The organism is Solibacillus sp. FSL K6-4121 (genome assembly GCF_038002585.1).
Taxonomy (GTDB): domain Bacteria; phylum Bacillota; class Bacilli; order Bacillales_A; family Planococcaceae; genus Solibacillus; species Solibacillus faecavium.
Map to the genome: position 1 here is coordinate 57,672 of NZ_JBBOCS010000002.1, position 57,481 is coordinate 115,152.

Consider the following 57,481-nt stretch of genomic DNA (forward strand, 5'->3'; position numbering starts at 1 on the left):
TACTTTTAAATTTTAGGAGTTGGAATAATGATTACAGTAACAAACCGCATCAAAGTAAAAAAAGGCTTTGCCGAAATGATGGCGCCAAAATTTGTGCAACCGGGTCCATTACAACAGTTTGAAGGATTCCAAAAGGTTGAAGTATTAGTTTCGACTCAATTTGAAGAGTATGATGAAATGAGTGTTGTAATGTACTGGGATTCAAAAGAAAGCTTCTCAGTATGGCGTGAAAGTGATGCATTTAAAGAATCACATAAACGTCCATCTGAAGGACAAGGTCATGGTGAGCAAGGCGACTCTCCAATGCTAGGTTCAGAAATTATTATTGCTGAAGTAGCAGGCACTATTTCAAAATAAGTTTAAAAAAAGCGTCCTAATGATGATTAGGGCGCTTCTTTTTCATACGATGATTCATCAAGATTAGGAAGGTGCTTTTCGTGTTATTAATGGAAAAATATTTTTATGACGGGCAATTTTTAAAATGCTATGAAGAGGCTAAACGTCAGTTACAGGACGGCAATGACGCATTAGCTACACAATTTTTAAATTTATTTAAAAAATACGAGTATGAAAACTTCCCTAAGCCGACTGGGCAACATACGCAAAGTATTGAACGTGCCAATGAAAGCTATGAAGAAAATGATGAACTAGAACAATTGCGAAGCATTAAAGACGAACAGGAATTTGCAGCTAAAGTGAAGCAGCTTGAGCACGATGCACGAACAGCTGATGATAAACGAAAAGCACAGTCGTTTTATGTACAGGGGCATTTGTTTTTAATGGCACATCAATATGATGAAAGTGTCCACTGTTTTATCGAGGCAGTAAAGCATAATCCGAATAAAGCACTTTATTACGGAATAGCAGGTCAGACGATGAACCGCTTTAATTGGTCTCCTTTTGAGGTAATGGTTTACATAGAACGGGCCATTGACTTGGATCCGGAAAACGCCCGGTGGCACTGGAATAAGGCACTTGTATTAACAAGACTTTATAAAGACTTAAATGCCGAGCCATTTTTAGAGCAAGCACTCGTTACTATTGAAAAGGCGATCGAGACTTGCCGCGAAGATCAAGCATCTCTTCGCAATGGTATCGATTCAACGTTGGAAAATTTAAAGGAATATCTTTTCAACTAGGTAGGTAATAAAATCGCGCTCACGAACGGTTTCAATAAGCAGGTTCGTGAGTTATTCTTGTTGAAAAAGTTCTAATATCGGTCCGTGACTTTCTAATAAACTTAAAAAAGTTCTAATATCGTTTTGATCTTCTAATATATCTCTAAGATTTTCAAATAAAGGTATCTGATGTTCAAATAGCTTCCGCCGAAGTTCTAAAATCCCCGCCGAATGTTCTAATAAACTGTGAAAACTTCTAATATCGTGAAACGAGAAAAAAAGCTATCTGAAAAGGACTTAAAAATCCCTTCCAGACAGCCTTTTCCACTATCAGCTATTTCTTCTTTTTGTCCTTCACAAACGCAAATACTATCAATCCAACTTGTATCACGACGATTGCAATAAAAAAGTAAAAATTCTTCGGTGAATTGGCTAAATTAAGTTCATCTGCCAAAATGCCTTCAATCGACTGCAATTGTGCACTTAGTAAAATAATTAACGCACCAATAAATAACATAACTTTAGGATTCATTGCAAAGCGCAGCAACACAATAATGAACAATGCTGAAAAAATCAGCAATAGTGTGAAGGGGGGATCTAATAATGTAAGGGTCCCATCCTGTGCAAATTTTTCATATGTGAATGTCACCGTATAACCTCCTTACTTAACTAAGCCGTTTTGAAATGCATAAACGACTGCTTGTGTACGATCCTGTACTTCGAGCTTGCTTAAAATATTGCTTACATGTGTTTTTACCGTTTTTAATGCAATAAATAGTTCTTCGGCAATTTCCTGATTAGCAAGACCCCTAGCCATACACAGTAATACTTCCATTTCCCGGTCTGTTAAATGATCGTGCAAAGCAGGTGCAGTACCGCGCATACGGGCCATTACTTTTGTTGTAGCTTCAGGCTCAAGTACTGTTTCACCAGCCATCGTTTTACGGATTGCTTCAGCAATTTGTTTTGCGTTACTCGTTTTCAGTATATAGCTGACCGCACCTGCTTCAAGTGCCGGATATAATTTGTCGTCATCAATAAAGCTTGTGACAATCATTACTTTCGCTTGCGGCCACTGCGCTAAAATCTCGGCTGTCGCTTCCGCCCCTGTTTTTATCGGCATAACGTTATCCATCAAGACAATATCAGGTTTTAGTGATAGCACCTTTTCAACCGCTTCTTCGCCGTTCGTTGCTTCTCCGATGACTTCGATATCAGGCTGAGCCGACAAATAGGCAGCGACACCGATACGTACCATTTCGTGATCATCTACAATGACAACTTTAATCATTCAATTGTTCCTCCTTTTTAATCGGAACTTTTACTTCTACTATGGTCCCTTCATTTGGAACGGAGACGATTTTATACGTACACCCAATTTCTACAGCTCGCTCGGCAATATTTCTTAATCCGTACGAAGACGTTTTATCGCCATCATTACTAAAACCAAGGCCATTATCCTGAATGCGTAAAATGGCTAACTGATCACGTGCAATTAAAAGCAGTTCAACCTCTGTCGCTTTAGCATGCCTTAAAGTATTGGATAATGCCTCTTGTGCAATACGGAATAAATGGTCTTCCTCCGCTTTAGATAAATTGATTTCTTCTATTTGATAATCAATATTAAAGTAGACTTTTTCCTGTAATTCAACAATTAAATCTTCCAATCCTTCTGCCAGGCTCTTATTGTGTAAAGCAATGGGGCGTAGATGCAGGAGTAATGCCCGCATTTCAAGCTGGGCTTGCTGGACGACTTTTTCAACTTGTGCCAACTGTTTTTGGGCGTGTTCGTCTTGCTGCTGTTCTGTCAGGGCAGATAATAGCATGGAAGCTGCAAAAAGCTGTTGCGATACAGAATCATGGAGTTCACGGGCTAGACGTTGACGTTCTGCAAGAAGGCGCTCCTGAACAATTGCATCATTCGTTTCGACCTTCTCATGGGAAAGTCGTTGTAGAGATGCACGCTGGGTATCGATTAATTCGTTGGCATCGCGCAATGCTTTATTTAAAGAACCGTTAGTTTTCTTTAATTTCTGGGCAAAATCAGGTTCTGCAATTTTTTTGACGATCCTTGTTGTCTGATTTTCTTTCATTTTCACGGCGACAGCCATCCATAATGCAATGAAGAAGCTAATACCGGTAGCGCTAATGGCGATAATCCCAAGCAATGGAATGTCATAATCACCATTTTCCCATAAAAAGCGCCACGTTTCTTCTTCTGGCTGTCCAAGTACAAAAATTAATATATTCATTGTAAAAGAGGCAAAAATTAAAATGAGTACAAAAAATCGAGCTATAAATGCAATCATCCGCGTTGCACCTCCACATCGCCTATCCAGGTAGTAACGTACAGTACGAGTACACGTTTTGCATCTGGATCGCCATCTTCAAAGTAGAGCTGCTCATTTATACATTGCTTAGGCGAGAAGTGTAAGCAATTGGCCTCACCATATATCGTAGAATAGTGGAGTTGAAGCGATATTTCATACGGGACAGTAATCCGCACTTTCCCTAGTGATTGATTAATGACAATAATTGATTTTCCGTGTGGCAAAATCGTTTCTGTCGTATCAACTGTAATATCTCCAATAAAGCGTTGAATGTGAATGTCACGCCATTGGTAACTTTCTGTCGGGATACCCGTAGTACCAATCAATTTATTTTTTCCGATCGTATCAATTACTTGTTTGATTTCTATAATTTGTTCTTTTTTCGTTAAGTATTGGTAAAGTAAAAAAATTAATGTACCGATGATGAAAAGACGTAATGTCCATAGATGAATTACTGCAAAGAATATTAAAATGAGACCGGCCCAGAGTGTGTATTGTTTTTTCTTTTTAAAGCTGTAGAATAATAGAATTGCACCGACAATGAGTAAAAATACACTGATATTATTGAATAGTGTCAATTCGATCAAAACGACAAGTGCCATACTAATAACGATTATCGTAAGCTGATCTGACGTGATTTTCGGCATATTGCCTCCTCCTAAAACGAGCAAAATGGAGAAAGCACGGTGCCTTCTCCTTTAAAACATTATAGCATTATTTTGGTTGTTCAATGAGCTTTTGTTCTTTTTCTAACTGAGCTAAACGAGATTCAAATGATGTCACTTCATATTTGCGTTCGATATTTTGAGAGAGCTCATCGATGTATGTCGAAAGTTCATCGAAGTTTTCATTGTTATTAGAAGTTAACACTTTGTCCATCTGATGGTTGGCACGTACAACATTTTCTTTCCCCATCAACTGAAGTTGGCGTACTTTCATATCTTTAATTTTATGTTTCATTGTTTCAAATTTGCGTTCCAATGCAAAGTATTCAACGTTTGCTGCATCAATGCTTGTCAGCAATGTGTGCTTACGTGTTGTATAGGCAGCAACTTCTTCCTGTGCAAAGGTAATGAGTTCTACTTCCTCGGTAGCCTGTGCTAAGTGTAATTGCTTTTCTCGTTTTTCAAGCATCTCGGCTGTTTGTGAAAGCTGTAATTCCAATTCCTTTTTTAACTGTGCCTGACGTGCAAGTAGTTTGCCTGTATGCTCCGTTTGTTTTTCTGCTTCGCGAATGTAATGGTTTAACATTTTAATTGGATTTTTTTCTACTTTTTTATCAAATAGATCATGTAAGTCCGCCTGAATCGAGTATTTAAATTTTGTGAATAAATTTTTCATTTTGTTTCGCCCCTTATTTGTTTAAATGTGCCCATTCGCGTTCAAAGTTCGTAAATGGATCCTCTTCTTTATTGCTTGTAAAAATTTCAACCTTCTCATTTTTACGTGATTTGTAAATATAATAAATAATACCAATTGCCACTAAACCAATAAAACCGGGAATGTTTGAAATTGCACTAATTAATCCTACAAATGCAACAACTAAACTCATTACTTTTCCAAATGTAGACTTGCTTCCCGTGTAATAATGTAGACCGGCTGCTAAAAGTGCGCCTGATAATAATAGTCCGACTACTGGTACCAATAGGCAAAGCGCAATAATTGCTGCGATGAAACCAGCTGAATATAAGAAAAACTTTTTCATGTGTGTTCCTCCTTGTATTTGATAACTTCATGTTACGTTAATTACTGAAATTTAATAACGACCTGCAACTGTATTTTCATCTAGGTCTGGAGGCTGATAGGAACTCAGACATATAACTCAAATTAAATATATAGAAACGTAATAACTTTTATTGTATAATGCTTGTTGGAGAGTTTTTCTCGGTACATATGTAATGGAGGAGGTTGGACAGTATGCAAACATGGATTTGGATTATTATCGTAATCGCAGCTCTTATCGGGGGCGTGGCAATTGGTTTCTACGCAGCTCGTCAATATATGATGAAGTATTTGAAAGAGAACCCGCCAATTAATGAACAAATGATTCGCGTGATGATGGCGCAAATGGGACGTAAACCGTCGGAAAAACAAGTACGTCAAATGATGTCTCAAATGAACAAGTTCCAAGATAAATAATAAATTAAGCTACCTTTTACATTCTTAAGAGTGATGGAGGTAGTTTTTGTTTTGCAAAAATTTAATCCTTTATTAAATTAGAGTTAAAAATCTGAATATTCTATTGATTTGGTTATGATTCTAGTCTATCCTTATAAGGATTGTAAGTATTGGAGGGACAAAAGATGACAACTGAAAAAACGAATGTAGAGAGCTTTGATTTAGATCATACGAAAGTGGTTGCACCATATGTACGTTTAGCAGGAACAAAAGAGGGGGCTAAAGGAGATGTCGTAACAAAATACGATATTCGCTTTAAACAACCGAATAAAGAGCATATGGAAATGCCTGCATTGCATTCATTGGAGCATTTAATGGCAGACCGGATCCGCAACCATAGTGATGCAGTAGTCGATATTTCACCAATGGGTTGTCAAACAGGTTTTTATGTAGCGTTTATGAATTATGATGACTATGAAGGTGTGTTAGCGATTTTGGAAAAAACATTGCAGGATGTTTTGGCAGCTACATCCGTACCTGCATGCAACGAAGTGCAATGCGGCTGGGCAGCAAGCCATAGCCTGGAAGGTGCACAAGAGCTGGCGAAACAATTTTTGAATAAACGTGATGAATGGCATATCGTTTTTAATGAGCAGTAAACGAAAGTCTATATAATATGCTGAATAGAAATAAAGCAGTTTAAATTTTTACGATGAGTAAAATTTAAACTGCTTTTGATTTTAAAGTGGGTTTTCTAAAGAATATGCTCCAAACTATTTAGCAGATTCTGCATTTTACAATAGTGTTTCCGTTTCATTACGATAAGCGGGTACATAATCATGCAAAAACTTTGCGACTGTTTGTTCATAATCTCCCTGGTTTTCATTGAATGATTTTGCATGTTCACCTTTGTCGAATATTTTCAGCATTTTTGGTTCGGGTTTTTGTTCAAATAATTCTTCTGTCATAGAGGAAGGGATGAAATCATCCGGTTCGCTATGAATAAATAGAACGGGCCGTTCAATTTGCTTTACGGCATCGATAGGCATAATTTCTTTGACAGAATAGCCATCCCGAATACGCATGAAAAAGTCGGCAAAAGGAAGTGTATATTTCGCATCAATCGGCACGACACTTTCGAAAATCCGTTTTAATAGCTGGGGGAAATTCGAAAAGGCACAGTCGGAAATATAAAAGTCTGCATTGTCAGCCAAAGTGCCGGCATAAAGCAGTGTTGTAGCAGCACCCATTGATTCGCCATGAATACCTAACAAAGCATCTTCTCCTGTAAGTTCTCGTACTTTTTCCACTACAGCTTGTAAATCGAATTTTTCATAATGGCCATAACTCGTTGTTTTACCTTGTGATTCCCCATGGCGACGATGATCATAAACGACCGCATTAAAGCCAAGACGTTCAAACATGCGCGCATATCGCATTGAATTGATTTTATTTTCGGTCACCCCATGGCAAATTATCACTGTGTTTTTTGTTTCCAGCGGTTTCAGGTAGATTCCGCTGATTGTATAACCATTTGGGGAATTAATCGTCAATATTTCTTTTGAACAGCCATCATACCAGGCTTCGTCAAAACGTTTTGCTGTTATTTCACGTTCCCTAATAAACGCATCATCTTTTTTCTTAATATACATAATGCGATTCGTCATGAAGACACCTGTAACTGTAGTAGCAGCAGCCAACAAAGTTGTTACGATACTGCCTGATAATACTAATGTGCGTTTTTTCATGGAAATCACTCCTTATTTAATTTAATATTCAATGAATTTTTAGGATAAATCAAATATTATGTAGGAAAACAGGCGGTGGAATATTTTGTGTGAAAAGTAGGGAATATTTGATAAAATTTTGTTAAGCAACTTTATATATTGCCTACAAAGGGATTCACATCAAAAAGGGGGATTTTTATCATGACAGAAGTAGTAATAGTAAGTGCAGTCCGTACACCAATTGGGGCTTTTCAAGGGACATTAAAAGATATTTCTGCTCCGGCATTGGGTAGTATCGTTATAAAAGAAGCATTACAGCGTATACAGTTAGATCCAACGACGATTGATGAAGTAATAATGGGGAATGTACTTGCAGCAGGTTTAGGTCAAAATCCAGCAAGACAGGCAAGCATCGCAGCAGGGGTTCCTCATACAGTTCCTGCCATGACAATCAACAAAGTATGTGGCTCCGGGTTAAAGGCGGTCCATTTAGCAGCCCAGGCAATTATTGCTGGAGATGCAGAAGTCGTTGTTGCAGGGGGCTTTGAAAATATGAGTCAAGCACCTTATATTATGCAGAATGCGCGGGAAGGTTTCCGTATGGGCGATCAAAAAATTGTCGATACACTCATAAAAGATGGATTATGGTGTGCTTTTAATGATTACCATATGGGCGTAACGGCGGAAAACCTATGTGATCAATATGGCATTACACGGGAAGAGCAAGATGAATTTTCTGCCCGTTCACAAGCTCGTGCATCAGATGCAATAGCAAAAAATAGATTTGCAGAAGAAATTGTTCCTATTGAAATTCCACAACGTAAAGGAGAACCAATCGTTTTTGCCCAGGATGAATATGTGAAGCATGGTACGACAGTGGAAAAATTAAATGGATTGCGCCCAGCCTTTAAAAAGGAAGGCTCTGTAACAGCCGGCAACGCTTCTGGCATTAATGACGGGGCGGCAGCAGTTGTTGTAATGTCGAAACAGCGCGCCTTCGAATTAGGACTTAAACCTATGGCTACGATTGTTGCAAATGCGAGTGCAGGGGTAGACCCTGCTATAATGGGGGTAGGGCCAGTATCAGCCGTGAAAAAAGTTCTATCAAAGGCAAATGTATCATTAGATAAGATGGACTTGATTGAAGCGAATGAAGCTTTTGCGGCCCAGGCAATTGCAGTTGATCGCGAATTGGCGTTCAATCATGATAAACTAAACGTAAACGGTGGGGCAATAGCACTTGGACATCCGATTGGTGCGAGCGGTGCACGTATTTTAGTCACATTGCTTCATGAAATGCAAAAGCAAGACGCAGAATTCGGTCTTGCAACATTATGTATCGGTGGCGGGCAAGGGGTAGCAACGATCGTACAGCGCTAAAAGTGTTGTTTAAGCACACACTGAAAGGATGCAAATTACCAAATCGTAATTGATTATATATAGAAGGTGAAAAATATGGCAAAAAAGAAACAACAACGAAGTACGAATGATGAATTTAACTTACCAAAAGAAAAGGCTGCAACTTTAGCCGATCAGCTTGGTGGAGACGTATTGGCTAAGTTAAAGGCAGCAAAGCAGGATATGGTAGCCGATGAAAAAGCGAAAGAAGAAGAGCGTATAGCGAAAGCCGCGTTCGAACGGAAACAACGCGAAAAAAACATGAGCTTTGAAGAACTATTAAGTCAATACGGTGATCAAGGTTCTAAGTTTTAATAGAAAAGCTAGTGCAATGAAATAATTGCGCTAGCTTTTTTTAAATATAGCCTGTCCGATTTTTGTTAATATTAGCAATGTCAGTGCACCTGAAGCATCGATTACTACATCTTCAATCAGCCCGGTACGCCCAGGAATCATACTTTGGCGATATTCATCCAGGCTTGCAATAACCGTTACTGTAAAAAAAGCAATTACAGTAGGGAATCTCCATTTCAGCTTTCTATAGAAAATACAGAAGATGACCGCGAGTAAACCATAGCCAAAAAAATGAACGCCTTTTCGAAACAGAAATTCCAAAAACTTATAGTAGCCCTGAGATTCAACCGATATGATTCTTCCCCAGTAAGGAATTTGGAATTGACTTAAAAAGCCTTCAAATGGTTTATCTTCTAGTACATTTTTTAATACAGGAATTATCGTTTGCTGCTCATATCTCATATTGGACATGACTGCAACAATGATAAGACCAATTACTACGAAGGATATTGCTTTTTTCATCGATGCTCTGTATACCGTTCAGTTTTTGTCCAATCATGGATGTCGGTAATATTTTGCAAAGTTTGTGCTTTTTCGTAAGCATCAAGATTTTGCTTTAACTGTGTTGTTGTACGTGCGCCAATTACTGTAGAGGCAATCGTCTCATATTGCAGATTGAATGCAAGTGCTGCAGCGTGGACATCGCTGTACTGTTGTTCAATTTTCAGCAAAATTTCCTCGGCACTAGCTTTGTCATAGCCCATATAAGAAGCCATTCGATTACGCCAGTCATTAGTAAGTAACCCTTTTGCAATAGAGCCGCGTGTTACGACAGATGCCCCTGTCTTTTCAATCACTTCAAAAAATTCACTCGCTCGTTCGTCAAAAATATTAAACTGCATCATATTGCTGACTGCTTTGCTATTTTGTAGAAAAGGAACGAAAACATTTGGTCGAATAGAGGAGATACCGTATTCGCGAATCAATCCTTCTTTTTTCAGGCTTTCAAAAGTATCGATTACTTCTTCCAAATTGTCATCAGTTGTTCCGCCATGCAGCTGATATAAATCTAAATAATCCGTCTGTAAACGACGCAAACTGTTACGAATAGCCGTATTAATATAGTCAGAAGAAGCATCCCAGCTCCAGCCGTCTTTTCCTTCCTCCCAACGATTACCCACTTTCGAAGCTAAATAAATATGTTGTCGATGCTCCTTTAATGCTGAGCCGACATTTTTTTCATTTTCTCCGCGGTCATATAAATCTGCTGTATCAAAGTAATTGATGCCTGCATCGATAGCTGCGTGTATGATTTGCTTAGCTTCTGATAGATTTAGAGGTAATGACATACAGCCTAAACTTAATTCCGAGATATGCAGTTCGCTCGTACCTAATTGTCTTTTTTTCATAAATTTTCCCTCCAACATTCGATATTTTAGAAAAGCTCTTACTAATGGTACAATGAATGGAAGTAAGAGAACAAGTGGAGGCGTAGACATGAAAAAATTTGAAGAAAAAACGATCCATTCTGAATCTATTTTTAAAGGTAAAGTAATTTCACTGAAAGTTGATGATGTTAAGCTACCGAATGGTGAAACCGGTAAGCGTGAAATTATTAATCATCCGGGTGCTGTTGCTGTAATTGCTATTACTGAAGATAATAAAATTCTTTTCGTTGAGCAATACCGCAAAGCCCTAGAGCGTTCAATCATAGAGATTCCCGCAGGCAAGATGGAAAAAGGCGAGGAACCGATTGTGACAGCACGCAGGGAATTGGAAGAAGAAACGGGTTATACGTCAGATGATTTCCGATTTGTTCAGGCTTTTGCAACTTCACCTGGATTTGCAGATGAAGTTATCCATATCTATGTTGCAGAAAAGTTAAAGAAACTGGACATTCCTGTAGACTTAGATGAAGATGAGTTTGTAGAGTTAATGGAAGTAACTTTGGAAGAAGCAGAAGCAATGGTAGCTGATGGAAGAATATACGATGCGAAAACTGCTTTTGCCGTTTTATGGGTGAAGATGAAAATGATTTTAAATCAATAAAATGTTTACGCATAAGGACAATTTATGTGCATAAGTTGTATGGACAAGGAGGCGTCCAAATGCGTAAATATTTATATATTCAATATACATCTATGATAGTCATATGTTTTATTTGTGGTGTAGTATGTTATCAATTATTTCAAATTGAGCAAGTACAGCAAATTATTAAATATAGTGATCGAAGACTACTTGATCTGGAAAAACCGGAACTGCTTTGGAGTGTTGTTCCTTTCCTAGTTTCTTTAATTATTGTATTATTCTTTTCGACACATAAATATTTACCACGAATGGCCCTAGTTTTTATTTCAATAAAAGTTACTTTCCTAGGGTTTAGTTCTGTTTATTTACTTGTGCAGCATCAATCTATAAAATTGTATGCCTTTTGGTGGTTCCCGTTCCAGTTGATCTATTGTGTACTATTGATCGCTCTCTATCAAATCACAAATAATAACAGTGGTAGACGAGCTTTGAAAAGTGTAATGCCTTGGAAAAAAGTAATATTCCTTTTGATAGTAATGGTAGTGTTTTTCGGACTTGAAAATATAGCAATTACTTATTTATTTAAATAATCATTGTCTTGTAATGAGATTTACTCATTTGGTATAATGAAAAGAGTTTAGGAGGGCGTCACATATGGAGAGCCGTATTGATAGAATTAAAAAGCAACTGCATAGTGCGAGCTATAAGCTGACGCCACAGCGAGAAGCAACAGTAGCGGTATTACTTGAGCATGAGGAAGATCATTTAAGTGCCGAGGATGTTTACTTATTAGTAAAAGATAAAGCACCTGAGATTGGACTGGCTACTGTATATCGTACACTTGAGCTTCTAACAGAGCTGAAAATTGTCGATAAAATTAATTTTGGTGACGGGGTGTCCCGCTATGATTTACGTCAAGAGGGCGCAAAGCATTTCCACCATCATTTAGTTTGTATCGAGTGTGGCGCAGTAGATGAAATTCAAGAAGATTTATTGGAAGATGTAGAAGAAATTGTGGAGAAACGCTGGAACTTTATAATTAAAGATCACCGCCTAACATTCCATGGCATCTGCTGGCGTTGTCATGATCATGATAACTCTGGAGACAGCAATGCATAATCTATAATCAAGAAAAAAGAACAGCGCAATTGGCTGTTCTTTTTTTGTATCGAATATAGTTTAAAAGAGACGATTAGGTTACCCTAATCGTCTCGGTAATTTAAATTAAGTTCGTGGATGATGTGCAATAATAAGGATCTTACCTGCTTCTAAATCATCTTTTGCTGTAGCATGCTCTTGTTCGCTTACTCCTAAGTTAGCCAATTGATGATGAAGATCATCAGGCGTCATTTGGAAAAAGTTTTTAATCGCTGCTAAAACCCCTTTATCATTTTCAGTTGTTTCCGCAGTTGCTTTAGCATCTACATTGAAAAGGTCTGCAATATCCTCTGCACGCTTATTGCTATTTGCAAAAATATGAATGTGATCACGCACATAGCCTTCTGCAATAAATGATTCAATTACTGATTTAGCCTGTACACCATTTTCTACTGATTTTAAAACTGCCATTTTATATACACACTCCTTAACTTAGAATACTTATATGATTCCCTAAGATTAGTTAATTGAAACTTTGGGGAAATACCAAGTTCTTATTCTATGAGAGGAGGGTAGTGCAGTAATATAGATTACATCACCGGGTCTACTAAATCGTCTACCTTTTTTATTTCTAAAAATTGGATTTGATGACCATCAATTTCCTGAATTTTAAAGAGATAGTTTTCATAAATGAACGAGTCCTCGATATTTAAATCTGGCATATTCGTAAAGTACCAACCACCGATCGTATCGACGTTAGGGCTTTCAATATCCAAAAATAGCAGCTTCGAAATGTCATCGAGCAATACTTTTGAATAGACTAAATAATGGTTTTCGGCAATTTTGCGAATGTCCGGAATTTCATCGTCATCAAATTCATCGCGAATTTCTCCGACTAACTCTTCCAAAATATCTTCTACAGTAATCATCCCACTTGTTCCACCGTATTCATCCAATAATATTGCGATATGGATGCGTTTCTTTTGCATAATTTGCAATAAACTTTGAATAGGTGTTGTCTCAATCATATGAATGACGGGATTTATGAAGTCCTCTAGTTTAAATGTAGCTGGATTGATTCGGTTATTCATACCTAATGTTAAAAAGTCTTTAATATTTAAAAAACCTAATATATTATCACGGTCGCCCTCATAGACTGGGTAGCGCGTATAGCGTTCTTCAGATACTTGAGTTAACACTTCCTCAAACGTAGCGGATATATCAAATCCAATAATATCCGTACGCGGAACCATAATTTCACGTGCAATTTTATCATCGAATTCAAATACATTGTTTACATATTTCAATTCGTTCATGTTAATCTCGCCTGATTTATAACTTTCCGATAAAAGTAAGCGTAATTCTTCTTCCGTATGTGATAATTCATGCTCACTCGCTGGCTGCATTCCGAATAGTTTCAATAATAAACGTGCAGAACCATTTAATAGCCAAATTAAAGGGAACATTAGTTTATAGAAAAATTGAATAGGTCTCGCAAATGCTAAAGTGACAGCCTCCGCTTTTTGGATGGCAATTGTTTTAGGCGCCAATTCACCAACTACAACGTGGAAAAACGTTGCCAAAAAGAAAGCTCCGCCCAATGTAAACCAATGAATATAATCTGTACCAATTCCGATAGATTCAAATAGCGGATGTAATATAAACTCAAAGGTAGATTCACCAACCATACCGATTCCTAATGCTGTTACAGTGATTCCGAGTTGGCAGGCAGATAAGTATTCATCTAAATGTGTTGTTACATTTTTAGCAGTGAGTGAACCAGATTTCCCTTCAGCGACTAGCTGATCAATACGAGATTGACGTACTTTTACGATAGCGAATTCCGTTGCTACGAAAAAGGCGGTTAAAGCGATTAAAGCCGAGAAAATTATTAAGTTAATGATTGTGGTCAAACGAGCGTTCTACTCACGAAGTAGAACGTTCACCTCCTAGTTATTTAAAATTAATAAAAGTGACTGCATTAGCGCAACACTTTCAGGTGACACTTTTTTACGAAGCTTTTGTCGCTCCTTCTCATCTAAATGTTCCATTAAAACGTTTACATCATGTTCGAGCTTGCGCATTTGCAAACGAATGTCCTGAACATCAATTTCTTCAGGTTCATTTTCTGCAGGGGCAATTAAACGATGAATTTCATCCAAACATTTTCCTTGCTTTTTTTGTTCCTCAATCCAGTGAATACGATTAATCATTTCTTTATCATAATAGCGATAATTGGATGCCGATCGCTCCACTTTTAAAAGCCCTAAATTTGTATAATAATCAATTGTTCGTTTTGTTACCCCGGTAGCAGTGGCAAGCTCACCAATTTTTAGTTTTCCGATCCCAAGTTATCACCTCATTCATAACGTTTTACTTTCAAGAATAACGCAGAAAGCACATTTTGTAAAGATATTCCATTTATCTACAGAAAAACAAATATTAGTTAAAATGATAGGTGAGCAATATATATCGACTGCCGAAGTAAAATGGTAAAATGTATGTATATAAAGCAAGAGGGGCGATTTTTATGCAGGCTTTAAAAGATTCTATAGAAGATTATCTTCATTTTATCAAGGTGGAACGGCAACTTTCTGATAATACTTTACAGTCTTATAAACGGGATTTAATCGCATACGCTCGTCATATCCATTATGATCAGCAAATTAATGCATTTCAAGAAGTTGTACGTGAACATATATTGCTTTACTTGGATAGTTTACGGACGACAGGAAAGTCTACGAAAACGATTTCGAGACAAATTTCCTCAATTCGGTCTTTTCACCAATTTTTATTGAGAGAAAAAGTAACGGATCAAGACCCTACTGTACATTTGGAAATGCCAAAAAAAGAACAATCATTACCAAAGGTGTTATCGGTAGAAGAGATTGATATGCTCATAGCCGCACCTTCCATAGAAAAACCACAGGGGATACGGGATATAGCCATCTTAGAGATTATGTACGGCTCAGGAATGCGTATAAGTGAGCTCATTGAATTAAATTTAGAGGATATTCACATTACAATGGGCTTTGTCCGTGTATTTGGTAAAGGTGGGAAGGAACGTATTATTCCACTTGGTCGCGGAGCACTGGAAGCATGCAACACATATTTAAAAGAAGCAAGACCACAGCTATTAGGAAATGCACCGAAAAATGATGCGTTTTTCATCACCCAAAGAGGGAAAAGATTTACTCGACAAGGCTGTTGGAAAATTATTAAAGAACATGCGGAAACTGCAAATATTTCAAAAGAAATAACACCACATGTATTAAGACATTCATTTGCCACACATTTAATTGAAAATGGGGCAGATTTACGGGCTGTACAAGAGCTGTTAGGTCATGCAGACATTTCTACAACACAAATTTATACACATGTAAGCAAAACACGTTTGTCTGAAGTCTATAAACAATTCCATCCACGGGCCTAAAAATAAATTCTACCGAAATCGGATGTCTGACCTTTATTTGTTTAGGCCTTTTATGTAAAATAAAGAGGAAGAATAGGAGTGAAAGCATTATGCAACCGTTTAAAAAAATACATGTAATCGTAATGGATTCTGTAGGTATTGGTGAAGCACCGGACGCCCATAATTTTGGCGATGCTGGCTCAAACACATTAGGTCATATAGCAGAAAAAATGAATGGCTTAAACATGCCGAATATGGAAAAAATGGGCTTGGCCAATATCCGTGAACTTAAAGGTATTGAAAAAGTTGAAACACCTACAGCTTATTTTGGCATGATGCAAGAAGCGTCTGTAGGCAAAGATACGATGACAGGTCACTGGGAAATAATGGGGCTGAACATTGATACACCATTCAAAGTTTACCCGGAAGGCTTCCCGCAACAACTAATTACTCAATTAGAAGCGGCAACAGGGCGCAAAGTGTTATGCAACATGCCGTATAGTGGAACCGCTGTCATTGATGATTACGGTAAGGAACATATGGAAACAGGAGCAATAATCGTTTACACATCTGCTGACCCTGTTTTACAGATTGCAGCACATGAAGATATTATTCCTTTGGATGAACTATATAAAATTTGTGAAATTGCACGTGAGTTAACTTTAAATCCGGAGTTTTTAGTTGGTCGCGTTATTGCACGTCCGTTCGTCGGTGTACCGGGTAACTTTAAGCGCACGGCCAATCGTCATGACTATGCATTAACACCATTTGGGCGTACAACAATGGCTGAAATGAAAGACTCGAATCTAGAAGTAATTGCAATTGGTAAAATTTCGGATATATTTAATGGTGATGGGGTTACTGAATCAATTCGTACAAAAGACAACAGTGATGGCATGGATAAAATGGCTGAAGTTGTTCGTCGTGACTTCCAAGGGATGAGTTTCCTAAATCTTGTTGATTTTGATGCGAACTTTGGACACCGACGTGATCCATTAGGTTATGGTGAAGCATTAGAGGAATTCGATCGTCGATTACCGGAAGTTTTGGATGCGTTATCAGACGATGATTTATTAATCATTACGGCTGATCACGGAAACGATCCAACATTCCCAGGTACAGACCATACACGTGAATTTGTGCCATTAATTGTTTATTCTCCTCGTTTTAATGGTGGAACACAGCTGCCATTACGTGAAACATTTGCAGATATTGCAGCAACAATTGCTAATAATTTTAAGGTTGCAGCACCACAGTTCGGAAAAAGCTTTTTAAAAGAGCTTAAATAAGGGGGACATTCATCATGAGAATGGTAGATATTATTGAAAAAAAGCGAAATGGCGAAGAATTGACGACAGAGGAAATTCGCTTTTTCGTTGAAGGTTATACAGATGGTACGATTCCGGATTATCAGGCAAGTGCTTTATGTATGGCGATTTATTTTAAAGATATGACGGATCGTGAACGAGCAGATCTTACGATGGCAATGGTGGAATCTGGTGACCAAATTAACCTTTCTTCTATTGAAGGTGTTAAAGTAGACAAGCATTCAACAGGCGGTGTAGGAGATACGACAACTTTGCCACTTGCAGCAATGGTAGCAGCTGTCGGTGTACCTGTTGCTAAAATGAGTGGTCGCGGTTTAGGTCATACAGGTGGTACCATTGATAAATTGGAAGCAATTGAAGGCTTCCATGTAGAATTATCAAGTGAAGAATTTTCTAACCAAGTAAATGAAATTGGCATGGCAGTTATCGGTCAATCCGGCAACTTAACACCAGCAGACAAAAAACTATACGCACTTCGTGATGTAACAGGAACGGTTTCGAGCATTCCATTAATTGCTGGATCAATTATGTCCAAAAAAATTGCAGCGGGTGCCGATGCAATCGTTCTTGATGTAAAAACAGGTGACGGTGCGTTTATGAAAACAGTAGAAGATTCAATCAAACTGGCAGAAGCTATGGTTAAGATCGGTAATAACGTCGGTCGTAAAACGATGGCGATTATTTCTGATATGAGCCAACCTTTAGGTTATGCAATCGGTAATGCTTTGGAAGTTCAAGAAGCGATTGATACATTAAAAGGTCAAGGCCCAGCAGATTTAAATGAACTATGCTACACATTAGGTTCACAAATGGTTGTTTTAGGCGGTAAAGCTGAAACAATCGAGGAAGCTCGAAAAATGTTGGAGGAAGTTGTAGCAAATGGTGCGGCACTAGAAGTACTGAAAAAGTTTATCGCTGCTCAAGGTGGCGATGCTTCGGTAGTGGATGATCCATCACGTTTACCTCAGGCAAAATATCAATTTGACGTTCCTGCGAAACAATCGGGTTATATTTCAAAAATCGAAGCCGATGATATTGGTACTGCAGCGATGTTACTTGGTGCGGGACGTGCTACGAAGGAGTCGGAAATCGATTTAGCCGTTGGACTTGTCTTGCATAAAAAAGTAGGGGATCAAGTTGCACAAGGTGAATCATTAATGACGATTCATGCTAATAGCGAAAATATTGAACATGTAATGGAAAAAATCTATGCGCATGTATTCATTTCCGCTGAGAAAGTAGAAGCACCAAAGTTAATTGAAGCGATTATAACTCAATAATATAGGAAAAGCTTTTTATTGTCCGAGAGGGTGGTAAAAGGCTTTTTTTATGTTTTTAAAAATACATAAATATGGCTCCTCACTATAATAGGGTGTTGTTTTTCTAATAAAGTTTAACTTGATTGATTGGTGGGCTACGGCAAGACAGCGCTAAAGCCACGTGATACGCGTCTTTATCACTGCCTTTATTGCCGTTTGCGAGGCCCACCAATCTCAAAGTTCTGCCCTCGTTATATAGTGAAGTAAAGAACATCCAATTAAGCCGCTTGCGCTATTGCGAGGCGGCGGTAAGCAAAAATGCTATGTTTGTTTTATATCTTCCATTTTTGCAGAAATTTACTTTATGCCAAAGCCGAGTAACATGGAGCGGAGGGTGAGCCGCCAAAACTTGCTTCAACGAAAAGGGTGGTGGGAGGTGTAATAGGTTGCTCTTTTCGCTTTTGTTATCTTATTTTTTAATTTTGTCATCCCTAACTTATATTAGATAAACATAAATATGGTAAAATATGAATTAAATTACTGTACTATGTACGATAATAGCTATAACGATGAATAAATAGTGAAGAAGGGATTATATGCAAGTTAAATGGTCAGGTCGATTTGAAGGCTATTCATTCGCCCATTTTAAAAAGGATTTACTGTCAGGGATAATCGTAGGGATTATTGCGGTTCCTTTGGCAATGTCTTTTGCAATAGCATCTGGTGTTAACCCGGAGTATGGAATTTACACGGCTATTATTGCAGGGATTTTAATATCGATATTTGGTGGCTCGAAATTTCAAATTGGCGGTCCAACGGGAGCATTCGTTCCGATTTTGCTTGGAATCGTACTAGTCTATGGATATGAAAACCTGCTCATTGCAGGGTTAATGGCAGGTGTTATGCTGTTATTAATGGGGATTTTTAAGCTAGGGACCCTCATAAAATATATCCCTAGACCTGTTACTGTTGGGTTTACAGCGGGAATTGCCATCATCATCTTTGCCGGACAAATCGGGAATTTTTTAGGACTATCCAATATGGAGCAGCATGAGAAATTTCATATGAATATTATGGAGGTTGCCTCCAATATTGGAACAGTTAATTTCTCTAGTGTACTCATTGCAATCATAAGTTTACTTTTAATTATTATTACTCCGAAGTTTTTACCTAAAATTCCGGGAGCACTCGTCGGCATTATAATTTCATCTCTTGTTGCAACGCTTTTTTTCCAAGGTCATGTAACAACAATTGGTTCGACCTATGGTGCCATTCCGAATACATTACCGCACTTTCAAATTCCTGAAATAACGTTTGAACGGATTTACATGTTAATAGGTCCAGCCTTTGTTATAGCGATGCTTGGCGGAATAGAATCCTTATTGTCTGCTGTTGTTGCAGATGGTATGACGAACAGCAAGCACCATAGTAATCGGGAGCTTATTGGGCAGGGGATAGCTAATATTGTCACGCCATTTTTTGGAGGAATTCCTGCTACGGGGGCTATTGCACGAACGGCTACAAATATCAAGACAGGTGCAACTTCCCCAATGTCAGGCATCATTCACGGTATTTTTGTCCTTTTGACCTTGCTGATCCTAGCTCCGTTCGCTGTTCATATACCGCTCGCAAGCTTAGCGCCGGTGCTAATGATTGTCGCTTGGAATATGAGTGAACGGCATCATTTTGCGCATATTTTAAAGTTAAAATCCGGGGATTCGCTCGTACTTGTCATTACATTTTTATTAACAGTGTTTACAAGTTTAACTTTGGCTGTTGAGGTCGGTCTTGTTCTGGCGGTGGTGCTTTTCGCAAAAAGAATGAGTGAAATGCTCATAGTCTCAAAAGTATTGCCGAATTTGGATGATGATGGAGGAAAACTGCAACCGCAGATGGTGTCGGAATTGCATGATTGTCCGCAAATAAGTGTATATACAATAGAAGGTCCCCTCTTTTTCGGTGCTGCACAAACTTTTGAACAATCGATTTTAAATACTATCCATTACCGACCAGAAGTATTTATTATGCGTTTAGGGAAAGTTCCTTATATTGATTCAACAGGGGAAGAATATTTCCGCAGTATCGTGAAAAATTTCAAGTCAAATGGCGGAGAGGTCATCGTGACGGGGGTCCAGTCTAGTTTAGAGGAGATGCTGAGACGTAGTGGACTATACGACTTAATTGGAGAGCAAAATTTTTATCAGACTACAGGTGAAGCAATCACGGCAGCTTTCGATTATATTAACTTAAAAAAATGTATTGGTTGCAAGCATTTCGCATTTAAGGAATGTCAAATTGTGGCAGAAGGGGAGAGCCTTTTACCACCAGAACGCTTAAATTGACAGGGGGGATCTGACGGGGAAAAAAGATGCTCTAATATTTTTACTATGAATATGTAATGAGAGACTAAGCAGAAAGATTAACTTTCTACTTAGTCTCTTTTTTCGTACTATGAATGATTAAAAATGAAATGTAATACCTATACTAAAATCAGTTGTCGCATGAGCACTACTTATAACGAATAAACACTAGTTTTGTCAGGTGGAAAGGAAATCATCTGACCTTGCCGAATTTGCATTCTAGAAGGAGGCGATGTAGTTGAATTTTAATTTAACAATGTATCCAAATGATATTTTGATTGTCCAACTTTTCGGTGAATTAGATCATCATGAAACAGAAAAAGTGAGAACACATATATCAAAAGCAATTTTACAAGGAAATGTAAAGCTGCTCGTTTGGAATTTAGAACATTTAAATTTTATGGACAGTTCCGGTATTGGGTTAGTGCTTGGCAGAATGCGAGAACTCCGAGCAGTCGATGGGGAAACGATACTCTTAAATCCATCAAAAACGATGCAAAAAATATTTCAATATTCAGGATTAGGAAATTGCATACAATTTGCATCTGAACAGCAAGTTATTTTACACAGCGAGGGGGATTGTCAATGGATAACGAAATGACGCTAACTTTTTTAGCGCGTAGTGAAAATGAAGCTTTAGCGCGTATTGCAGTTACAAGCTTTATGGCGCAACTTGATCCGACAATTGAAGAACTATCAGAATGTAAAACCATCGTATCTGAAGCCGTATCGAATGCCATTATTCATGGATATGCGAACAATCCAAATGGGATTGTTACTGTTTATGCAGTAAGGTATGGAGCAGAAATTAGCGTAACAATTAAGGACGAGGGCTGCGGTATTGAAAATATCGAAGAAGCACGCGAACCACTATTTACAACAAAGCCGGAGCTTGAAAGATCTGGGATGGGCTTTACGATTATGGAAAGCTTCTCGGATTTTTTACAAGTGGAATCCGTGATAGGACAAGGGACAATCGTGACATTTACAAAGCAAATTTTGCCAATACAGACACTCGTGACATAACGAAATAAGGGGATGGGGAACATCGAACAGTCATCTGAAACGTTATTAACACAAGCGTATATGCGCGAGTTAATCGCAAAGTCACAAGAGGGAGATCAACTTGCGAGAAAAACGATGATTGAAGGAAATACTAGACTTGTTTGGTCTATCGTTCAACGCTTTGCATCAAGAGGGGTTGAGCTGGAAGATTTATTTCAAATAGGCTGTATTGGCTTAATGAAATCGATTGATAAATTCGACTTGTCCTATGAAGTAAAGTTTTCTACGTATGCAGTACCAATGATTATTGGAGAGATTCAACGCTTTTTAAGAGATGACGGTATGGTAAAAGTGAGCCGATCCATCCGGGAGTTGAATTTTAAAATTCGGCATGCAACGGATGATTATTTAAAGACAAATGAAAAGCCGCCATCTATCGCAGAGCTAGCGGAAATACTTCAAGTATCACAAGATGATATTTTATTAGCAACAGATGCAATGCGTGACCCGGCAAGTTTACATGATCAGCTATTTGAAAACGATGGTGATTCCATTACTTTGATGGATCAAATGCGGGATGATAAATCCGAGCTTGCATTTGACTATGTACCATTGAAGGACATGCTAAAACGCTTAGGGAAACGAGAGCAGTCAATTATTTATTTCCGCTACTATTTAGATTTAACACAAACGGAAATTGCCGATCGTCTCGGAATTTCACAAGTACAAGTATCTAGGTTGGAAAAGAAAATATTGGCCCAATTGAAAACCTGGATGGAATTATCAACTTTGAGTAAGCCGGTGAAAAAATGACGAATCAGCTTTTTACATCTAAAGATATTGCAAAAGGTTATTTTGAATCCCAATTCGATACAGGAAAAACATTTGACCTGTGTGTAAAGGACATTACGATAAAGAATTTACCGACGCTTATCGTATACGTAAGTGGTCTGGTAAATGGAGAAAGTTTAGCTGAGATGCTTGCCAACACTCAGTGGGATCAAGAAGAGGAAATTGATGACGAACAAGATTACTTCCACTACCATTTCAATTATCACGGTAAAGAAGATGCAACATCAATTGATGCTTTTATGCTCGGTGTTTTAAGCGGAAATGTAGGGTTTGTTACGGAAAGCGGCTATTGCTATTTAGCGGAATTCCGTAATTATCCCGGTCGTAGCCCTGAAGAACCGGATAACGAAAAAGTAATCCGAGGATCCAGGGATGGTTTTTCTGAAAATATTATTACAAATACGGCATTAATCCGTCGAAGAATAAGAAGCGAGAAGCTAAGATTTGAAATGCATCATGTTTCAACATACGGGCAAACAGATGTTGTTCTTTCCTATATGAGTGATTTGGTTAATGAATCTCATTTGAAATGGTTGATCGAGCGGCTAGAGCAAATTCAGCATGACGGTCTAACGATGAGTGATAAATCATTGGAAGAATGGCTGTTTAAGCAAAAGTTCCATCCATTGCCTTTCGTGCGTTATACCGAGCGTCCGGATATTGTCGCAGCTCATGTATTAGAAGGACATATTGCAATTATGGTAGATACATCGCCTTCCGTAATGCTCATTCCTGTAACTATGTTCCATTTGCTGCAGCATGCTGAAGAATATCGGCAGGCACCGTTAGTCGGGACGATGATGCGGTTCCTTCGTTTTGGAGCGGTCATATTAAGCTTTCTTTTACTTCCTTTTTGGTACTTACTCGTTACACATCCGGATTTACTTCCTGATAGCTTAGCCTTTATCGGGATAAATGAAAAAGGTCAAATACCTATATTCCTGCAAATATTATTTGCGGATATCGGTATTGAATATTTGAGAATTGCAGCGATTCATACGCCTACACCGTTATCAACGGCAATGGGTTTAATCGCCGGTATCATCATCGGACAAATTGCGATTGATGTAGGACTATTTTCAAGTGAAGTAGTATTATATACCGCAGTTACGGCTATTTTTACATTTGCCATTCCAAACTACGAGTTGAGTATTTCCGTGAAAGTATTCCGGTTAGCGCTTTTAGCGGCAACCGCATTGTTTGGTGTAACTGGATTCTTTATAGGTATCTTTATTATTTTCACATATTTATGTTCATTAAAACCGATGAAAGTGCCTTATTTATGGCCACTTGTTCCGTTTTTCCCGAAAGCATTTGCCCGTGTCATTATTCGAACACCAATGTCGCAGGATGCGCTTAGACCTTTTGTAGTAGGCGCAAAACAGCGAAAACGAGTTTGAACACACATTGCATCAGTAAGTCTCCTATGTTAAAGTTCTCATATGATATATTTGATTTTTGAGAATATTAGCTCGAACAAGCTATAGTTAGGGGAGAACACGATGCACTTATATGGTACACAACAAATTAATGAACAAGGCCATTTAACAATAGGCGGTATAGATACAATTGAGTTGGCCCGACAATATGGTACACCGCTTTTCATTTATGATACAGCGCTTATTCGTAAACGGGCACGCGGCTTTATCGATACATTTGAAAATCTCGGCGTAAAAGCACAAGTTGCATATGCATCAAAGGCATTTGCCTGTGTTGCAGCCTATCAGTTGGCAGCTCAGGAAAATCTATCTTTGGATGTTGTATCAGGCGGAGAACTTTATACGGCAATACAAGCAGGTTTCCCGGCAGAACGCATTCACTTCCATGGGAACAATAAATCAGTTGCTGAACTTGAGCTGGCATTTGAAACAGGGATTGGTTGTATCGTTGTAGATAACTTTTATGAAATCTCATTACTTAAAGAGATGGCAAAACAGCGAAATCAAAAAATGAAAATTCTATTACGCGTGACACCAGGTGTTGAAGCACATACACATGACTTTATTACTACGGGTCAAGCCGATTCTAAATTTGGCTTTGATTTAAATAACGGACAAGCTGATGAGGCATTTAAACAAGTAGTATATGATGAAAATATCGAACTATTAGGTTTACATTGCCACATCGGCTCTCAAATTTTTGAAACAGAAGGCTTCAGTTTAGCAGCGGGTAAAGTAATGCAAAAAATGGGTGCATGGAAAGAACAATTCGCATTTGAAGCACAAGTATTAAATCTAGGCGGCGGCTTTGGAATCCGATATACAGAAGAAGATAAGCCACTAGAGCCCCATGAATATGTAGCCGATATGATTCAGACAGTAAAAGCTGAAAGTACAAAACTCAATTTGGCAATGCCTGAAATTTGGATTGAGCCAGGTCGTTCTTTAGTAGGGGATGCGGGTACTTCTCTATATACAGTAGGATCACAAAAAACAGTACCGGGTGTGCGTGAATATATTGCAGTCGATGGTGGTATGAGCGATAATATCCGCCCTGCACTATATGATGCGAAATATGAAGCGGTTATTGCGAACAGAGCTAATGAAGCTAAAACAAATACATATACTGTTGCAGGAAAATTATGTGAGTCAGGGGATAAGTTAATTATTGATGCAGCATTGCAAAATGCAGAAACGGGCGATATTTTAGCAATGTTCTGTACAGGTGCATATGGCTATTCAATGGCCTCGAACTATAACCGAGTTCCTAGACCAGCAGTAGTATTCGTCGAAAATGGTGTGCATCAACTTGCGATTAAGCGAGAAAGCTACGAGAATCTTGTAGTAAATGATCTGCCGTTAACATTGGTAAAGGGTGAATAATCGTTGAAATTATCGAAGCAAGCGAAATGGGGTTTCGGCCTGTTAATGGGAATTATTATTTGGTCACTCCTTTTTATTTATATTATTAGTCCATTTATTTACAAATTCTCAAACTAGTATAAGTGCCTTTTACATTAGACGTTGGAAAATTGTGTTATTGCATTTCCACTGGACTTTTGTTAGGATTTGCAATGGTAGAATTGAGGGAATGTTAAAATGTTAGTAAGATATAAAAAAGCACTTGAAAAGATTGCAATGGGATTAATTTCGTTAATGCCGCAGGAAAAAGACATTAAACGTTTAATGGAGACCATTCATCATTATGAGCAAAATGAAAATTGGACACTTTTTTTATGGAAAAAAGGTGAAGAATATGTGGGGGCAGTAGGAATTGCGGAGGAGAATGATTCCACAACAATTCAGCATATTACTGTCATTCCATCCTATCGTGGAGAAGGTGTTGCATTGGCAATGCTGCGACAGCTCCAAGAGATGGGATTCAAAAATATTCAGCCAAACGAAGATACAAGTGCATTTGTCCAAAAGTGTATAACTATTTTAAAAGAAGCCGACTAGTTCAGTCGACTTCTTTTTTTAATTTGTCTTGCTTCAAGTATTTCTGTGCGGTCTCGAAGCATATGTTTATTGAAAATAAAGTGTGCGTCCATAGGCGTACATATACTTATTTTTTGTTGAACTAATGATTGAAGCTGCTCATTTTCAAGAGGAAGTGTAAATTTCAGAAACGGTTCATTTGTCTGCATTTTTTGCAGTCTATTTTTCATAACTGTAAGGAGTTGCTTGAAATCAATGTAATCGAAAAACGGGCTCTCTCTATTTTTTTCAAAGTTTAAGACTGCTTTACTCATCATACGTGTTGCACCATTATAGTTTTCCCTTCGCCAATGGTACATACTTGTCGCAAGTTGTACATAGCCAACAAGCGGATGAAGCTTTTCTTTTGGGGCAATCTCTTTCCAATACTCTTCCATTACTTCATGACATTCAAAGTAATCCTCATTGCCATTAAAATATGCACAATAATCGATAAACAGTGGGTGAAACAAAGGATGCATTGTGTTCTCCTTTCATCTATACTAATTAAATAGGTTCTGCTTTAAATTGTAGAACGGTGTCGAATAAAAATAACTAGTAAATGCAAATTTCAATTATAGCTTAATTTACATATTTATGATAAATTTCGATTCAACTTTTCCAGCAAAATATTATTTCCTGAAAAGCAATCGAGGCGCAATTGATTAGGATAGGTGGTTTTTTATGTCTTACGAAGTGAAACTGGATGCCTTTAGTGGGCCGCTAGATTTATTATTACATTTAATTCATCGCTTGGAAATTGATATCTATGATATTCCGATGTCGGAGTTAACAGAACAGTATATTGATCATATCCATGCGATGCAAACTTTGGAATTAAACGAAGCAAGTGAATATTTAGTAATGGCGGCTACATTATTAGCAATTAAAAGCCGCATGCTCATTCCTATTAACGAAGGTGAAATCGATACAGCGGAACTTGAAGTGGATGAAGCCGATCCCCGTGAAGAGCTTGTCGCCCGTTTAATCGAATATAAAAAATATAAGGAAGCAGCTGTACAACTTCAGGAGTTGGAAACAGAACGCGGGCAAGTCTTTACTAAAGCGCCAAGCGATTTATCGGAATTTATGCCAGATGAACAAATGGTGCTTTTTGATCAGCAAGTGAATGTTTATGACATGCTAAGTGCATTTCAGAAACTAATGCGCCGTAAACAATTAAGAAAGCCATTGTCCACACGAGTAGCAAGGCAGGAGATTTCTGTAAAAGACCAGATGCGCTCTGTTGTAAAAATTTTAAAAAGTTCAGGCGGAAGAGTAATGTTTACACAATTGTTTGAAGCAGATGATAAACCAATGCTTGTCTTAACCTTTTTAACATTATTAGAATTGATGAAGCGCCAAATCGTAATCGTTGAACAACAAAACAACTTCGATGATTTATCGGTATTACTGCAAAAGGAGGACATAGACGATGAATTCGAACAAATTACTGAGTAGAATCGAAGCACTGTTATTCGTAGCAGGTGATGAAGGTATGACCATAAAACAACTGGCACAATATATAGAAGTGGAACCAATGGATATAGAGGCAGGATTAAGCGAACTTCAATCTCAGTACAATGAAGATGAAAAGCGTGGAATCGCTTTAAAGCAACTTGCTGGCACTTATCAATTAACGACAAAGCCAGAAGTAAATGATACATTGAAAAAGCTGATTGAAAATCCGACAAACCAAGTATTAACTGCAGCCTCATTGGAAGTATTGGCAATTATAGCTTATAAGCAGCCAATTACACGCGCCGAGCTGGAAAGTATTCGGGGTGTTAAGAGCGAACGACCAATAGCCAAGTTAGTTTCACGTGCACTTGTACAGGAAGTAGGACGCGCTGAAGGGACAGGGCGTGCAATTTTATATGGAACGACAAAAGAATTTCTAAATTATTTTGGTTTGAAAAATATTAATGAGTTGCCGCCATTACCTGAAGAAGTGGATCAGGAAGATGATCAGCCTACAGATTTATTTTTAACGAAGTTTCAGGAAACATTTAATCAAAATTAAGGGAGTGACTTGTTGAAAAAGTGGTTTGTATCTATTGTGATGTTGTTTGTATTATTTAGTAATTCTACGCAAATTGAGGCTGCGGGTAATAGCTATGTTGTAATTGATGCGGAAAATGGCCGTACATTAATGGGGGTCAATGAGCATGCTCGATTGCCGATAGCCAGCTTAACGAAAATTTGGACTGCATTAGTAGTTCTGGAGAATAGTGACCTTTCAGATGAAGTGGTTATTTCGAAGGAAGCTGCAATGGTAGAAGGATCGTCCATTTATTTAATTGAAAATGAGACATATACAATTGACTATCTGCTTCACGGTTTAATGATGCAGTCAGGAAATGATGCAGCCACTGCCTTGGCAGAACATGTTGGCGGATCGGTTGAAGGCTTTGTGAAGTTAATGAATGAAAAGGCACAGCTTTACCGTCTGCATGAAACGACCTTTACAAATCCAACAGGGTTACACAATGAAGTCCACCTTTCCTCTGCATATGATACGGCTAAAATGCTGCAAATTGCGATGAAGAATCCTGAGTTTAAGAAAATTGCCTCCACACAACATTTTTCGGATGGCAGACAGTGGAAAAATAAGCACCGCCTTATGCATGAAAAAGTTGGCGCAATTGCCGGGAAAACTGGTTATACAAAAGTAGCGGGGCGCACACTTGCAACATTTTTCGAACGGGAACAAAAATCATTTGTTGTCGTCACGATTAATGAAGGAAATGACTGGAATGTCCACCGTAATTTGGCGGATTTTATCGACCAGAATTTTGAGCAGCAAACAATTGTGAAAACAGGGAAATACAATGCAAATGGATTGTCGATAGAACTGGATGAACCATTACAAATGCTTCTTCATAAGAAGGAACGACCAAATTTCCAGCACATCGTAAAGATTTCAAGACTTAAGGATTCAAATAGAGGGGTTTGGCTTTTATATGCAGATGATGAATTTGTTGGCTCCAAATTAGTCACGGTAAGATAATTGGACGTATTGTTGGAAAAGTGAAATTTCTTTAATAAGTATTGAAAGTATGCCATAATTTTTATTCGTTAAGGAAATTTATGGCGTACGTATTGTGGATGACGAGTTATAGATTTAATTTTCTTCAAAATTTTTATAGCAATAAAGGAAAAGTGCAAATTCGAATGCTGTAGAAGCGTGCGTCTTTGCAGTTTATCAATCAATGAGGTGAACTTATGGAAAGATTACAGAAAGTGATTGCATATGCAGGCGTTGCATCACGACGTAAAGCAGAGCAATTAATCGTAGAAGGTAAAGTAAAAGTTAATGGAGTAGTGGTAAAAGAGCTAGGAACAAAGGTTTCAAACTCGGACACGATAGAAGTAGAAGGCGTAAAGCTTGAAAAAGAGGATAAAGTATATTTCCTATTATATAAACCACGTGCCTATATTTCAGCTGTAACAGATGATAAAGGTCGTAAAACAGTAACGGATATTTTCCAAAAGCATGTTCACCAACGGATTTTCCCGGTAGGTCGTTTGGATTATGATACAACAGGCTTACTACTATTAACAAATGACGGGGATTTTTCAAACTTAATGACTCACCCTAAATTTAAAATAGATAAAACATATATTGCACGTGTTAAAGGGATCCCAACAAAGCAAGGGTTAATGAAGCTTCAAAATGGCATTAAGCTGGAAGACGGGAAAACGGCTCCAGCAAAAGTAAGCATGACAAGCTTTGATGAAAATGCCGGAAAAGCAATTTGTGAAATCACAATCCATGAAGGGCGTAACCGTCAAGTGCGCCGTATGTTCGAAGCGATTGGGACACCGGTTGTGAAGTTAAAACGTGAGCGCTTTGCATTTTTGGATCTAACAGGATTGTCGCCTGGGGAATACCGTCAGCTAACAAAGCATGAAGTAAAACTGTTGCGCGTACTGGCTGAAACAGGAAAATTAGATTACAACAATTAAAATAGTGGAAACGTTCATAAATCATTCATAATTAAAAGAATTATCATTTTGTAATTATTTGCTATAATAGGCAACAGTAGTTGCTAAAAGGAAGGAGGTTTTTTGTTTGGATAAAAAAAGAAAACGTTCTGTGACACGTGGCATTATACTAGCAATTTTAGCAATAGCAATCGGATATACCATTTATGGTGCTGTAACGAAAGATAAAATAGAAATAGTACAAGCAGGGGCACAGGCGCCTGATTTTGAAGTAGTAGATTTGAATGGTGAGAAACATAGATTAAAAGATTACGAAGGAAAAGGTGTCGTTTTAAATTTTTGGGGAACTTGGTGTGAACCATGCGAACGAGAATTCCCTGCTATGACTCGTCAATACACAGCATTTGCTAATAAAGGTGTACAAATTATTGCTGTCAATTTCGCCCAATCTGAATTTGAAGTTAAGAAGTATGTTGCCAATATGGGGATGAACTTCCCGGTTGCAATCGACAAAACGAAAAGCGTATTTACAGCCTACAGCATTGGACCTCTTCCTACATCAATATTTATTAAACCAGATGGTTCTGTTGACCGTATTATAACTGGTGAAATGAGCGAAGAAAAAATCGCGCAGTATATGGAGTCAATAAAGCCGGAATAGGAGTTTTAACGCAATGAATATAATACTTTGTGAATGCGGGCATGAAAATCCTGAAGGTACTAATCTCTGTCAAAAATGTGGATCTCCTTTAACAATAGAGGAAAAAAGCAAAAAAATTGCAGACATGCGGTACGAAGGGACAGCCATTCGTTCAAAAACTTACAACAAATCGATTATTGATAAAATTTGGAATTTTTTCTCGAGTGTAAAGGTCGGTATTTCGCTTATCATAATAAATTTAGTGGCAGCTTCTATCGGGACGATTTTACCGCAGGAGTTTTACGTTAGTGTAGCGACTGATGCAGAGAAGGAAAAATACTATTCAGATGTATATGGCTGGTTTGGGGAAATATATTATGCGTTAGGTTTATCGGATCTCTATTCTTCCCTTTGGTTCCAAATACTAGTATTAATGCTGGGTGTCTCCATTATTATAGCGAGTATTGACCGTGGTATTCCATTACATAAGTCTTTAAAGAATCAACGAGTGAAAAGACATACGAGCTTTATGAAGCGTCAGCGCATCTACAGTGAAGGCAAACCAGGTGAGGATACTGGCCAAACATTACAGCTTGTAGAACAAACTTTAAAAAATCTAAAATATAATGTCCGCCGTGAAGATGACGCGATATTGGCAGAGCGTGGGCGTTTTTCTCGCTACGGCGCTTATATAAATCATGTTGGACTTATCATATTTATAATAGCAGTTATGCTTCATTTAGTTCCTGGCTTCTACGTAGATGAGTCTATCTGGTTACGTGAAGGAGAAACACGGGCAATTCCGGGTATGGATGGTTATTTTTTGAAAAATGACCAATTTATATTAGAAACATACGATAATGATCCGCAAGGTGAGCAGATTAAACAAGGGATTAACGTTGTCGCGAAAAATTACCAAACGGATGTTACATTATATAAACAAAAGGAAAATGCTGTTCCTGGACAAGCTGAAGATTTAGAAGAAGTAAAGCAATATAATATTCGAGTGAATCATCCATTAAAGCATGAGGGTTATGCAGTTTATCAAATGGACTTCAGGCTGAATGAAATTAAAACAATGGTATTTGATTTAACACTTAAAGAAACTGAAGAATCACTTGGGAAAGTTAGTATAGATTTAACAAACCCTCAAGACGAATACCTATTGGATAACGGAGCTAAAGTAGAATTAATGGGCTTCTACCCTGATTTTTCTGGATTTAAGGAAGGTGTGCCGCAAACTGCAACACAAACACCGAATAATCCGGCATTTATATTTAAAATGAGTACTCCTGAGAAACCAGAAGGAGAAACGAGTTTTGTAGCTATTCAGCAAACATTAGAGCCTGAAGGTAACAACATGTATAAAATGAAGTTTTCCAATGTAGAAACACGTCACATGTCGGGCTTAATGGTCCGATACGACCGCACAATTCCTCTACTTATAGTTGGAGCGATTATCTTTATGATCGGTGTAGTAATCGGATCGTATTGGAATCACCGTCGTATTTGGATTGAACAGTTGGAAGACGGTACAGTTCGTTTAGCAGCCCATACAAACAAAAACTGGTTTGGTATGAAGAAGGATTTAGATGCCTTAAAGAAACATGCCCATTTACCACAATACGAAGATCAGCTGGAATCGGAAAATAGTGAACATGTTGAAACAGAAAAGGATGGTAAAACCTTATGAGTTTAATAGATTTAAGTGGTTATTTACTGTATGTTGCGTTTTTTTGTTATTTATTTGGCACATTCCTATTTGGAGGGGCAATTAAAGAAAAAAATGATACAGCAGCGAGTCGAGCAGACAAATACGGTAAATTAGCAATCACCGTTACAATTATCGGTTTTGTTGCACAATTAGGTTATTTCATAACACGTTGGATTTATACAGGACATGCACCGGTTAGTAATATGTTTGAATTTACGACAGCATTCGGTATGTTCATCATCTTATCGTTCATTGTCATTTTCTTTATGTATAAAGTGTCGGCATTAGGTGTAGTAGCTTTACCAATCGCACTCCTAATCATTGCCTATGCTTCAATGTTCCCGACTGAGGTAAGTCCGTTAGTACCGTCATTACAAAGTCATTGGTTAACAATTCATGTAATTACGGCAGCAATAGGTCAGTCTATTTTTGGTATCAGTGCGGTAGCGGGTTTGATTTATTTACTGAAAAATGTAAATATGAATGAACGCTCAAAAGAGAGCTTTTGGCTTGAAACTGTTATGTTCTGCTGTGTATTGATTGTCGGTTTCGTGGCAGCAACGGTAACATTCAATGTCATGGATTATGAAGCGAAATATGAATATGTCGATACTTTGGATGAAGTAAGTACTTCAACATATATGATGCCGGCGATTTTTGGTATGAATGAGTATGTAGAGTTAACAGAAGATCGCATGACACCATTAGTAGAATTGCCTGCACTAATTGATGCACGAAAATTAACAACAGTAGTATGGTCTATTCTATTTGGTACGGTGATTTATATTTTGATCCGTCTCATCTTTAGAAGAAAGGTAGCAACTATGTTCCAGCCGTTGGTAAAGCGAGTAAACTCTACATTGATGGATGAAATCGCATATCGTACAGTTTTAATTGCATTCCCAATATTTACGCTTGGAGCACTGATTTTTGCAATGATTTGGGCGCAAAAAGCATGGGGACGTTTCTGGGGCTGGGATCCAAAAGAAGTTTGGGCACTTGTTACATGGTTGTTCTATGCAGCATTTTTACATTTACGCCTATCAAAAGGTTGGGAAGGTAAAAAAACTGCCTGGTTAACTGTAATAGGATTCCTAATCATTCTATTTAATTTAGTTGTCGTGAACTTAGTAATTGCTGGTTTACACTCTTACGCATAAGTTTATTAAAATATCATAAAGTTATAAAAGTTCAATCATTTTGATTGAGCTTTTCTTTTCAATTGTACTTATAAAAGGTACAATGGAGTAGAGAAAGAGAAGAGTTTTGAAAGGGGCAACATCAGTGTCTGAAAATATTTCTGTATTAATTGTAGATGATGAAGACCGCATTCGACGTTTATTAAAGATGTATTTAGAACGCGAAGGCTACGCAGTAGAAGAAGCAGAAAACGGAGAACAAGCACTTTCAATGGCGCTAGAAAAAGATTATCATTGTATTTTACTGGATATTATGATGCCTGAAAAAGACGGTTTAGAAGTTTGCGCTGAGCTGCGTGAAAAGAAAACAACACCGATTATTTTGTTAACAGCAAAAGGAGAAGAAGCAAACCGTGTTCAAGGTTTTGAACTGGGAGCGGATGACTATATTGTTAAGCCATTCAGTCCGCGCGAAGTTGTGCTGCGTGTAAAAGCTATTTTACGTCGATCAGCGGTATTTTCACCGGTAGCGAATGCTTCTTCATCTAAGGATTTAGTTGTATTCCCACACTTAACTATTGATCACGATGCGCACCGTGTAACAGCGGATGGTACAGAAGTGAATTTAACACCAAAAGAATATGAATTATTATACTTTTTAGCGAAAGCACCAGATAAAGTATTTGACCGTGAACAACTGCTAAAAGAAGTATGGCATTACGATTTCTTTGGCGACCTTCGTACGGTGGATACCCATGTTAAACGTTTACGTGAAAAGTTAAACCGCGTCTCTGAAAATGCGGCGAAAATGATTGTAACTGTGTGGGGTGTCGGCTATAAATTTGAGGTCGTAAATGATTAGAATAGCAACAAGTATTGTCGGGAAGCTATGGGTAACCATTTTGCTTCTCGTTTCATTTGTCCTGTTTATTTTCACGGTATTTATGCTGGAGTTTCTTGAAAGCTATCATAATGAACAGTCTGAAATTTCCTTGAGACAAACTGCTGCAGCCATCGCCAGTATTGTTGATGAGGATGAATTGGATGATAAACAATTCGCAATTATTTCCGAGTTATTAACGGAAACGACAAATGTCCTCATTGCAAAAAATCCAAATGAAGTACTGTATTCAATGCAAGAGGGATTGAATAAAGAGGAAATACAGAAAAATATTATTTCAAACGAGGATTTAGGGGAAGTTTATGAATCAAATGAGCCGATTGTTAAAGAGCTTCTCCTGCCTTCGAACATTGAAGAAAATAAAAATTTGAAATATATCGTTCTTGGCTTCCCGTTAAAAAGTGACGAAGAGTTACACGGGGCAGTATTTATTTACAAAAACCCGGACGCATTAAATCAGACAAGTAATGAAACAACGAAAATTGTCTTTTTGGCAGCGGCCATTGCATTCATATTGACGACAATTTTTGCGTTTTTCCTTTCTTCCAAAATAACGTTGCCATTACGTAACATGCGTGAACACGCTTTTGAATTGGCAAAGGGTCGATTCGATTCTAAAATTGAAATAAAGCAGAATGACGAAATTGGTCAGCTGGCTGTAGCCTTTAATCAAATGGGCCGTCAATTAAAGCATCATTTGGAAGTGATTAATCAGGAAAAAGAGCAATTATCCAGTATTTTAACATCGATGACAGATTCCGTAATTACTTTTAATCGTGATAAGACAATTTTAGTTAGTAATCCCCCGGCGGAGCGTTTGCTTCAAAAATGGTTTGTTGAAAAAGGTTTAAACAGTTCGAGGCCGATTCCGGAAGAGCTCTATCAAATGCTTGACCATGTCCTGAGTTTTGAAGATCAGCTTGACGAAGAGCTACAGATGGGGAAATCTTATTATAGTATTACAATCAGCCCGCTCTATAGCGGAGATTCAATTCGTGGTGCAGTCGCTGTTATACGAGATAAAACAGAGGAAACAAAGCTAGAAAAGCTGAAATCGGATTTCATTGCCAATGTTTCACATGAGTTGCGAACACCGATAGCGATGCTGCAAGGCTATTCTGAAGCTATTATAGATGGTGTTGTCACAACAGAAGAGGAACGCACTGATATGATTCGCATTATTTATGATGAGTCCCAACGGATGAGCCGACTCGTTACGGATTTATTGGATTTGGCACGAATGGAGTCAGGTCATATGAGTCTTTATAAAGATAACGTCCCATTAGTGTCGGTAATCGAACGTATGACGCATAAGTTTGATCAGACAGCTAAAGAAAATCATGTACATCTTCTTTTTGAAACTGACTTTTCGGAGGATGCGCTTATCCCGATTGATGAAGACCGAATTGAGCAAGTGTTAACGAATTTAATCGATAATGCAATCCGTCATACACCGGCTGAAGGCTCAGTTACAGTATCGATAACAAATGAACAGAAATTTGCTAAGGTTCAAGTGAGCGACACTGGCCAAGGTATACCACAAGATGACTTACCATACGTATTTGAACGTTTTTATAAAGCGGATAAAGCACGGACGCGTTCAAAAGGTGGAACAGGCTTAGGGTTAGCAATAACAAAAAATATAGTAGAAGCACATAACGGTACGATTTCTGTAGATAGTGTGGAACAGCAAGGAACAATCTTTACATTTTATTTACCACTAACTTAAGAAATTGTAGTAGGAAAAGTTTATCATTTTGTTCTCAAAGTGATAAACTTTTATTTTTAACAAGCTATTCATATAATATTACAGGGTATTGTAACTTTTACTGTTTGAAAACGACAAATTATTAGAACGGAGGTGGGATGGGTGCAACAGTCCATATTCCATCGATTATACGATATGTATCATCAGGATGTTTTTAATTTTCTGTTTTATTTAGTAAAAAATCGTACAGCGGCGGAGGATCTTTCCCATGAAGTGTATGTACGTGTACTGAAATCGTATGAACGCTTTGAAGGAAAAAGCTCTGAAAAAACGTGGCTTTTCTCAATTGCAAAAAATGTGGCAATTGACTATTTCAGAAAGAAACAGGTTCGGGATAAGCATGCATTTACCGCATTTGATTGGGAAACAGAGCAGCTTGTAAGCTCTGTCCCTTCACCAGAACAGTCAATGGAACTAAACGATGAACTAAGCCGATTACTGCTAGCATTGGAACGATGCTCGGGAGATCAGAAGATGGTGATTATTATGCGCTATCTTCAGGAACTTTCAATACAGGAAACGGCTGATATATTAGGATGGACCCCAGGTAAGGTAAAAACGACGCAGCACCGGGCATTAAAAAATTTAAGACAGTTATTGGAAGCTCAAGATGGAAAGGAGGCGAATTCATTATGAAAAAGGAGCGTTGGGATGAGGAGAACCTGGAGCAACTTCTAAAACAGGCCCCAAAAGTAACCGATCATCGGACAAAGGATGAAATATTTAATCGTTTAAAGGATGAAGGAGCATTTAGTGAAGAGCCGCCTCAAATACAACAGCCTACTCAAAAAGGGATTCGCTGGGCGCCGCTTCTAGTATCTATCGCTTCCTTATTTATTATAGTTTTGATTGGTGCACAGTTTTTAGGAAATGATCAGTCTATCTCTATGGAAAATACATTTGATATGGCGACTACAGAATCGGAAGAAAGTGCCAAAATGAGTAGGGCTGGAGATGCAACTTCAAAAAGTGAATCCGCGACAATTTCCAACTTTTCAATGGATACACAAGGACAACAAACTTTAATTTATGAAAGCCAGCTTGAAGGAGTGACATTATTCAAAATTGGTCTTGCTGGGGACGATGCAGAAAGTGTTCCTGTGAGTATTTTAATTCCTAATGAAGTTGTTGTTGATAAGCTTGGCACGGATAAACCGACAGCATTGGAGCTTTATAAAACGTTTAGTCCATTGCTGGATGAGCAAATGCTTGGATTTAATGAGTATCATCCGTTAAAAGGCGAATTGCGTGAAGAAGGAAATAAACTTATTCACACATTACCTGAGGACCACGGATATGACACAAGTTCGGCTACATTATCCAATTATTTCGGTTCACTTGTAGATACATTTGGCAATTCGTATGAAGAAGTACAAATTGAAGATACTAATGGAAAAATCGCTTATTTTGATCATGTTGGCGAAATGGGGCAGTCAATACCATTGAAAAGTGAACAAACACAATATAATTATTTTATGTATCAAATGAGGGATGGGGCAGTTTATTTAAGTCCTAACTTCCGAATGACCTTTCCAAACGTAACGGATGCGATAAATAATATGACAACTGAAGCCAATGATATATATCGAACAGTCATTTTACCTGGAGTTTCGTTAACAGTAGAAGATGAAGGGGAAATTGTAACAGTAACATTCGACCAAGCGCTTGATTTGGAACAATATGATCCCGCTCAAGTGATGCGTATGATCGAAGGGTTATTATTAACAGCTGCTAGTTTCGATAAACAAATTAAATTTGAACAAATTGTGCAAGAAAATTGGAGTGGTTTTGACTTTACGAAGCCTTTGGAGAAGCCAGTTGCGGGAAATATCCTATTCTATAATTTTTAAACAATTCAAATAAATTTACTCGGAATTGTAAGCAATGGTCTTTACAATTCCGTTTTTATATATATAATAGAAATTGTAACAAGTATTTTGTTGCATAATTTCATATTGATTCATCTTCGGGGCAGGGTGTAATTCCCGACCGGCGGTAATTAAAGTTGTAACCTCTGACCATTAACTTGGAGGACGTTACAGAAAACTTTTCGAGCCCGCGAGCCACTTTTGTGTGCAGGATTTGGTGTGATTCCAAAGCCGACAGTATAGTCTGGATGGGAGAAGGTGAAGGTACGGTCGTCATTTTATGAAAATGTCGTGCTTTGTAGTACCATTAATAATTTCCTTAATTATGAGCGAAATATCTTTCGTATACATAAATTTAAGGAAAGTTACTACAAATGTATGAGTAGACTTTTATTTAAGTGTGCCTATTTCTCCCTTATGCTCTTTTTTGCATAAGGGTTTTTTCATGAATGATTTGATACGTCCTTTCTTCTTGCGAGATGGAATCAGCAAAGAGGAGAGATTTCTATGCAAAAGAGAACTTTGAAGTTACGGTCATTTGTAACAATCGCAATGTTAAGTGGGATTTCGTTCATTTTAATGTTACTGAACTTCCCATTACCTTGGTTTCCTGTATTTTTGCAGATTGATTTTAGTGATGTACCTGCATTAATAGCGGCGATTACAATGGGACCTGTCGCGGGCATTCTTGTTGAATTGGTAAAGAATGTACTTGATTGGATTTATACAGGGGCGCCAGAAGGAATTCCGGTTGGTCACATGGCAAACTTTGCAACAGGCGTATTATTCATTTTACCAGCTTACTATATTTATAAAAAATTCCCTTCCGCAAAAGGGTTGATTTCAGGCTTAGTCGTTTCAACAGTAGTAATGTCGTTGGGAATGGCTATATTAAACTACGTAGCGTTCCTGCCGATGTATACGTATCTACTAGGCTTTGAATATGATATGTATGAAACAATAGTATTGGGTATTTTACCATTTAATATTGTTAAAGGAATTATGATGCTAGTTGTCGTGACAATGATTTATCGTTCAATGCGTGTATGGATTGAACAACAGCGCAGACAATATTTAGCTTAACTTAATAAACAGTGAGGAGTTATGTCATGTACAATTAATTTTATGACATAACTCCTTTTTATTTGTTGATAGATTGTTAGGCTATGTGTCTAAAGTTATATGGGAATAATTATTGCTATTGAATTCAAAGTAATTCACTGTTATCATAATGTACATTGTTGTGAAAAATCGGGCTATTTCGTCAAAAGACCAACATGATATGACTTCTTTAGGAGAGATGACGATGGAGAAAAAAATACCATTTTCAACATACGCAGTTATTGGCACAATGCTGTTCGGTATGTTTTTTGGTGCGGGAAATTTAATCTTCCCGATTCAAATGGGACAATTAGCAGGTACGAATTATTGGCTTGCATTAATTGGCTTTTTAGTAACGGCAATAGGACTGCCGTTTTTAGGTATTCTTGCAATTGGTTTATCTGGAAGTAATGGATTGCGTGATTTAGCAAGTAAAGTACACCCGGTATTTGGTTTGCTATTTGCATTGGCATTGTATTTAACGATTGGACCGTTTTTTGCCATTCCTCGTACTGCTACGGTACCTTTTGTAGTTGGTTTCGAACCTTTCATCGATCCATCACAAATCACATTATGGCTTGCAGTGTTTAGTTTTGTATTTTTTGCTATCGTATTTTACTTTTCATTAAATCCAGCGAAAATTATGGATATTATCGGCAAATATTTAACGCCGGCATTTTTAGTTTTTCTGTTTGTATTAATCGGAATTAGTTTATTTTCGCCTATGGGTAATTTTGTCGAGCCTGCTGGGGCATATATAAATGAAGCGTTTATGACAGGGTTTAAAGAAGGTTACAATACGATGGATGCACTTGCTTCACTAGCATTCGGTATTGTTGTGATACATGCCATTAAGCGAACGGGTATTACCGATAAAAAGGAAATTGCAAAAGCGACTTGGAAATCAGGTATCTTTGCGATGGCTCTTATGATGCTAATTTACGGTCTCATTACTTATATGGGTTCATCGAGTGTAACGGCGATAGGGACTTATGAGAATGGCGGTCAAATTTTTGCAGCTGTAGCAGATTATTACTTTGGCTCGTACGGTGCGATTTTATTGGCTATTATTATTGTACTTGCCTGCCTCAAAACAAGTATTGGGCTGATTACGTCATGTAGCGAATTTTTCCATGAAGTATTTCCAAAAGTGAGCTATAAAGCATTTGTTGTATTGCTATGTATTGTATCGTTTGTGATTGCAAATGTCGGATTAACGAATATTATTACATATGCAGTACCAGTGTTAATGTTCTTATATCCTTTGGCAATTGTCTTAATTATTTTAGCGCTTTTCGGACCGTTGTTTGGTTATAAACAATCAGTTTTTGCGACAGCTATTTTATTTACATTCTTTATTAGTGTTATCGATGGCTATAATGCATTGATCAATAATGTCCCGGCATTTGAAATGAGTGCTTTTACAACAGTTTCTGAAATTTATGCACAGTATTTGCCGCTCTATTCGATAGGCTTGGGGTGGATCGTACCTGCAGTAATTGGGGTAGTGATTGGATTATGCATTCCGGTTAACGACAAAAGTAATGCTGTAGGTAATCAATAACATGAATCAAAAAAGGATGAATTGAAAGCATATGCTTTTAATTCATCCTTTTACTTATTTTTATTAATGGATGTTTCGCTTTTGGAATGTCCCGCCACTTACTTCGACTACTTCATAAACAGTAACGAAAGCTTTAGGATCGACCTCACGAATGATGGCCTTTATTTTACTTTCTTCCATACGGTTAATGACACAAGTGATTTCTCTAAACTCCTGGTTTGAGTATGCGCCATACACTGTATTGAAAGTAGCGCTTCGGCCTAAACGATCGCGAATTGTTTCGACCATTTCGTTTGGCTCGCTTGTAATAATTTTATAAGTTTTCGAACCGCTTAATCCTTCTTCAACGATAATAATTACTTTTGATGCAATGTAGTATGCGATTGCAGATAATAATGCTCCTTTAAAACCGAATACAAATGAAACGATGATAAATACGAAGAAGTTCAAAAATAAAATTAAATCGCTTGTTCCGAATGGCAGCTTTCTTGATAGCAGTACAGCTAGCATATCAATTCCATCCAATGCACCACCATTACGAAGTGCTAGACCCATACCAATACCTAAAATAATACCACCGACAACGGTAATTAACAGTGCATCACCTTCTATTATTGTTGGAACATGATGCATAAGTGAAGTCCCGATTGCCAAAGAGGCGATACCGATAACTGAATTGATCGCAAAACTTTTTCCAATTTGTTTATACCCAAGATAAATAAAAGGGATATTGAGTAATGCAATTAGCATCCCCAATGTTAATGGGGTTGTTTGTGAGATGACGATACTAATTCCGGTAATCCCGCCATCCGATACATTATTTGGAATTAAAACGGCTTCCAATCCGTAAGCGGCGATAAAACCACCTAAAATAACTATAATTTTTTGCCCGATGGACTTTGCAATATTTGGTTTAGACTTTGACATAAACTTCCTCCTCGATCCTCATGCTTAGTATTATACATGAATGTAACCAACATGACGTTTGAAGTTAACAATAACAATAAGTTTAATTAAAAAAAGAGTAAATTATGTAAATAGTGGCGTAATTAATTTGAAAAGTATCCTGTAGCGAACTTTCTGTACCAGAATTCCTTATTTGTTTATAAATCTAACATGCCATGTATATAAAGACGTTAAAATCGTTCGAATTATGCGATTAAAACGTTCTAATATTTGTATGTTAGTTTTTATAACATTGAATTGACAAAGTACCTTACATTGATTTAAAGTTAAATCAAGAAAGGGAGGCGATAGGATGAGTCGAGAATTTCGAAGAGCGATGCCGTTATTGCCGATTAGCATGGTTATGCAACTAACCGACTTAACGGCAAGACAAATCCGTTACTATGAAGAACATGAACTAATCGTCCCTGCCAGATCAGAAGGAAATAGGAGAATGTTTTCTTTAGATGATATTGATGCCCTATTAGAGATAAGAGAGTTACTTGACCAGGGTATTAATATGGCAGGTATAAAAAAGGTATTTGCCATGCGGACGAAGGACTATGTTACGAATACTGACATTGTACGAATGTCCGATACAGAACTTAGGGCAATACTTCGTGAAGAAATGCAACAAGCTCAGCGTATGCAAAAAACTTCGCTACGACAAGGTGACTTATCGCGTTTCTTTCAATTCTGAAAAAAGATAAAAACATAATTTGGGGAGTGTTGAATGATGACAAATACAGTTATTAATAAAGCGGGCAAAGCAACTAAAGAGAGTATCAAAAAAATTGTGGCTGACAAAAATGTGAAATTCATCCGTCTACAATTTACGGATATTTTAGGTACAATTAAAAATGTTGAAATTCCAGTAAGTCAATTAGATAAAGCTTTAGATAATAAAATGATGTTTGATGGATCTTCAATTGAAGGATTCGTTCGCATAGAAGAATCTGACATGTATTTACGTCCTGATTTAGATACATTCATGATTTTCCCTTGGACGGCTGAAAAAGGTAAAGTAGCCCGTTTAATTTGTGATATCGCACGACCAGATGGCTCACCTTTTGAAGGAGATCCCCGTTCAAACTTAAAACGTATGTTAAAAGAAATGGAAGAGCTTGGTTTCACAGGCTTTAACTTAGGGCCAGAACCAGAATTCTTCTTATTTAAATTAGATGAAAAAGGCAATCCAACATTGGAGCTTAATGATGACGGTGGTTATTTTGACTTAGCACCAACTGACTTAGGTGAAAACTGCCGCCGTGATATTGTGCTAGAGCTTGAAGAAATGGGCTTTGAAGTAGAAGCATCTCACCATGAGGTAGCTCCTGGTCAGCACGAAATCGACTTTAAATATGCTAATGCAATTGAAGCATGTGATAACATCCAAACGTTCAAATTAGTCGTAAAAACAATTGCACGTAAACATGGTTTACATGCAACATTTATGCCAAAACCGTTATTTGGTGTGAACGGTTCAGGGATGCACTTTAACTTATCATTATTCCAAGGCGACAAAAACGCGTTCTGGGATGAAGGGGCAGACCTACAGTTATCAAAAACAGCTAAACATTTCTTAGCGGGTGTATTAAAGCATGTTCAAGGTTTCACAGCAGTAACTAATCCAACAGTAAACTCATATAAACGTTTAGTTCCTGGATATGAAGCACCTTGTTATGTGGCATGGTCACCGAAAAACCGTTCACCATTAGTACGTATTCCGGAATCTCGTGGTCTATCAACTCGTATTGAACTACGCTCAGTAGATCCATCAGCAAACCCATACTTAGCAATGGCAGTAATTTTAGCAGCAGGTTTAGATGGTGTGAAAAATGAAATCGAGCCACCAGCACCAGTAGACCGCAACATATATGTAATGAATGCAGAGGAGCGTGCAGCAAACGGCATTGATAGCTTACCAGGTTCTTTAGATGCAGCATTAGCAACTTTAGCTAAAGATGAAGTAATTATTAACGCTTTAGGCGAGCATATTTACGCTAATTTCAAAGAGGCGAAGGAAGTAGAGTTCGATATGTTCCGCACATCTGTACATCAGTGGGAACGTGACCAATATTTGAAGATGTATTAAGAGGAAAGCGTTGGGGCTCTAAGCTCCAACGCTTTTATCATTTTTGTTGCCCACAAGCTAATTTTTGATTGCCCACATTTTGCCCACAAACTTTTTTATTGCCCCAATTTTTCCATGTATTCATCGAAATTATGAAGGGTATTTTCTGCATGTTTATGCGATATATGCGCATAAGTATTAATCGTAGTGGTAGCAGATTCATGACCTAATCTGTCAGCAATAGATTTCATATCCCATCCAGCTTCAATAAGCATGGCCACGTGCGTATGTCGGGTAGAGTGAATCGGAATTGGCTCAAGTTCTAAATGTTCTTGGGCAGATTTAAAAGCATTCCAGAGGGTTGATTTTGAAATTGGATTTCCATCATCACGGCCAAACACAAGATTTAGTTCATGATTATAAAGACTACCGACAAGCATCTTCTGTTCGGTACGATACTTTACATATGTTTTGAGCTTTTGCATATATTTTGGACGCATTTTGATGATGCGGGTAGAGGAATAGGTTTTCGGATCACCGAGGAGATCGTCACCTTCTTCAGGTTGGAAATCTAATGTTTGATCTACACGTAAAGTATTATCGCGCCAATCAATATCATCTAAACGAAGGGCAGCGCATTCACCTTTACGCATCCCAGTTTCAAAAAGTGTCTCAAAAAATAAACCTAATGTATAATCACGGCGATAAAGGTATTCTAAAATTTGTGGGACGAGACTAGGTTCTATAAATTTTAGTTTCTTCACAGGCAGTTTTTTTATAACTACATTTTCACATGGATTTTTAGTGATATATCCATTTAACACAGCGCGCTTCATACATTGATAAATTGCGTTATGAACACGACGAGCTGTAGAATGTGCTAATCCACCTTCAATGATGCTATCTATAAATTTTTGGTATGCCATTGGACGAATTTCCTGTAGGTGCATATCTCCAAAAGCGGGGCCAGCATGATCACGTATTGCATTACGATATGTTTTGTAAGTGTTGGGCTTCAATTTGTCTTTTACATAGTTCTCAAGCCACATCTCTCCAAATACTTTAAAGAGCATACTACCACCATGATGTTCGGTGTTTTTTAATTCGACTTCTCTTTGCATAGCTGCTTTTCTAGCTTCAGGTTTTGAATGAAAGCCACCCCCGGTATACTCTTTCCATTCATCATTAAATCCTTTTACACGAATACGATAGGTCCAATATTTGCCACGTTTTCGAAATGAGGCCATTAAATCATCTCCTTTACAAATTAACCTTATATGTAATTCACTCTTTAGAGAATCGATTCGGATATTCCAATTTGGCATACAATTTATGTTGAGTTAAGTAATGCTGGAGTCGTTCCAGTGCAAATTCATATTCCACATTAAAAAGCTTTTGCACTTCATAGACCGTCATGAAATCAAAATCATAAATTGATAATCGATCTAGCATGAAGGTAGGGATAGCTGCATGAGACATAAAAGTGTTTGCTTTAGCTTCTTGATACTCCCGAAAGCTGGGAGGAATCTTACTTTGATTGCCAGCATGGAAGAGAACATGAGCAAGTTCATGACAAAATTCTTGCCATTGTTGCTGTGATGTGAGGCTTTCATTTAATAATATAAATCCTTTATTGCCTGTAAAAAGCGCTTGGCTAGCATCTGACCAGTAAAACACATAAATGCCTAGTTGTTCGGCAATCGTTTGAAAATTTAGCTCCTGGGGCTTTGTAATGCCGATTTTTTCATAGAAGTTTTTGACGTAATCTTCGGTGTGTGTGTAATGCTGTGTAGCCATCCAATCATCTCCAGTAAAACAAAATAGGAACAAACGTTCGTTTTTAGTATATAATAAAACCCCACTATTTGGTAGTGGGGTTTGTTTGACGATTAAGAAAAAATACTTGAATTGTAGTATTCAAAATGAAAATTTAGTAATATATATAAAAAGATAATTATAATAAATATTAATGAAGGAGGCAATGAAATGTTCAACAGAGTTTCCAAATTAATAAAAGATGCTGAACGTGAAAAAGAAGAATTGAAAAATGCATACGAAAACCTTCGTAAAAAAAATATTCAACGTTCATCAAAAGTAAAAACAAATTTAGAAGGTAAATCTAAAGAGATTGCAAAGAAAAGGGAACATCGCGAAAAAAATTTTAGTTTTCTTCGTAATAAATAGCAATTGGAGTAACTAAAACATCGCCTTGTTCAATAATATTTAAAGAGCCTAAAATTATATCTAACATTACAGTAGGTAAAAGTCTGAAATGATCCGATTGAATCGATCTTACATTTTCTTCTATGAATAAATGGTCTTTTTTACTAATAACTCTAAATAAAATATTTGCTTTTCTTGAAGGATTTGATAAAGCTAAATTTGTGCTAGAAACCCTCAACAAGTCCTTATTGGCTAATGCTAAAATGTTATTTGCTTTTATTATTACAGTATTCCCTAATAGATTATCTCCTAAAATCCCAAAAATTTCTGATTTTCTATAATTGTGAACATGACTTCGATTCGATCTTTTAGTAGCGATTACTTGATTTGCTTTTGCTAGCTCATCTGCTGGAGCTTTTTTATTTTTAACAATTAATTCAGCTTCCTCTAATGTCAAATCAGTTTTATTGTTGGAAATCATAAAAAATTCAGATAATAATTTAGTGTCAGAAGCTCGTTTAATTAGTTCGAAATCATATAATTTATAATCACATTCTATAGAATATATATTACCTTCAAGGAAATTTTGATCAGAGTTAATTAAATTGTTTAATGTAAGGTTTTCTATTAGTAGGTTTAGTGAATAATCATGAAACGCCTTATTTAAAATATCTTTTTGACCTTCTAAAATTGATGAATTAACCTTTTCTGACTCAATACCTTCGTCACCACTATTTAATCCAAAGTTTACACTTCCACCAGGTAATATACCTGTTGATAATTTCATACCTGCTTTCATACCTGCGTTTTTACTAAAGGAAGTTTGTGACTCTTCACCTTGGGTTTCTTGATTAGAGCTTTCGAGAATAAAACTACTTACTATTCCTTCATCTAATTGAGCTAGTAAAGAGTTAATGATTTCTGTGTCTAAGTAAATAATTTCTTTCAATTCAATTTCCTCCAATTATTAAAAATAATACATAAAAGTATAAAATTTACATATTAATTTATAAAAAATAAGCAGCCAGTTGACTGGTATGCCTATTTGTTTTTTTCTGCTTTAATCATTTCCCAAATTGTACGTAACTTTCGAAGTTCTTCTTCATCTGATTTCGGGAGCTCTTTATACCACACACCAGCTCAGGATCATTAATAAAAGCTTTCTTTCTTAGCTGTTCGCAAAGCTTTTAGTTTTTACCAAATAACTGAGTCATAGTTAGATCACCTATCTTCATATTAACACATTGAATCTTAATATTAATAAATATTGTTAATTATTTACAAAGTGTCTTGTATTTAGTTTTATCGATACTAAACGTTCGGAGGTGAAAAGGGTGAATAAAGAAAAAATTGGATAAACCTTAACTGAATTACGAGGGGTAGAAACTCGTGAAGAAATATCCAGACAAATTGGCGTTAGTGTTAGTGCGTGGCAAATGTATGAAAATGGGCAAAGAATTGGTTGTTAAATCAGGCAGATGTTATTTATGTTATTGCTGATAAGGAAAAAGATAATATTGCATCGCATAGAGTATTAGAAAAAAACGGTGCCGAAATGTATAAAGAAACTGAAGAATTGTTCTTCTGGAGATTTTCTACAAGTAAATCCTGTTTTTAATTGTAATTAAATGTTATTCAATTAAAGGGCGCGATTCTTCAATAAGAAGATCGCGTTTTTCAGTTATAGGGCGCTTTCCTGGAATAAAAGGATTGTCTCTTTTTGGCGCTTTTGAGCCAGATTGTGGAATATTATAAGGTTCTAGATATTATATAAGTGGTAAATATTGTAATATAGAAAAAGGTGAAAATATTTAATTAGGAGGTCTATAATGATTTTAAAGAGTCAACGAATATATTTGCGCCCACTTCAAGAAGCAGATGCACAAAGTTTTTTAGATAATACCAATGATGAAGAAATTCGTTATATGACTGGAACAAAAAGTTCTTTTACTTTAGAACAAATCCAGCAGCATATTGTAAATTGTGAGGAGGATGCAACTCGATACGATTTTGCTATATGTTTAATTAGTAATAATCAATTGATTGGGGAACTATCTATTTCTGAAATTGATGCGGATAATTCTAATGCTGGGTTTAGAATTTCAATGTTTGGTACGAAACTAACAGGTAAAGGATTTGGAACAGAAGCGATTAAGCTTGTATTAAAATTTGTATTTGAAGAGTTAAATTTAAATCGCCTTCAGTTAGAAGTATTTAGCCATAACACAAGAGGAATTAGGGCTTATGAAAAAAGTGGTTTTAAAAAGGAAGGGGTTTTGCGAGATTCTTTATATTATAATGGGCAATTTTCAGATGAAATCATTATGTCTATATTGAAAAGAGAGTATGAAGAACACAATTTAAATAAACTTATATAAATTCACTAATCGGGCGCGATTGTTGTATAAGCGTCCCTTTTCTTAATAAGCTCCTGGATTGAATATTTCAGAAACGTAAAAAGAATCAAATTAAACGTATAAATTAAAGCCCAAAACCTGTAAAAAGGGTGTGGGCTTTTTTACCTTGCATAGTTTAGTCAAGGAATGCATTACATGGGATAGTTTAGGTTTAACAACTAGTTACCTTTACTTATGCAGGAATATTAGAGTATTTATTAAGTAATTTATCTAATTCTCGACTACAATTTACTACTTCTGGGTGTGTGAATCCTAAATCGTTAGCTTTTTTATACAAATTTTTTCTCTTTAATTCGATTTTTAGTTTCAATATTGTTCTTAGTGATAAAAACCTCATGCAAAAGTTCCTTTCTCTTTATTTAATAATACTTTACAAAAACAACGACTTTTCTATCCTAGAAGATTTGAAAACAATAATAAAAGTAATATTAAGTAAAATTTTATAAATTATTATACTTTTGGGTTATAGGCTTTTTTATTTTAGCTAAAAATAGATATGATGTCTAAACTTTTAGAGCGTTGTTTAACATCTAACATAGTAAATGTAATAATCTAATACAGTTTTTTTTGGACAAAAGGATTTAGAACATTTATACTGTTTTGTGCTCCTTAATTTACAACAAAATATGTATTTAATAGTAAGGAAGATTGTTTTAATATGAAACGTTTTAAATTAAAGCTAATAATAGTGTTATCTATCGTATTAGTCATATTCTTTATTGGAATAAGTATGTATACTTCCTATATAAAGATTGAAGATACAGTGGAAGAGGCGATTGCTAACCAAAATCTTGAAGCTGCCAAATCCATTGCAAAGGCGATTGACCTGGAAACGTATGAGCGATTTTTAAAAGAACGGAATCGTGATGAAGATTACTGGACAATACGACATTATTTGAATGATGCTCGAGAAAAACTAGGTGTATTATACGTCTATACTATGGAAATAGACAATCCTACTACATCGAAAGCATTAATTGTAGGTTATCCTGAAAACAAGGATAATCCAAATGATTTTCTAATAGGTGAAGCTTGTACAGTACCGGAAGCCCAAGTAAAATTAGCGTATGAGGAAGGAAGGCAATTTGTAACAGGGATCCTAGAAGATACGAAATATGATCATCATTATATAACAGTTGGGACTCCTGTTATGAATGAAAATGGGGAAATCATTAGCTACCTTGGCATTGATATTAGTACGGAGACACTTGACGGGATTAAAGAAACAGTTATTAATAGTAATATTTTTCTATTAGTACTCAGTGGACTTTTTGTTATTATTGTTATTATTTCTTTCTTACTTTTACAAAAGTGGTATCAAAAAGAAGTTGGAACTACGGAGGATACGTATCAAAAGGAAATTAAAACGTTAATTGCTTCTGTCTCATCATTAAGGCACGATTATATTAACCATATCCAGGTTTTACATGGCTTTCTGCATATAGGTGAGGTAGATCAAGCGACAAAGTATGTCGATTCTTTGTCTAAAGACATACAGACAATTGAATCCATTAAATTGAATCTTGATCACCCAGGTTTAGCGATATTACTGCAAACAAAAAAACTAACATGTCAAAATCAACAAATTGATATACAGATAACCGTTGATGATAATCCTTTTGATAACATAAAAACGATTGATTTAATCAATATATTATCGAACATAATTGATAATGCGATTGAAGCGACAATGGAGTTGCCAGAGGAACAACGTAAAATTACAGTTAGCTGTAAAGCAGACGAGTTATATTATACGTTCTCGATTACGAATGTTGGGCGAAAGCTACCGGATAAAAATCAAATTTTTAAACAAGGCTATTCAACAAAAAAAGTAGAGAAAGGGAGAGTTAGAGGACAAGGTTTGTTTATTGTTAAAGAAACAATTAATAAATACAATGGAACGATTACACTTGATACAATAAGCGAAAAAGAGACAATAGCGATTGTGAAAATTCCTATTAAGTAAATAGTAAAAGGTTTTCAAATGACGTTATAGTTATTCCATTAAAGGGCACGATTCTTGAAAAAGAATTGTGCTTTTTCAGTAGGGGAATTGTTGCCAATCAATAAATATGTAAGAGCTATCCCCAAAAATTTCTAGGATAGCTCTTTTAATTAATCGGTATTGTGAAAATTAAGGGAGTAGATTCCTTTTTAAGCGACTCTTAAAGCTAACTGAGCTAGTAATTGGATGGCTGCCTGAACGACTACGTCAATTTGAACTTCGGTTTGTCTTACAGTTATTGAATCAGAGTCAATAATTGTTACGCTTTGTGATTCGGTTTGATTAACTTCTAAATTTTGAGCTATTCTTTGAAGATTGCTTACATCAGCATTTTCATTCGAGCCTAATACTACAATGGCCGCTTCGATAGCAGCTTGTAGGGCAGCTTGAACTACCACAAGACCTTGTACTTCTGTTTGAGTTACGTCAACAGTATGAGAATTTTGAATTAATAAGCCTTGATTTTGAGATTGGTTTAATTCTATAGTATCTTCAGTGTTCTGATTTGAGTTTCCACTAATTGCCATAAATAATCATCTCCTTTCGAATTTATTTTGTCTTACGTTCCTAGATTATGCTTTAGTTAGAAAAGGCTGTGGACTAATATCTTAGGTAACTATGAATTATTCAAGGGAGATATGCCTATTAGCTAGTTAAATAGCTACTTGAAATAATCTAGGCACATATTTTATTAGAAGCGTGACTAAATAAACTTAAGTTGAAGATGTATTAAAAGGAGAAAAACCAATGACTAAATATCAAACGTTAAATATGTATAAAATGTTGAATTATTGAAGAACAAAAATTTCTGTGCATTCTGAAATTATCCAGAGAAGATAAATATTCCAAAAAAAGAGATTGATAAATTAGGCAGAATAGAAAGAGGTAACGTGGAAGTTGAGTCGGAGGTACTTTGTTTAATCAATTTTGAAAGCGAAGAACCATCCCTCTATTACAATCTAAATAATGAAAGTTTCGAGCATAAGTTTAGGAATCAATGCGCTTAATGGAGTAGGGAACAATGCGAAGTCAAAGAAAGTGAACTCATATAGTTAGCTTGAAGGTTATAAAAGGGATAATAGATGTTCCAAGAGATTTATTAATTGATTCTATTATAGAAACATTTGATGCACTTGGCTTAATTAATAAAAAATTATAGATAAAGCTAAAATATTTCGAAATAGAAAAAAGCTACGGTTGCACCCGTAGCTTGGATTTAGACCAGCCCTTTAATCTGTACAATAATATTTGTCAGAGGGGGGCTGGTTAATGTTCTTCAAGTATTAAGCAGCAGAGTAATCTAACGGAGAGAGAACTTGATTATACACGTCTTTTTTTACAATATAAAATGTTTTTTCATCATATGTAACGATTACTTGCCCAGGCTTAACAAATACTTTGGCTGTTTCTAAATTAGCGTATTTAGTACCTAAAATTTTTGAAATGTTCATTTAAAAAACTCCTTTAATGTTTCTATTATTGTTGTTCCCAAAAAAATAAAAGTTTAAAAGCATTTTTATAAATTTTAAGGACCAAATTGTGGGAATAGGCACAAACTCATAAAAATAGTGCTAATTCAAATAAGGGCATACCATGGTCAAACTTAATGAATAATATGTATACCTTGTGCCGTCTTGTTAATGTAGATTTACTGGTAACTTATACCTTATACCTTATATGCTTATTTGGCCAAAAAAATGCCTCTTACATGTTTGTTTTGTCTAGCATTTAAGGGGCATTTTGCTACAGTTTTAGAACTTTTGGTGTTGTAAATGCTGAATAATTAGACTATTCTAATATAAGATACTTAATTTTCCAGAAAATGAAAGTTAAAGGATGGTGTTGCATTCATGCTACGAGCGTTAAAAGTTGGATTGTTGATTGAACGTACGAATCGTAAAAACTTGGTGGCGCTATTAGCTGTTGTAGTTGTCGTGTTTGGTATGATGTTTTTCATTAAGGCACAAGAGGTTGGGCAGCAGCTAGATGAAAAGAAAAGTGATTTTTATAATGGTCGCGCAGCACTGTCAAAGTTTCAGGTAAAGGATGCTTCGGAAGATGGGGATGGTAGTGATCTTTTTAAAAATTTGACGAAGCAAAACAGGTCGATTGCCTTACAAATAGCGGCATTAACAATGGATAATTATCCGTTGTATTATGAGGCTTCAATGACTACAGCAGAGCTTCGAAAAGAGGCATTTGAGCTAGAGGACTATGATAAAGTAGCGGATTTATTGCCTACTAAGCTAGAGAATACATTGAACTATATGTATTTTAAACAGATGGTAGATTCCAAGAAACAAACAATCAGTGATTTATCATATTACATACCGTTCCTACTTTATTTCTTTAGTATTGCAGGCTTTGGTTGGTATATTTTTATTAGCTTTTACACGAGCTCAATTTTGTTGGATGATTTTGAACACACAAGTTTAGTGAAGGGTTATCCCGTGCGATTTGACCAGTACATCCTCTCGAAATGTATCATTGCATTTGGGTATGTGCTCGCGTTTATTGCACTCATCTTTATATGTTCGTTGGTAAGTTTGAGAAATGGCTTTGGAGATATTACGGAACCTGTTCGTGTGTTTTTAGGTGAGCCGACTCTTGTATCTAGTATTTCCTATATTGGACGAGCTGTATTGTACATGATTGTCATATCAATTTTTGTCATGCTACTGTCGATTATTTTGAATGTACTCCTTAAAAACATGTATTTAACTTTATTTGTTCACTTTATTTTGTTCTTTTTACCGATTTTATTCCCATCACTGATTAGTCTGTTTCCATATAATCCGTTCAATTTTATGAGCTTTAATGAAATTTTAGCTGGTGTTCCAGTTGATTTAGAAAAGTCAACAACGATTACGATGAATCAAGGACTTATCCTTATGGTCATTTGTATTGTGTTGATGCTGCTTATTATACAGCGCTTCTTCTCCACTGGAAAAATAAATCGAGCGTAGGGGGGAAGATATGCGGGGATATTTTGTTTTTGAATTGAAGCAATTTTTTACGAGCAAGAAAAATATTGCGGTGTTCGCTTTACTGACATTTGCAGCTCTCTTTTATGCGTTTAAACTTGCGCCGGCTTATGACCCGATAGAAAAGGTAGACTATGATGAAATTGAGGCGAGGTATTTAACTCGTGCGGAGTTTTTAGACTCGATGTTTGGTAAAAGTTTATATGATTATCATGAATCTGTTAGATACGCTGTCAGTATGTTTGGTTTCCTGAATCCTTATGATGAGCGACGTCTACAAGCTCTTGATGAAGGGGACTTACGTAATTATGCAGATGAAACGAGTGATTGGTACTATTACACCAATGTCTATACTTATCGTAACGAATTACTTGCATACAACCCACGCTTTTATATGGAAGACAGACGATTTGCTGAAGAGGAAGCTTACTATGCCTACTTTGAACAATTTCAGCGTTATGATACATATAAACGTGTATGGTACGATTTAACGATTGAAATTTTTGAACAACGAACTGCACTTCAAACATTAGAACGCTTATTGAAGGGACCTTTACCATACATCCTATTAATTGCCACGCTATTACTGACAATTGATATCGTAACGAAGGATCGTCGTCATCCATCTATTTTAAGGGGTTTTCCAATTGCAGACTGGAAGCGGCTATTGGTAAAGGTATCTGTTGGGTTAATAGGCAGTGTGTTTCTATGGATTCCGATTATTGTTGGTCTGTTGATTGTTGGCTTCCAATTTGGCTTTGGGAACCTTGATTTACCCGTTCCTGTTTATGGCTTTGAATTGATTGCAAATGAGCAAGGTAAATTTGTCCATATGTCTATGGGGATATTTTTATTCCGCTGCTTCTTATTATTAGCAACTTGGATGGTAGTAATAGTTTCAGCAGTACTATTATGCAGTATTATATTTCGCCAAGAAATGTTTAATTTGTTGGTGGGAGGTTTACTTATTTTTGGTGATCGCTTTTACGCAAGTCGTGGTGTCGGCTATTTCTGGAATGTCGAATATTTCCCATTATCGTATGTCCAGGTAGGTAATATTGTATCGAAATATCAAAATTTCTATTTTACAAGTGAAGGATTACACGACATGCTCGGCTTGAAATTATTGTTAGCGAGTGCAGCCATTATCCTTGTTTTAACATTACTTATTTCACTATCGAAGCGCTTTAGATTGATTAAATAGGAGGGGTAACATGATTGATATTCAAAACATAACGGTGCAATTTGGAACACGTACAGTGTTAAATGACATTGAGATAAAGTTTAATCAAGGAGAAATGATCGGCCTTGTTGCACCAAACGGAACAGGGAAGTCGACGCTAATGAATGTCATTATGAACTATTTGCAGCCAACAAAAGGAAAAGTACTCTTTAACGGTAATTTAACTTATTCAAGTAAATCAAACGAAGTAAAAATTCATCAGTTTGTGTCCATGATGCCGGATCAAAGCGACTTGTACAATCATTTAAGCGGACGAACACATTTGAAAATGTACGCTGCGATGTGGAAGTCGGATCCAAATCTAATTGATCAAACAATAGAAGCATTGAATATGGGGCATTATGTGAATAAAAAAACAGGGACTTACTCACTCGGAATGCGTCAGAGGTTATGTTTTGCTATGCAAATTGTTGCGAATACAGACATTATGATGATGGATGAAGTAATGAACGGCCTGGATCCAAACAACGTGGAAATTATTTCGAAGATTTTATTGAAGAAAAAAGCCGAGGGAAAAATGATTATTATTGCTTCACATTTATTAGATAACCTAGAAAAGTATGCGGACCGGATTTTCTTATTTAATGAAGGTAAGCTCGTCAATACGAATGAAATTATTGAAGGGTTTAGTCAGGCAAAAATTAAAACGATCCGTGTGAAAAATATGGATGATTCTGTTAAAGCACTGCTGAAAACAAAGTATCCATTGATAAAGCATCAAACATTGGTTACGGAAATGACTTTGCTACATCTTCCAAGTTCGGAACAGCAACTATTAAGTGATTTAACTGCTTTTTTAGTTGAGAATAATGTAATGGACTTTGCATTTGGTAAAGTGACATTAAATGATTTATACGCACTTTATTATCACGAAGTTGTATAAAGGAAAAGCCTTCGTCATTACAATGCGACGAAGGCTTTTTTTCGAAATAAAATAGGTATATAACGAAAATCCAATACTCCGCTATTTAATTCGAACATACTTCTGTAGTATATTGGTCATTTTATTAATGAAGGGGATGGTGTAAATGTAATGGTGGAAGGACTAGCCAGCCTTTTTCTTTATTTAGGCGTAATAGCTTAGCTCCAAGTTGTGCTTTAGCTGTATGGAATTGAGCAAACAGTAAGCCAATATCTTCTCTCATCGCCATACCCATTACTTGACTGCAGCTTACTAAACCGGCAGCGGCATCCATTGATAAGGCTGCACTAATTTCCGGATCATTAAATCTTGCGCCAGGTGGAATATTTTCGATTCTTGCTTCAGGACGTTCTGGTGGAGCTGGTGGAAGGGCAACACCATTTGTTTTAAGGATTTTTTCCAGTTGCTTCACTTCATCTCTAGCGCATTGAATAAAATCCTCAATAATTTTTTTCAGATCTTGGTCACCTGCGTGATTATAGAAAGTTTGATATCCCGCAATCATTCCGTAACCTGTAGCTAAACTAGTCCAAATGCTGAAAACCTCTCCATAATGTAAAGGTTCATCTTTTGGATTGCCGGTAAATATACCCACAATAACACTTCCTTTCAAAATTAGGTGAATTTCATAACACCGGTAGTATGAGACAATAAAAGAAATTCAATTCATATGTAATTAAAGAAATGAAGTGCCAAAGAAGATATATCAAAAATCATTAGAAAGAAAAAGCCAGCTCACATAGGCGGGAGCTGGCGTACATAAATAATTATTTTTAAACTAATTTATTTTACAATATGTAAAAACCAACTTTATTTAAGCTGGCACTCCGTGAACTCTTTTGTATATTTCCTTCTCGATCATATCTTTTGGCTGCTTTAAAGCAAGTTCTAATACATCCAAAATAAATATTGAAATTTGCTGTAAAATTTGAGAATCTTGGGAAGTTATTTTCTTTTCATTTTTTTGTAATTCAATATCTTTGCGTAGGAGCGTGTTCATTAGTTGGGCAGCTTCAAGATGATTACTTGTATTTAAAATGATTGCGTGATTTCTTTGACGATTCGTATTACGGTCATTCCATTCGGTAGGTTCATTCGAAAAACAATTCATAATTTCCATTGCTTCTCGATGACTTAAAAGTTTCTCAAGTTGTGAGTTATTGCTTTCGACAGGATGATATAAAGTGACGCCTGGTTTAATTTTTGATTTCATAACATAGTAAAGCATAGGTTTTCCTGTGAAATTTTGTTCCATAATGCCGTCGATCCGACAAATACCATGCGATTTATAATTAGTTAAGTCACCAATTTTATACATTCATACGCCTCCAAAGATAGTTATAATTTTAATTCTAAAGTAATTAAGCATTTAAGTCAACTTAGTTGACTTAAGCGCTCGGTGTTGTAACTTGAATAAATGTTTTTCCTTTAGTATGATGCTTCATGGTATTTAATAAATAGGTAGATAGAAAGAAGGATATTTGAATGATTGATTTTATTGAATTATTATATCGACAACATAAACAGTTACGCCAGCGGGCAGAAATAATGTGGAATGAAAACAATGAACTTCGTTTAACAAGCTCGGAATGGTTTGTTCTTAAAAATATAAATGAAGGATATGTAACAGTTCCTGAGTTAGTAAAACAGTTGGAAATTTCTAAACAGGGGGTTCATAAATTCATAATTTCTCTTCAAGATAAGGGATTGATTACTACCGAATTAAAAAAAGAATCGAAAGTTCAAAAAGTCTCTTATTTAACGGTAGAAGGGATAGATATTATTAATAGGAGCAAAAAGATGGAGTTAGAAATTGAAAAGATGGTAAGGGAAACAATAGGGGACAAGGAATATGAAATGCTGTTGGAGATGCTTAAAAAGCCACTCGTAAAAAATTAGCATATATTACGGCGTTTAATATAGAAGTTGTGTACCTCCCTGAAAAGGTGAGATATGCGACTTTTTTGATTTTATTTAATAAAGAAAGCTCAACTTAATTATATTTGAGCTTATTGGCCAGAATTACGGTATGCCGTAATAAAGCATTAAAATAAATTATTAAAGGGAAGTGAATTTAAACTTTGTAATAGACAGATGAGTTTTTTTATTGTATACTCAGTGTAATGAGATTGGTTACAAGACAATAATAAATTCACCTATTACAAAGAGTATTAGTGTTTTATTTTGTGCTTTTTGTAATATGTGAATTTTTTTCTTTTGGGAAAATTGCGATCTTATTAAATTTAATTAAATGGAGGTCATTTATTATGACACAAGGTACAGTAAAATGGTTTAACGCAGAAAAAGGTTTCGGCTTTATCGAAGTTGAAGGCGGTTCTGAC

The 57,481-nt window shown here is 36.6% G+C and carries 64 protein-coding genes and 1 riboswitch (1 of these 65 running past the window's edge); of the genes, 42 read left to right on the forward strand and 22 right to left on the reverse strand.

Annotated elements, in window-relative coordinates:
• Window positions 1-27: 27 nt before the first annotated feature.
• Both MHH95_RS09700 and MHH95_RS09705 read left to right on the forward strand, forming a co-directional pair.
• Window positions 28-357, forward strand: coding sequence for a heme oxygenase (locus MHH95_RS09700; protein ID WP_191698253.1), 330 nt, complete (start codon window positions 28-30; stop codon window positions 355-357).
• 89 nt (window positions 358-446) lie between these two features.
• On the forward strand, window positions 447-1,139 hold the full coding sequence (locus tag MHH95_RS09705; RefSeq protein ID WP_340727369.1) for a tetratricopeptide repeat protein: 693 nt from the start codon (window positions 447-449) through the stop codon (window positions 1,137-1,139).
• A gap of 313 nt (window positions 1,140-1,452) precedes the next feature.
• On the opposite strand, the gene MHH95_RS09710 is transcribed toward MHH95_RS09705, so the two are convergent.
• The 6 genes from MHH95_RS09710 to MHH95_RS09735 all read right to left on the reverse strand — a co-directional run bounded on the left by MHH95_RS09710 (window position 1,453) and on the right by MHH95_RS09735 (window position 5,153).
• Entirely contained in the window at window positions 1,453-1,767 is a 315-nt protein-coding gene (locus MHH95_RS09710; RefSeq protein ID WP_340727370.1) for an acyl-CoA dehydrogenase, read from the reverse strand.
• Between the two features lie 12 nt (window positions 1,768-1,779).
• The gene (locus MHH95_RS09715) at window positions 1,780-2,409 is read right to left on the reverse strand and encodes a response regulator transcription factor (RefSeq protein ID WP_191698250.1); all 630 of its coding nucleotides are present in this window, start codon (window positions 2,407-2,409) and stop codon (window positions 1,780-1,782) included.
• Window positions 2,402-3,427, reverse strand: coding sequence for a sensor histidine kinase (locus MHH95_RS09720; RefSeq protein ID WP_340727371.1), 1,026 nt, complete (start codon window positions 3,425-3,427; stop codon window positions 2,402-2,404). The genes MHH95_RS09715 and MHH95_RS09720 overlap by 8 nt, the downstream gene beginning before the upstream one ends.
• Window positions 3,424-4,095, reverse strand: a complete 672-nt coding sequence (liaF, locus tag MHH95_RS09725; protein ID WP_340727372.1) for a cell wall-active antibiotics response protein LiaF — start codon at window positions 4,093-4,095, stop codon at window positions 3,424-3,426. Before liaF ends, MHH95_RS09720 begins: the two co-directional genes overlap by 4 nt.
• 67 nt (window positions 4,096-4,162) lie before the next feature.
• Window positions 4,163-4,789, reverse strand: a complete 627-nt coding sequence (locus MHH95_RS09730) for a PspA/IM30 family protein (RefSeq protein ID WP_191698247.1) — start codon at window positions 4,787-4,789, stop codon at window positions 4,163-4,165.
• Between the two features lie 13 nt (window positions 4,790-4,802).
• Entirely contained in the window at window positions 4,803-5,153 is a 351-nt protein-coding gene (locus tag MHH95_RS09735; RefSeq protein WP_191698246.1) for a lmo0954 family membrane protein, read from the reverse strand.
• A gap of 212 nt (window positions 5,154-5,365) precedes the next feature.
• Here MHH95_RS09735 and MHH95_RS09740 point away from each other — a divergent pair, with 212 nt between their 5' ends.
• Together MHH95_RS09740 and MHH95_RS09745 are read left to right on the forward strand one after the other, a co-directional pair.
• Window positions 5,366-5,587, forward strand: coding sequence for a YneF family protein (locus MHH95_RS09740; RefSeq protein WP_191698245.1), 222 nt, complete (start codon window positions 5,366-5,368; stop codon window positions 5,585-5,587).
• A gap of 164 nt (window positions 5,588-5,751) precedes the next feature.
• The gene (locus MHH95_RS09745) at window positions 5,752-6,225 is read left to right on the forward strand and encodes an S-ribosylhomocysteine lyase (protein ID WP_340727373.1); all 474 of its coding nucleotides are present in this window, start codon (window positions 5,752-5,754) and stop codon (window positions 6,223-6,225) included.
• A gap of 135 nt (window positions 6,226-6,360) precedes the next feature.
• Here the strand turns inward: MHH95_RS09745 and MHH95_RS09750 are convergent, their stop codons facing one another.
• Window positions 6,361-7,314 carry an alpha/beta hydrolase gene (locus tag MHH95_RS09750; protein ID WP_191698243.1) on the reverse strand — a complete coding sequence of 318 codons (954 nt, stop codon included), beginning with the start codon at window positions 7,312-7,314 and terminating at the stop codon, window positions 6,361-6,363.
• A 180-nt stretch (window positions 7,315-7,494) separates the two neighbouring features.
• On the opposite strand from MHH95_RS09750, the gene MHH95_RS09755 reads away from it, so the two are divergent.
• Both MHH95_RS09755 and MHH95_RS09760 read left to right on the forward strand, forming a co-directional pair.
• Window positions 7,495-8,673, forward strand: a complete 1,179-nt coding sequence (locus MHH95_RS09755) for an acetyl-CoA C-acetyltransferase (RefSeq protein WP_340727374.1) — start codon at window positions 7,495-7,497, stop codon at window positions 8,671-8,673.
• Between the two features lie 75 nt (window positions 8,674-8,748).
• A complete protein-coding gene (locus tag MHH95_RS09760; RefSeq protein WP_340727375.1) occupies window positions 8,749-9,006 on the forward strand; it encodes a YqkE family protein in 258 nt (85 codons plus the stop codon).
• Window positions 9,007-9,036: 30 nt separating this feature from the next.
• Here the strand turns inward: MHH95_RS09760 and MHH95_RS09765 are convergent, their stop codons facing one another.
• The gene (locus MHH95_RS09765) at window positions 9,037-9,507 is read right to left on the reverse strand and encodes a VanZ family protein (RefSeq protein WP_340727376.1); all 471 of its coding nucleotides are present in this window, start codon (window positions 9,505-9,507) and stop codon (window positions 9,037-9,039) included.
• Entirely contained in the window at window positions 9,504-10,394 is an 891-nt protein-coding gene (locus tag MHH95_RS09770; RefSeq protein ID WP_340727377.1) for an aldo/keto reductase, read from the reverse strand. The genes MHH95_RS09765 and MHH95_RS09770 overlap by 4 nt, the downstream gene beginning before the upstream one ends.
• 88 nt (window positions 10,395-10,482) lie before the next feature.
• Here MHH95_RS09770 and MHH95_RS09775 point away from each other — a divergent pair, with 88 nt between their 5' ends.
• From MHH95_RS09775 to fur, 3 genes are all read left to right on the forward strand, one after another.
• Entirely contained in the window at window positions 10,483-11,034 is a 552-nt protein-coding gene (locus MHH95_RS09775) for an NUDIX domain-containing protein (RefSeq protein ID WP_191698238.1), read from the forward strand.
• A gap of 59 nt (window positions 11,035-11,093) precedes the next feature.
• Entirely contained in the window at window positions 11,094-11,603 is a 510-nt protein-coding gene (locus MHH95_RS09780) for a hypothetical protein (protein WP_340727378.1), read from the forward strand.
• A gap of 64 nt (window positions 11,604-11,667) precedes the next feature.
• Window positions 11,668-12,132 carry a ferric iron uptake transcriptional regulator gene (gene fur, locus MHH95_RS09785; RefSeq protein WP_191698236.1) on the forward strand — a complete coding sequence of 155 codons (465 nt, stop codon included), beginning with the start codon at window positions 11,668-11,670 and terminating at the stop codon, window positions 12,130-12,132.
• Between the two features lie 105 nt (window positions 12,133-12,237).
• On the opposite strand, the gene MHH95_RS09790 is transcribed toward fur, so the two are convergent.
• From MHH95_RS09790 to MHH95_RS09800, 3 genes are all read right to left on the reverse strand, one after another.
• Window positions 12,238-12,582: a general stress protein gene (locus MHH95_RS09790; protein WP_340727379.1), complete on the reverse strand. Its 345-nt coding sequence runs from the start codon at window positions 12,580-12,582 to the stop codon at window positions 12,238-12,240.
• Window positions 12,583-12,701: 119 nt separating this feature from the next.
• Complete coding sequence (locus MHH95_RS09795) at window positions 12,702-14,024, reverse strand: hemolysin family protein (protein WP_340727380.1); 1,323 nt, start codon at window positions 14,022-14,024, stop codon at window positions 12,702-12,704.
• 36 nt (window positions 14,025-14,060) lie between these two features.
• Window positions 14,061-14,456, reverse strand: coding sequence for a MerR family transcriptional regulator (locus MHH95_RS09800; protein WP_340728744.1), 396 nt, complete (start codon window positions 14,454-14,456; stop codon window positions 14,061-14,063).
• 185 nt (window positions 14,457-14,641) lie between these two features.
• Between MHH95_RS09800 and xerD the strand changes: the two genes are divergently transcribed.
• From xerD to MHH95_RS09850, 10 genes are all read left to right on the forward strand, one after another.
• Entirely contained in the window at window positions 14,642-15,544 is a 903-nt protein-coding gene (gene xerD / locus MHH95_RS09805) for a site-specific tyrosine recombinase XerD (RefSeq protein ID WP_340727381.1), read from the forward strand.
• Between the two features lie 89 nt (window positions 15,545-15,633).
• Window positions 15,634-16,812 carry a phosphopentomutase gene (deoB, locus tag MHH95_RS09810; RefSeq protein ID WP_340727382.1) on the forward strand — a complete coding sequence of 393 codons (1,179 nt, stop codon included), beginning with the start codon at window positions 15,634-15,636 and terminating at the stop codon, window positions 16,810-16,812.
• A 14-nt stretch (window positions 16,813-16,826) separates the two neighbouring features.
• Window positions 16,827-18,131, forward strand: coding sequence for a pyrimidine-nucleoside phosphorylase (locus MHH95_RS09815; RefSeq protein ID WP_340727383.1), 1,305 nt, complete (start codon window positions 16,827-16,829; stop codon window positions 18,129-18,131).
• Window positions 18,132-18,706: 575 nt separating this feature from the next.
• Window positions 18,707-20,452: a SulP family inorganic anion transporter gene (locus tag MHH95_RS09820; protein WP_340727384.1), complete on the forward strand. Its 1,746-nt coding sequence runs from the start codon at window positions 18,707-18,709 to the stop codon at window positions 20,450-20,452.
• A gap of 256 nt (window positions 20,453-20,708) precedes the next feature.
• Entirely contained in the window at window positions 20,709-21,071 is a 363-nt protein-coding gene (locus MHH95_RS09825; RefSeq protein ID WP_340727385.1) for an STAS domain-containing protein, read from the forward strand.
• Window positions 21,056-21,496, forward strand: a complete 441-nt coding sequence (spoIIAB, locus tag MHH95_RS09830; RefSeq protein ID WP_191698228.1) for an anti-sigma F factor — start codon at window positions 21,056-21,058, stop codon at window positions 21,494-21,496. Before MHH95_RS09825 ends, spoIIAB begins: the two co-directional genes overlap by 16 nt.
• Window positions 21,497-21,508: 12 nt before the next feature.
• Complete coding sequence (locus MHH95_RS09835; RefSeq protein ID WP_340727386.1) at window positions 21,509-22,288, forward strand: SigF/SigG family RNA polymerase sporulation sigma factor; 780 nt, start codon at window positions 21,509-21,511, stop codon at window positions 22,286-22,288.
• Window positions 22,285-23,727, forward strand: coding sequence for a spore germination protein (locus MHH95_RS09840; protein ID WP_340727387.1), 1,443 nt, complete (start codon window positions 22,285-22,287; stop codon window positions 23,725-23,727). The genes MHH95_RS09835 and MHH95_RS09840 overlap by 4 nt, the downstream gene beginning before the upstream one ends.
• A gap of 102 nt (window positions 23,728-23,829) precedes the next feature.
• Window positions 23,830-25,149: a diaminopimelate decarboxylase gene (gene lysA / locus MHH95_RS09845; protein WP_340727388.1), complete on the forward strand. Its 1,320-nt coding sequence runs from the start codon at window positions 23,830-23,832 to the stop codon at window positions 25,147-25,149.
• Window positions 25,150-25,365: 216 nt separating this feature from the next.
• On the forward strand, window positions 25,366-25,725 hold the full coding sequence (locus MHH95_RS09850; protein WP_340727389.1) for a GNAT family N-acetyltransferase: 360 nt from the start codon (window positions 25,366-25,368) through the stop codon (window positions 25,723-25,725).
• On the opposite strand, the gene MHH95_RS09855 is transcribed toward MHH95_RS09850, so the two are convergent.
• Window positions 25,722-26,225: a DUF309 domain-containing protein gene (locus MHH95_RS09855; RefSeq protein WP_340727390.1), complete on the reverse strand. Its 504-nt coding sequence runs from the start codon at window positions 26,223-26,225 to the stop codon at window positions 25,722-25,724. The two genes, MHH95_RS09850 and MHH95_RS09855, sit on opposite strands and share 4 nt — an antisense overlap.
• 202 nt (window positions 26,226-26,427) lie before the next feature.
• On the opposite strand from MHH95_RS09855, the gene MHH95_RS09860 reads away from it, so the two are divergent.
• The 13 genes from MHH95_RS09860 to brnQ all read left to right on the forward strand — a co-directional run bounded on the left by MHH95_RS09860 (window position 26,428) and on the right by brnQ (window position 40,386).
• On the forward strand, window positions 26,428-27,204 hold the full coding sequence (locus MHH95_RS09860) for a segregation/condensation protein A (protein ID WP_340727391.1): 777 nt from the start codon (window positions 26,428-26,430) through the stop codon (window positions 27,202-27,204).
• The gene (gene scpB, locus MHH95_RS09865; protein WP_340727392.1) at window positions 27,179-27,766 is read left to right on the forward strand and encodes an SMC-Scp complex subunit ScpB; all 588 of its coding nucleotides are present in this window, start codon (window positions 27,179-27,181) and stop codon (window positions 27,764-27,766) included. Before MHH95_RS09860 ends, scpB begins: the two co-directional genes overlap by 26 nt.
• Before the next feature lie 12 nt (window positions 27,767-27,778).
• Complete coding sequence (locus MHH95_RS09870) at window positions 27,779-28,753, forward strand: D-alanyl-D-alanine carboxypeptidase family protein (RefSeq protein WP_340727393.1); 975 nt, start codon at window positions 27,779-27,781, stop codon at window positions 28,751-28,753.
• 215 nt (window positions 28,754-28,968) lie between these two features.
• Window positions 28,969-29,712, forward strand: a complete 744-nt coding sequence (locus MHH95_RS09875; protein ID WP_340727394.1) for a pseudouridine synthase — start codon at window positions 28,969-28,971, stop codon at window positions 29,710-29,712.
• A 106-nt stretch (window positions 29,713-29,818) separates the two neighbouring features.
• Entirely contained in the window at window positions 29,819-30,352 is a 534-nt protein-coding gene (resA, locus tag MHH95_RS09880) for a thiol-disulfide oxidoreductase ResA (RefSeq protein ID WP_340727395.1), read from the forward strand.
• Window positions 30,353-30,365: 13 nt separating this feature from the next.
• Entirely contained in the window at window positions 30,366-32,024 is a 1,659-nt protein-coding gene (locus tag MHH95_RS09885; protein WP_340727396.1) for a cytochrome c biogenesis protein ResB, read from the forward strand.
• Window positions 32,021-33,205, forward strand: a complete 1,185-nt coding sequence (gene ccsB / locus MHH95_RS09890) for a c-type cytochrome biogenesis protein CcsB (RefSeq protein WP_340727397.1) — start codon at window positions 32,021-32,023, stop codon at window positions 33,203-33,205. The genes MHH95_RS09885 and ccsB overlap by 4 nt, the downstream gene beginning before the upstream one ends.
• A gap of 124 nt (window positions 33,206-33,329) precedes the next feature.
• Window positions 33,330-34,046: a response regulator transcription factor gene (locus tag MHH95_RS09895; RefSeq protein ID WP_191698215.1), complete on the forward strand. Its 717-nt coding sequence runs from the start codon at window positions 33,330-33,332 to the stop codon at window positions 34,044-34,046.
• Window positions 34,039-35,814: an ATP-binding protein gene (locus tag MHH95_RS09900; RefSeq protein WP_340727398.1), complete on the forward strand. Its 1,776-nt coding sequence runs from the start codon at window positions 34,039-34,041 to the stop codon at window positions 35,812-35,814. Before MHH95_RS09895 ends, MHH95_RS09900 begins: the two co-directional genes overlap by 8 nt.
• A gap of 141 nt (window positions 35,815-35,955) precedes the next feature.
• Window positions 35,956-36,489, forward strand: a complete 534-nt coding sequence (gene sigX / locus MHH95_RS09905) for an RNA polymerase sigma factor SigX (protein WP_340727399.1) — start codon at window positions 35,956-35,958, stop codon at window positions 36,487-36,489.
• Window positions 36,486-37,703, forward strand: coding sequence for a hypothetical protein (locus tag MHH95_RS09910; RefSeq protein WP_340727400.1), 1,218 nt, complete (start codon window positions 36,486-36,488; stop codon window positions 37,701-37,703). Before sigX ends, MHH95_RS09910 begins: the two co-directional genes overlap by 4 nt.
• A gap of 108 nt (window positions 37,704-37,811) precedes the next feature.
• Window positions 37,812-37,985: riboswitch (FMN riboswitch) on the forward strand.
• A 243-nt stretch (window positions 37,986-38,228) separates the two neighbouring features.
• Entirely contained in the window at window positions 38,229-38,804 is a 576-nt protein-coding gene (locus MHH95_RS09915; protein WP_225231051.1) for an ECF transporter S component, read from the forward strand.
• Window positions 38,805-39,027: 223 nt separating this feature from the next.
• Complete coding sequence (brnQ, locus tag MHH95_RS09920) at window positions 39,028-40,386, forward strand: branched-chain amino acid transport system II carrier protein (RefSeq protein ID WP_340727401.1); 1,359 nt, start codon at window positions 39,028-39,030, stop codon at window positions 40,384-40,386.
• A 63-nt stretch (window positions 40,387-40,449) separates the two neighbouring features.
• Here the strand turns inward: brnQ and MHH95_RS09925 are convergent, their stop codons facing one another.
• Entirely contained in the window at window positions 40,450-41,313 is an 864-nt protein-coding gene (locus tag MHH95_RS09925) for a YitT family protein (protein WP_191698210.1), read from the reverse strand.
• Between the two features lie 331 nt (window positions 41,314-41,644).
• Between MHH95_RS09925 and MHH95_RS09930 the strand changes: the two genes are divergently transcribed.
• The gene (locus MHH95_RS09930; RefSeq protein WP_191698209.1) at window positions 41,645-42,031 is read left to right on the forward strand and encodes a MerR family transcriptional regulator; all 387 of its coding nucleotides are present in this window, start codon (window positions 41,645-41,647) and stop codon (window positions 42,029-42,031) included.
• Between the two features lie 36 nt (window positions 42,032-42,067).
• Window positions 42,068-43,426: a type I glutamate--ammonia ligase gene (gene glnA, locus MHH95_RS09935; RefSeq protein ID WP_191698208.1), complete on the forward strand. Its 1,359-nt coding sequence runs from the start codon at window positions 42,068-42,070 to the stop codon at window positions 43,424-43,426.
• 95 nt (window positions 43,427-43,521) lie between these two features.
• On the opposite strand, the gene MHH95_RS09940 is transcribed toward glnA, so the two are convergent.
• A complete protein-coding gene (locus MHH95_RS09940; RefSeq protein WP_340727402.1) occupies window positions 43,522-44,652 on the reverse strand; it encodes a tyrosine-type recombinase/integrase in 1,131 nt (376 codons plus the stop codon).
• Between the two features lie 37 nt (window positions 44,653-44,689).
• Window positions 44,690-45,202 carry an ImmA/IrrE family metallo-endopeptidase gene (locus MHH95_RS09945; protein ID WP_340727403.1) on the reverse strand — a complete coding sequence of 171 codons (513 nt, stop codon included), beginning with the start codon at window positions 45,200-45,202 and terminating at the stop codon, window positions 44,690-44,692.
• Between the two features lie 189 nt (window positions 45,203-45,391).
• Between MHH95_RS09945 and MHH95_RS09950 the strand changes: the two genes are divergently transcribed.
• On the forward strand, window positions 45,392-45,589 hold the full coding sequence (locus tag MHH95_RS09950) for a hypothetical protein (RefSeq protein ID WP_340727404.1): 198 nt from the start codon (window positions 45,392-45,394) through the stop codon (window positions 45,587-45,589).
• Here the strand turns inward: MHH95_RS09950 and MHH95_RS09955 are convergent.
• On the reverse strand, window positions 45,567-46,517 hold the full coding sequence (locus MHH95_RS09955) for a DUF6414 family protein (protein WP_340727405.1): 951 nt from the start codon (window positions 46,515-46,517) through the stop codon (window positions 45,567-45,569). The two genes, MHH95_RS09950 and MHH95_RS09955, sit on opposite strands and share 23 nt — an antisense overlap.
• 880 nt (window positions 46,518-47,397) lie before the next feature.
• Here MHH95_RS09955 and MHH95_RS09960 point away from each other — a divergent pair.
• Entirely contained in the window at window positions 47,398-47,946 is a 549-nt protein-coding gene (locus MHH95_RS09960) for a GNAT family N-acetyltransferase (protein WP_340727406.1), read from the forward strand.
• Window positions 47,947-48,157: 211 nt separating this feature from the next.
• On the opposite strand, the gene MHH95_RS09965 is transcribed toward MHH95_RS09960, so the two are convergent.
• Window positions 48,158-48,322 carry an aspartyl-phosphate phosphatase Spo0E family protein gene (locus tag MHH95_RS09965; protein ID WP_340727407.1) on the reverse strand — a complete coding sequence of 55 codons (165 nt, stop codon included), beginning with the start codon at window positions 48,320-48,322 and terminating at the stop codon, window positions 48,158-48,160.
• A gap of 321 nt (window positions 48,323-48,643) precedes the next feature.
• On the opposite strand from MHH95_RS09965, the gene MHH95_RS09970 reads away from it, so the two are divergent.
• Complete coding sequence (locus MHH95_RS09970) at window positions 48,644-49,951, forward strand: sensor histidine kinase (protein ID WP_340727408.1); 1,308 nt, start codon at window positions 48,644-48,646, stop codon at window positions 49,949-49,951.
• A gap of 188 nt (window positions 49,952-50,139) precedes the next feature.
• Here the strand turns inward: MHH95_RS09970 and MHH95_RS09975 are convergent, their stop codons facing one another.
• Both MHH95_RS09975 and MHH95_RS09980 read right to left on the reverse strand, forming a co-directional pair.
• On the reverse strand, window positions 50,140-50,517 hold the full coding sequence (locus tag MHH95_RS09975; RefSeq protein WP_339215699.1) for a hypothetical protein: 378 nt from the start codon (window positions 50,515-50,517) through the stop codon (window positions 50,140-50,142).
• Window positions 50,518-51,273: 756 nt separating this feature from the next.
• A complete protein-coding gene (locus tag MHH95_RS09980) occupies window positions 51,274-51,441 on the reverse strand; it encodes a hypothetical protein (protein WP_340727409.1) in 168 nt (55 codons plus the stop codon).
• A gap of 399 nt (window positions 51,442-51,840) precedes the next feature.
• Between MHH95_RS09980 and MHH95_RS09985 the strand changes: the two genes are divergently transcribed.
• The 3 genes from MHH95_RS09985 to MHH95_RS09995 are packed head-to-tail and all read left to right on the forward strand — an operon-like array spanning window position 51,841 to window position 55,100.
• Window positions 51,841-52,956: an ABC transporter gene (locus MHH95_RS09985; protein WP_340727410.1), complete on the forward strand. Its 1,116-nt coding sequence runs from the start codon at window positions 51,841-51,843 to the stop codon at window positions 52,954-52,956.
• A gap of 10 nt (window positions 52,957-52,966) precedes the next feature.
• Entirely contained in the window at window positions 52,967-54,178 is a 1,212-nt protein-coding gene (locus tag MHH95_RS09990) for an ABC transporter permease (protein ID WP_340727411.1), read from the forward strand.
• Between the two features lie 10 nt (window positions 54,179-54,188).
• Window positions 54,189-55,100, forward strand: a complete 912-nt coding sequence (locus MHH95_RS09995; protein WP_340727412.1) for an ABC transporter ATP-binding protein — start codon at window positions 54,189-54,191, stop codon at window positions 55,098-55,100.
• Between the two features lie 124 nt (window positions 55,101-55,224).
• On the opposite strand, the gene MHH95_RS10000 is transcribed toward MHH95_RS09995, so the two are convergent.
• On the reverse strand, window positions 55,225-55,734 hold the full coding sequence (locus MHH95_RS10000; RefSeq protein ID WP_340727413.1) for a DUF3231 family protein: 510 nt from the start codon (window positions 55,732-55,734) through the stop codon (window positions 55,225-55,227).
• 219 nt (window positions 55,735-55,953) lie between these two features.
• Window positions 55,954-56,457 carry a CarD family transcriptional regulator gene (locus MHH95_RS10005; RefSeq protein WP_340727414.1) on the reverse strand — a complete coding sequence of 168 codons (504 nt, stop codon included), beginning with the start codon at window positions 56,455-56,457 and terminating at the stop codon, window positions 55,954-55,956.
• A gap of 167 nt (window positions 56,458-56,624) precedes the next feature.
• Here MHH95_RS10005 and MHH95_RS10010 point away from each other — a divergent pair, with 167 nt between their 5' ends.
• Both MHH95_RS10010 and MHH95_RS10015 read left to right on the forward strand, forming a co-directional pair.
• On the forward strand, window positions 56,625-57,038 hold the full coding sequence (locus tag MHH95_RS10010) for a MarR family winged helix-turn-helix transcriptional regulator (protein ID WP_340727415.1): 414 nt from the start codon (window positions 56,625-56,627) through the stop codon (window positions 57,036-57,038).
• 368 nt (window positions 57,039-57,406) lie between these two features.
• A protein-coding gene (locus MHH95_RS10015; protein ID WP_191698200.1) for a cold-shock protein crosses the window boundary here: on the forward strand, window positions 57,407-57,481 show its 5' end (the start). It continues 126 nt past the right edge of the window; only the first 75 of its 201 coding nucleotides appear in the window; the start codon lies at window positions 57,407-57,409; its stop codon lies off the right edge, out of view.

Bases quoted from the DNA above. Each gene is read 5' to 3' on its own strand.
- MHH95_RS09960 (WP_340727406.1), top strand. From the start codon at position 47,398: ATGATTTTAAAGAGTCAACGAATATATTTGCGCCCACTTCAAGAAGCA.
- glnA (WP_191698208.1), top strand. From the start codon at position 42,068: ATGACAAATACAGTTATTAATAAAGCGGGCAAAGCAACTAAAGAGAGT.
- MHH95_RS09735 (WP_191698246.1), bottom strand. From the start codon at position 5,153: ATGAAAAAGTTTTTCTTATATTCAGCTGGTTTCATCGCAGCAATTATT.
- MHH95_RS09720 (WP_340727371.1), bottom strand. From the start codon at position 3,427: ATGATTGCATTTATAGCTCGATTTTTTGTACTCATTTTAATTTTTGCC.
- MHH95_RS09970 (WP_340727408.1), top strand. From the start codon at position 48,644: ATGAAACGTTTTAAATTAAAGCTAATAATAGTGTTATCTATCGTATTA.
- MHH95_RS09930 (WP_191698209.1), top strand. From the start codon at position 41,645: ATGAGTCGAGAATTTCGAAGAGCGATGCCGTTATTGCCGATTAGCATG.
- MHH95_RS09755 (WP_340727374.1), top strand. From the start codon at position 7,495: ATGACAGAAGTAGTAATAGTAAGTGCAGTCCGTACACCAATTGGGGCT.
- liaF (WP_340727372.1), bottom strand. From the start codon at position 4,095: ATGCCGAAAATCACGTCAGATCAGCTTACGATAATCGTTATTAGTATG.
- MHH95_RS09910 (WP_340727400.1), top strand. From the start codon at position 36,486: ATGAAAAAGGAGCGTTGGGATGAGGAGAACCTGGAGCAACTTCTAAAA.
- MHH95_RS09940 (WP_340727402.1), bottom strand. From the start codon at position 44,652: ATGGCCTCATTTCGAAAACGTGGCAAATATTGGACCTATCGTATTCGT.
- MHH95_RS09990 (WP_340727411.1), top strand. From the start codon at position 52,967: ATGCGGGGATATTTTGTTTTTGAATTGAAGCAATTTTTTACGAGCAAG.
- MHH95_RS09925 (WP_191698210.1), bottom strand. From the start codon at position 41,313: ATGTCAAAGTCTAAACCAAATATTGCAAAGTCCATCGGGCAAAAAATT.
- MHH95_RS09815 (WP_340727383.1), top strand. From the start codon at position 16,827: ATGAGAATGGTAGATATTATTGAAAAAAAGCGAAATGGCGAAGAATTG.
- MHH95_RS10005 (WP_340727414.1), bottom strand. From the start codon at position 56,457: ATGTATAAAATTGGTGACTTAACTAATTATAAATCGCATGGTATTTGT.
- MHH95_RS09760 (WP_340727375.1), top strand. From the start codon at position 8,749: ATGGCAAAAAAGAAACAACAACGAAGTACGAATGATGAATTTAACTTA.
- xerD (WP_340727381.1), top strand. From the start codon at position 14,642: ATGCAGGCTTTAAAAGATTCTATAGAAGATTATCTTCATTTTATCAAG.
- MHH95_RS09985 (WP_340727410.1), top strand. From the start codon at position 51,841: ATGCTACGAGCGTTAAAAGTTGGATTGTTGATTGAACGTACGAATCGT.
- MHH95_RS09875 (WP_340727394.1), top strand. From the start codon at position 28,969: ATGGAAAGATTACAGAAAGTGATTGCATATGCAGGCGTTGCATCACGA.
- deoB (WP_340727382.1), top strand. From the start codon at position 15,634: ATGCAACCGTTTAAAAAAATACATGTAATCGTAATGGATTCTGTAGGT.
- MHH95_RS09745 (WP_340727373.1), top strand. From the start codon at position 5,752: ATGACAACTGAAAAAACGAATGTAGAGAGCTTTGATTTAGATCATACG.
- MHH95_RS09840 (WP_340727387.1), top strand. From the start codon at position 22,285: ATGACGAATCAGCTTTTTACATCTAAAGATATTGCAAAAGGTTATTTT.
- MHH95_RS09965 (WP_340727407.1), bottom strand. From the start codon at position 48,322: ATGAGGTTTTTATCACTAAGAACAATATTGAAACTAAAAATCGAATTA.
- MHH95_RS09855 (WP_340727390.1), bottom strand. From the start codon at position 26,225: ATGCATCCTTTGTTTCACCCACTGTTTATCGATTATTGTGCATATTTT.
- ccsB (WP_340727397.1), top strand. From the start codon at position 32,021: ATGAGTTTAATAGATTTAAGTGGTTATTTACTGTATGTTGCGTTTTTT.
- MHH95_RS09900 (WP_340727398.1), top strand. From the start codon at position 34,039: ATGATTAGAATAGCAACAAGTATTGTCGGGAAGCTATGGGTAACCATT.
- MHH95_RS09790 (WP_340727379.1), bottom strand. From the start codon at position 12,582: ATGGCAGTTTTAAAATCAGTAGAAAATGGTGTACAGGCTAAATCAGTA.
- MHH95_RS09770 (WP_340727377.1), bottom strand. From the start codon at position 10,394: ATGAAAAAAAGACAATTAGGTACGAGCGAACTGCATATCTCGGAATTA.
- MHH95_RS09765 (WP_340727376.1), bottom strand. From the start codon at position 9,507: ATGAAAAAAGCAATATCCTTCGTAGTAATTGGTCTTATCATTGTTGCA.
- MHH95_RS09700 (WP_191698253.1), top strand. From the start codon at position 28: ATGATTACAGTAACAAACCGCATCAAAGTAAAAAAAGGCTTTGCCGAA.
- MHH95_RS09740 (WP_191698245.1), top strand. From the start codon at position 5,366: ATGCAAACATGGATTTGGATTATTATCGTAATCGCAGCTCTTATCGGG.
- MHH95_RS09915 (WP_225231051.1), top strand. From the start codon at position 38,229: ATGCAAAAGAGAACTTTGAAGTTACGGTCATTTGTAACAATCGCAATG.
- MHH95_RS10010 (WP_340727415.1), top strand. From the start codon at position 56,625: ATGATTGATTTTATTGAATTATTATATCGACAACATAAACAGTTACGC.
- MHH95_RS09885 (WP_340727396.1), top strand. From the start codon at position 30,366: ATGAATATAATACTTTGTGAATGCGGGCATGAAAATCCTGAAGGTACT.
- MHH95_RS09980 (WP_340727409.1), bottom strand. From the start codon at position 51,441: ATGAACATTTCAAAAATTTTAGGTACTAAATACGCTAATTTAGAAACA.
- lysA (WP_340727388.1), top strand. From the start codon at position 23,830: ATGCACTTATATGGTACACAACAAATTAATGAACAAGGCCATTTAACA.
- MHH95_RS09950 (WP_340727404.1), top strand. From the start codon at position 45,392: ATGTTCAACAGAGTTTCCAAATTAATAAAAGATGCTGAACGTGAAAAA.
- fur (WP_191698236.1), top strand. From the start codon at position 11,668: ATGGAGAGCCGTATTGATAGAATTAAAAAGCAACTGCATAGTGCGAGC.
- MHH95_RS09705 (WP_340727369.1), top strand. From the start codon at position 447: ATGGAAAAATATTTTTATGACGGGCAATTTTTAAAATGCTATGAAGAG.
- MHH95_RS09975 (WP_339215699.1), bottom strand. From the start codon at position 50,517: ATGGCAATTAGTGGAAACTCAAATCAGAACACTGAAGATACTATAGAA.
- MHH95_RS09835 (WP_340727386.1), top strand. From the start codon at position 21,509: ATGGGGAACATCGAACAGTCATCTGAAACGTTATTAACACAAGCGTAT.
- MHH95_RS09820 (WP_340727384.1), top strand. From the start codon at position 18,707: ATGCAAGTTAAATGGTCAGGTCGATTTGAAGGCTATTCATTCGCCCAT.
- MHH95_RS09780 (WP_340727378.1), top strand. From the start codon at position 11,094: ATGCGTAAATATTTATATATTCAATATACATCTATGATAGTCATATGT.
- MHH95_RS09730 (WP_191698247.1), bottom strand. From the start codon at position 4,789: ATGAAAAATTTATTCACAAAATTTAAATACTCGATTCAGGCGGACTTA.
- spoIIAB (WP_191698228.1), top strand. From the start codon at position 21,056: ATGGATAACGAAATGACGCTAACTTTTTTAGCGCGTAGTGAAAATGAA.
- MHH95_RS09850 (WP_340727389.1), top strand. From the start codon at position 25,366: ATGTTAGTAAGATATAAAAAAGCACTTGAAAAGATTGCAATGGGATTA.
- MHH95_RS09750 (WP_191698243.1), bottom strand. From the start codon at position 7,314: ATGAAAAAACGCACATTAGTATTATCAGGCAGTATCGTAACAACTTTG.
- MHH95_RS09715 (WP_191698250.1), bottom strand. From the start codon at position 2,409: ATGATTAAAGTTGTCATTGTAGATGATCACGAAATGGTACGTATCGGT.
- MHH95_RS09995 (WP_340727412.1), top strand. From the start codon at position 54,189: ATGATTGATATTCAAAACATAACGGTGCAATTTGGAACACGTACAGTG.
- scpB (WP_340727392.1), top strand. From the start codon at position 27,179: ATGAATTCGAACAAATTACTGAGTAGAATCGAAGCACTGTTATTCGTA.
- MHH95_RS09775 (WP_191698238.1), top strand. From the start codon at position 10,483: ATGAAAAAATTTGAAGAAAAAACGATCCATTCTGAATCTATTTTTAAA.
- MHH95_RS09945 (WP_340727403.1), bottom strand. From the start codon at position 45,202: ATGGCTACACAGCATTACACACACACCGAAGATTACGTCAAAAACTTC.
- MHH95_RS09860 (WP_340727391.1), top strand. From the start codon at position 26,428: ATGTCTTACGAAGTGAAACTGGATGCCTTTAGTGGGCCGCTAGATTTA.
- brnQ (WP_340727401.1), top strand. From the start codon at position 39,028: ATGGAGAAAAAAATACCATTTTCAACATACGCAGTTATTGGCACAATG.